This is a genomic window from Pseudomonas koreensis (assembly GCF_025447595.1).
Classification (GTDB): Bacteria; Pseudomonadota; Gammaproteobacteria; order Pseudomonadales; family Pseudomonadaceae; genus Aquipseudomonas; species Aquipseudomonas koreensis_H.
On record NZ_JAOEJU010000014.1, the window covers coordinates 112,873 to 163,134 of the forward strand.

At 60.2% G+C, this 50,262-nt stretch carries 46 protein-coding genes and 1 pseudogene (1 of these 47 only partly in view); 23 read left to right on the forward strand and 24 right to left on the reverse strand.

The features are described from left to right. The 6 genes from ruvC to N8H71_RS17860 form a co-directional block, all read right to left on the reverse strand. A protein-coding gene (gene ruvC / locus N8H71_RS17835) for a crossover junction endodeoxyribonuclease RuvC (protein WP_065258525.1) crosses the window boundary here: on the reverse strand, positions 1-444 show its 5' portion. It extends 81 nt beyond the left edge of the window; only the first 444 of its 525 coding nucleotides appear in the window; its start codon is at positions 442-444; its stop codon lies off the left edge, out of view. A 101-nt stretch (positions 445-545) separates the two neighbouring features. Next, positions 546-1,292, reverse strand: a complete 747-nt coding sequence (locus N8H71_RS17840; RefSeq protein ID WP_003227527.1) for a YebC/PmpR family DNA-binding transcriptional regulator — start codon at positions 1,290-1,292, stop codon at positions 546-548. Positions 1,293-1,416: 124 nt separating this feature from the next. Further along, positions 1,417-3,192 carry an aspartate--tRNA ligase gene (gene aspS / locus N8H71_RS17845; protein ID WP_007951209.1) on the reverse strand — a complete coding sequence of 592 codons (1,776 nt, stop codon included), beginning with the start codon at positions 3,190-3,192 and terminating at the stop codon, positions 1,417-1,419. 99 nt (positions 3,193-3,291) lie between these two features. Next, the gene (locus N8H71_RS17850) at positions 3,292-3,513 is read right to left on the reverse strand and encodes an FmdB family zinc ribbon protein (RefSeq protein WP_007951210.1); all 222 of its coding nucleotides are present in this window, start codon (positions 3,511-3,513) and stop codon (positions 3,292-3,294) included. Between the two features lie 112 nt (positions 3,514-3,625). Further along, entirely contained in the window at positions 3,626-3,973 is a 348-nt protein-coding gene (locus N8H71_RS17855; RefSeq protein ID WP_262194990.1) for a ribbon-helix-helix domain-containing protein, read from the reverse strand. Between the two features lie 238 nt (positions 3,974-4,211). Continuing rightward, on the reverse strand, positions 4,212-4,682 hold the full coding sequence (locus N8H71_RS17860; RefSeq protein WP_007951212.1) for a Dps family protein: 471 nt from the start codon (positions 4,680-4,682) through the stop codon (positions 4,212-4,214). A 308-nt stretch (positions 4,683-4,990) separates the two neighbouring features. Between N8H71_RS17860 and N8H71_RS28770 the strand changes: the two genes are divergently transcribed. Then, on the forward strand, positions 4,991-5,593 hold the full coding sequence (locus N8H71_RS28770) for a cold-shock protein (RefSeq protein ID WP_279309636.1): 603 nt from the start codon (positions 4,991-4,993) through the stop codon (positions 5,591-5,593). Positions 5,594-5,681: 88 nt separating this feature from the next. On the opposite strand, the gene N8H71_RS17870 is transcribed toward N8H71_RS28770, so the two are convergent. Together N8H71_RS17870 and N8H71_RS17875 are read right to left on the reverse strand one after the other, a co-directional pair. Beyond that, a complete protein-coding gene (locus tag N8H71_RS17870) occupies positions 5,682-5,888 on the reverse strand; it encodes a SlyX family protein (RefSeq protein WP_039766003.1) in 207 nt (68 codons plus the stop codon). A 3-nt stretch (positions 5,889-5,891) separates the two neighbouring features. After that, positions 5,892-6,317, reverse strand: a complete 426-nt coding sequence (locus tag N8H71_RS17875; RefSeq protein WP_262194991.1) for an HIT family protein — start codon at positions 6,315-6,317, stop codon at positions 5,892-5,894. 899 nt (positions 6,318-7,216) lie between these two features. On the opposite strand from N8H71_RS17875, the gene N8H71_RS17880 reads away from it, so the two are divergent. Then, positions 7,217-8,563, forward strand: a complete 1,347-nt coding sequence (locus N8H71_RS17880) for an OprD family porin (protein WP_262194992.1) — start codon at positions 7,217-7,219, stop codon at positions 8,561-8,563. Positions 8,564-8,686: 123 nt separating this feature from the next. Here N8H71_RS17880 and N8H71_RS17885 read toward each other — a convergent pair whose 3' ends face one another. Together N8H71_RS17885 and N8H71_RS17890 are read right to left on the reverse strand one after the other, a co-directional pair. Next, entirely contained in the window at positions 8,687-9,526 is an 840-nt protein-coding gene (locus N8H71_RS17885) for a mechanosensitive ion channel family protein (protein ID WP_007951217.1), read from the reverse strand. A gap of 138 nt (positions 9,527-9,664) precedes the next feature. Then, positions 9,665-10,150, reverse strand: a complete 486-nt coding sequence (locus N8H71_RS17890) for a YajQ family cyclic di-GMP-binding protein (protein WP_007951218.1) — start codon at positions 10,148-10,150, stop codon at positions 9,665-9,667. A 140-nt stretch (positions 10,151-10,290) separates the two neighbouring features. Between N8H71_RS17890 and N8H71_RS17895 the strand changes: the two genes are divergently transcribed. The 3 genes from N8H71_RS17895 to N8H71_RS17905 are packed head-to-tail and all read left to right on the forward strand — an operon-like array spanning position 10,291 to position 13,878. Continuing rightward, positions 10,291-11,208, forward strand: coding sequence for a putative 2-dehydropantoate 2-reductase (locus tag N8H71_RS17895; protein ID WP_262194993.1), 918 nt, complete (start codon positions 10,291-10,293; stop codon positions 11,206-11,208). A gap of 45 nt (positions 11,209-11,253) precedes the next feature. Further along, a complete protein-coding gene (locus tag N8H71_RS17900) occupies positions 11,254-13,290 on the forward strand; it encodes a sensor histidine kinase (protein WP_262194994.1) in 2,037 nt (678 codons plus the stop codon). 3 nt (positions 13,291-13,293) lie between these two features. After that, positions 13,294-13,878, forward strand: a complete 585-nt coding sequence (locus N8H71_RS17905) for a cob(I)yrinic acid a,c-diamide adenosyltransferase (protein WP_262194995.1) — start codon at positions 13,294-13,296, stop codon at positions 13,876-13,878. Positions 13,879-14,001: 123 nt separating this feature from the next. Here the strand turns inward: N8H71_RS17905 and N8H71_RS17910 are convergent, their stop codons facing one another. The 4 genes from N8H71_RS17910 to secA form a co-directional block, all read right to left on the reverse strand. Next, positions 14,002-14,946 carry a Nudix family hydrolase gene (locus N8H71_RS17910; protein WP_262194996.1) on the reverse strand — a complete coding sequence of 315 codons (945 nt, stop codon included), beginning with the start codon at positions 14,944-14,946 and terminating at the stop codon, positions 14,002-14,004. Continuing rightward, entirely contained in the window at positions 14,943-15,575 is a 633-nt protein-coding gene (locus tag N8H71_RS17915; protein WP_085689428.1) for a glutathione S-transferase family protein, read from the reverse strand. The genes N8H71_RS17910 and N8H71_RS17915 overlap by 4 nt, the downstream gene beginning before the upstream one ends. Positions 15,576-15,755: 180 nt before the next feature. Next, positions 15,756-16,973 carry a bifunctional glutamate N-acetyltransferase/amino-acid acetyltransferase ArgJ gene (gene argJ / locus N8H71_RS17920; protein ID WP_262194997.1) on the reverse strand — a complete coding sequence of 406 codons (1,218 nt, stop codon included), beginning with the start codon at positions 16,971-16,973 and terminating at the stop codon, positions 15,756-15,758. A gap of 122 nt (positions 16,974-17,095) precedes the next feature. Beyond that, positions 17,096-19,834 (reverse strand): preprotein translocase subunit SecA, encoded by a 2,739-nt coding sequence (gene secA, locus N8H71_RS17925; RefSeq protein WP_115078996.1) that lies wholly within the window; start codon positions 19,832-19,834, stop codon positions 17,096-17,098. Between the two features lie 307 nt (positions 19,835-20,141). Here secA and N8H71_RS17930 point away from each other — a divergent pair, with 307 nt between their 5' ends. Next, the gene (locus N8H71_RS17930; RefSeq protein WP_262194998.1) at positions 20,142-20,597 is read left to right on the forward strand and encodes a DUF721 domain-containing protein; all 456 of its coding nucleotides are present in this window, start codon (positions 20,142-20,144) and stop codon (positions 20,595-20,597) included. Between the two features lie 26 nt (positions 20,598-20,623). Here the strand turns inward: N8H71_RS17930 and N8H71_RS17935 are convergent, their stop codons facing one another. Further along, the gene (locus tag N8H71_RS17935; RefSeq protein ID WP_262194999.1) at positions 20,624-22,111 is read right to left on the reverse strand and encodes a DUF853 domain-containing protein; all 1,488 of its coding nucleotides are present in this window, start codon (positions 22,109-22,111) and stop codon (positions 20,624-20,626) included. 188 nt (positions 22,112-22,299) lie between these two features. On the opposite strand from N8H71_RS17935, the pseudogene N8H71_RS28915 reads away from it, so the two are divergent. The 3 genes and pseudogenes from N8H71_RS28915 to N8H71_RS17945 all read left to right on the forward strand — a co-directional run. Further along, positions 22,300-23,331: pseudogene (locus N8H71_RS28915) on the forward strand (HAMP domain-containing protein); the annotation flags it as partial. 93 nt (positions 23,332-23,424) lie between these two features. Further along, a complete protein-coding gene (locus N8H71_RS28920) occupies positions 23,425-24,189 on the forward strand; it encodes a methyl-accepting chemotaxis protein (RefSeq protein ID WP_371320922.1) in 765 nt (254 codons plus the stop codon). 198 nt (positions 24,190-24,387) lie between these two features. Beyond that, on the forward strand, positions 24,388-25,383 hold the full coding sequence (locus N8H71_RS17945; protein WP_262195001.1) for a lysylphosphatidylglycerol synthase transmembrane domain-containing protein: 996 nt from the start codon (positions 24,388-24,390) through the stop codon (positions 25,381-25,383). Here N8H71_RS17945 and N8H71_RS17950 read toward each other — a convergent pair. Beyond that, positions 25,352-25,546, reverse strand: coding sequence for a hypothetical protein (locus N8H71_RS17950; RefSeq protein WP_262195002.1), 195 nt, complete (start codon positions 25,544-25,546; stop codon positions 25,352-25,354). The two genes, N8H71_RS17945 and N8H71_RS17950, sit on opposite strands and share 32 nt — an antisense overlap. Before the next feature lie 93 nt (positions 25,547-25,639). Continuing rightward, on the reverse strand, positions 25,640-26,488 hold the full coding sequence (gene purU / locus N8H71_RS17955; protein WP_262195004.1) for a formyltetrahydrofolate deformylase: 849 nt from the start codon (positions 26,486-26,488) through the stop codon (positions 25,640-25,642). A 337-nt stretch (positions 26,489-26,825) separates the two neighbouring features. On the opposite strand from purU, the gene mvaT reads away from it, so the two are divergent. Beyond that, entirely contained in the window at positions 26,826-27,203 is a 378-nt protein-coding gene (gene mvaT, locus N8H71_RS17960; protein WP_007951234.1) for a histone-like nucleoid-structuring protein MvaT, read from the forward strand. A gap of 101 nt (positions 27,204-27,304) precedes the next feature. Here the strand turns inward: mvaT and sbcB are convergent, their stop codons facing one another. Then, on the reverse strand, positions 27,305-28,735 hold the full coding sequence (gene sbcB, locus N8H71_RS17965) for an exodeoxyribonuclease I (protein ID WP_262195005.1): 1,431 nt from the start codon (positions 28,733-28,735) through the stop codon (positions 27,305-27,307). A gap of 180 nt (positions 28,736-28,915) precedes the next feature. Between sbcB and N8H71_RS17970 the strand changes: the two genes are divergently transcribed. The 8 genes from N8H71_RS17970 to N8H71_RS18005 all read left to right on the forward strand — a co-directional run bounded on the left by N8H71_RS17970 (position 28,916) and on the right by N8H71_RS18005 (position 36,992). Beyond that, complete coding sequence (locus N8H71_RS17970) at positions 28,916-29,641, forward strand: RDD family protein (RefSeq protein WP_262195006.1); 726 nt, start codon at positions 28,916-28,918, stop codon at positions 29,639-29,641. Then, a complete protein-coding gene (locus N8H71_RS17975; RefSeq protein ID WP_262195007.1) occupies positions 29,638-30,615 on the forward strand; it encodes a stage II sporulation protein M in 978 nt (325 codons plus the stop codon). Before N8H71_RS17970 ends, N8H71_RS17975 begins: the two co-directional genes overlap by 4 nt. Further along, the gene (locus N8H71_RS17980) at positions 30,602-32,146 is read left to right on the forward strand and encodes a DUF4129 domain-containing protein (RefSeq protein ID WP_262195008.1); all 1,545 of its coding nucleotides are present in this window, start codon (positions 30,602-30,604) and stop codon (positions 32,144-32,146) included. The genes N8H71_RS17975 and N8H71_RS17980 overlap by 14 nt, the downstream gene beginning before the upstream one ends. Further along, entirely contained in the window at positions 32,143-33,306 is a 1,164-nt protein-coding gene (locus N8H71_RS17985; RefSeq protein ID WP_262195009.1) for a DUF4350 domain-containing protein, read from the forward strand. The genes N8H71_RS17980 and N8H71_RS17985 overlap by 4 nt, the downstream gene beginning before the upstream one ends. Next, entirely contained in the window at positions 33,303-34,304 is a 1,002-nt protein-coding gene (locus N8H71_RS17990) for an AAA family ATPase (protein WP_262195010.1), read from the forward strand. Before N8H71_RS17985 ends, N8H71_RS17990 begins: the two co-directional genes overlap by 4 nt. Beyond that, positions 34,301-35,635 carry a DUF58 domain-containing protein gene (locus N8H71_RS17995; RefSeq protein ID WP_262195011.1) on the forward strand — a complete coding sequence of 445 codons (1,335 nt, stop codon included), beginning with the start codon at positions 34,301-34,303 and terminating at the stop codon, positions 35,633-35,635. Before N8H71_RS17990 ends, N8H71_RS17995 begins: the two co-directional genes overlap by 4 nt. A 194-nt stretch (positions 35,636-35,829) precedes the next feature. Then, a complete protein-coding gene (locus N8H71_RS18000) occupies positions 35,830-36,045 on the forward strand; it encodes a hypothetical protein (RefSeq protein ID WP_262195012.1) in 216 nt (71 codons plus the stop codon). Between the two features lie 542 nt (positions 36,046-36,587). Then, the gene (locus N8H71_RS18005) at positions 36,588-36,992 is read left to right on the forward strand and encodes a DUF6124 family protein (RefSeq protein ID WP_262195014.1); all 405 of its coding nucleotides are present in this window, start codon (positions 36,588-36,590) and stop codon (positions 36,990-36,992) included. A 44-nt stretch (positions 36,993-37,036) separates the two neighbouring features. On the opposite strand, the gene N8H71_RS18010 is transcribed toward N8H71_RS18005, so the two are convergent. Together N8H71_RS18010 and N8H71_RS18015 are read right to left on the reverse strand one after the other, a co-directional pair. Continuing rightward, complete coding sequence (locus N8H71_RS18010; RefSeq protein WP_262195015.1) at positions 37,037-37,396, reverse strand: PilZ domain-containing protein; 360 nt, start codon at positions 37,394-37,396, stop codon at positions 37,037-37,039. A gap of 216 nt (positions 37,397-37,612) precedes the next feature. After that, positions 37,613-37,999, reverse strand: a complete 387-nt coding sequence (locus N8H71_RS18015) for a tetratricopeptide repeat protein (RefSeq protein WP_011335675.1) — start codon at positions 37,997-37,999, stop codon at positions 37,613-37,615. A 172-nt stretch (positions 38,000-38,171) separates the two neighbouring features. Here N8H71_RS18015 and pyk point away from each other — a divergent pair, with 172 nt between their 5' ends. Next, complete coding sequence (gene pyk / locus N8H71_RS18020) at positions 38,172-39,623, forward strand: pyruvate kinase (protein WP_262195016.1); 1,452 nt, start codon at positions 38,172-38,174, stop codon at positions 39,621-39,623. A gap of 182 nt (positions 39,624-39,805) precedes the next feature. Here the strand turns inward: pyk and N8H71_RS18025 are convergent, their stop codons facing one another. The 3 genes from N8H71_RS18025 to N8H71_RS18035 are packed head-to-tail and all read right to left on the reverse strand — an operon-like array spanning position 39,806 to position 42,619. After that, positions 39,806-40,555, reverse strand: a complete 750-nt coding sequence (locus tag N8H71_RS18025; RefSeq protein WP_262195017.1) for an enoyl-CoA hydratase-related protein — start codon at positions 40,553-40,555, stop codon at positions 39,806-39,808. A gap of 29 nt (positions 40,556-40,584) precedes the next feature. After that, a complete protein-coding gene (locus N8H71_RS18030) occupies positions 40,585-41,520 on the reverse strand; it encodes an iron-sulfur-binding ferredoxin reductase (protein ID WP_262195018.1) in 936 nt (311 codons plus the stop codon). Beyond that, positions 41,513-42,619 (reverse strand): GGDEF domain-containing protein, encoded by a 1,107-nt coding sequence (locus tag N8H71_RS18035; protein ID WP_262195019.1) that lies wholly within the window; start codon positions 42,617-42,619, stop codon positions 41,513-41,515. The genes N8H71_RS18030 and N8H71_RS18035 overlap by 8 nt, the downstream gene beginning before the upstream one ends. Before the next feature lie 311 nt (positions 42,620-42,930). Between N8H71_RS18035 and N8H71_RS18040 the strand changes: the two genes are divergently transcribed. The 4 genes from N8H71_RS18040 to N8H71_RS18055 all read left to right on the forward strand — a co-directional run bounded on the left by N8H71_RS18040 (position 42,931) and on the right by N8H71_RS18055 (position 49,433). Further along, positions 42,931-44,454, forward strand: coding sequence for a fumarate hydratase (locus N8H71_RS18040; protein WP_262195020.1), 1,524 nt, complete (start codon positions 42,931-42,933; stop codon positions 44,452-44,454). A gap of 246 nt (positions 44,455-44,700) precedes the next feature. Then, positions 44,701-46,461, forward strand: a complete 1,761-nt coding sequence (locus N8H71_RS18045; protein WP_262195021.1) for a sensor histidine kinase — start codon at positions 44,701-44,703, stop codon at positions 46,459-46,461. Then, positions 46,461-47,792: a sigma-54-dependent transcriptional regulator gene (locus N8H71_RS18050; RefSeq protein WP_262195022.1), complete on the forward strand. Its 1,332-nt coding sequence runs from the start codon at positions 46,461-46,463 to the stop codon at positions 47,790-47,792. The genes N8H71_RS18045 and N8H71_RS18050 overlap by 1 nt, the downstream gene beginning before the upstream one ends. 321 nt (positions 47,793-48,113) lie before the next feature. Beyond that, a complete protein-coding gene (locus N8H71_RS18055; RefSeq protein WP_262195023.1) occupies positions 48,114-49,433 on the forward strand; it encodes an MFS transporter in 1,320 nt (439 codons plus the stop codon). 129 nt (positions 49,434-49,562) lie between these two features. On the opposite strand, the gene N8H71_RS18060 is transcribed toward N8H71_RS18055, so the two are convergent. Continuing rightward, positions 49,563-50,262, reverse strand: a 700-nt coding sequence (locus N8H71_RS18060; RefSeq protein ID WP_262195024.1) for a COG4705 family protein, incomplete at its 5' end; no start/stop codon positions are given.

Sequence of the window (50,262 nt, forward strand, 5' to 3'; positions counted from 1 at the left end):
AATGGCAATCGCCAGGGCATCCGATGCGTCGATTTGCGGTTTGCTGGTCAGCTTGAGCATATGCATGACCATCATCTGCACCTGCTCCTTATTGGCCGCACCGGTTCCCACCACGGCCTGCTTGACCTGGGTGGCCGTGTACTCGGCAATCTCCAGGCTTTCTTCGGCGCCGGCAACGATAGCGGCCCCCCGGGCCTGCCCGAGCTTGAGCGCCGAATCGGCGTTTTTCGCCATGAACACCTTTTCGATGCCCATGGTGACCGGGCCGTAGGTCTGGATGATTTCCCGCACGCCGCGATAGACGATCTGCAACCGCTCATGCAGCTCGCCGGCACCGGTGCGGATGCAGCCCGAAGCCACGTAGACGCAGCCGCGCCCGGTATCGCGTACCACGCCGTAACCGGTAATGCGCGAACCGGGGTCGATACCAAGAATTAAAGTCATAAGCCTGCTGGTTCGAAAAAACACAAAAACAAATGTGGGAGATTCCGTGCTTGAGGGGAAGCCTCAAACACGGAATCTCCCACATTGAATCGTAGTCGCTCTTAACCGAGCTGAGCGGCCACGTCTTCCGGAATGTCAGCGTTGGAGTAGACGTTCTGCACATCGTCCAGGTCTTCCAGCATGTCGATCAGCTTGAGCACCTTCTCCGCACCCTCCAGATCCAGTTCGGCGCTGGTGGTCGGCTGCATGACGATTTCCGCGTCATCGCCCTTGAAACCAGCGGCCTCCAGGGCATTGCGTACCGCGTAGAAACTGGTGAACGAGGTGAACACGTCGATCGAGCCGTCTTCGTGACTGACCACGTCGTCGGCATCGGCTTCCAGCGCCGCTTCCGTCAGTGCGTCTTCATCGACGCCTGGCGCAAAGCTGATCTGTCCCTTGCGTTCGAACAGATAGGCTACCGAGCCGTCGGTACCGAGGTTGCCGCCACACTTGCTGAACGCGTGGCGCACGGCCGCTGCGGTACGGTTGCGGTTGTCGGTCATGCACTCGACCATCACCGCCACGCCGCCCGGGCCGTAACCTTCGTAGGTCAGTTCTTCAACGTTGTCGGCTTCAGTCGCACCGGCGCCACGAGCCACGGCACGGTCGATGATGTCCCGACTCATGTTGGCGCCCAGCGCCTTGTCCAGTGCCAGACGCAGACGCGGGTTGGAGCCCGGATCACCGCCGCCCTGACGGGCCGCCACGGTCAGTTCGCGGATCCACTTGGTGAAGATCTTGCCTCTCTTGGCATCCTGGCGTTCTTTGCGGTGCTTGATGTTCGCCCACTTGGAATGACCTGCCATAACTCGCTCCGAATTCTCTTGAACAATGCCCGCCATGCATTCGCATCGGCCAGCAAAAAAATCTTGTCTTCAATCACTGCAGAAAGAAAAAAGGCGCATCCGAAGATGCGCCTTCAGGCCCGTCTTACTCGGCCTTTGGCGTTTCGCGCAAACGAATGTGCAATTCGCGCAATGCCTTCGCATCCACCACACCCGGCGCCTGCGTCATCACGTCGGCAGCACTCTGGGTTTTCGGGAAGGCGATCACTTCACGGATCGACTGGGCACCGGTCATCAGCATCACCAGGCGGTCCAGACCGAAGGCCAGACCACCGTGCGGCGGCGCGCCGTATTTCAGGGCGTCGAGCAGGAAGCCGAACTTCTCTTCCTGTTCCGCTTCATTGATGCCCAGCAGACGGAACACCGCCTGTTGCATCTCTTTACGGTGGATACGGATCGAACCGCCACCCAGCTCGGTGCCGTTCAGCACCATGTCGTAGGCACGGGACAGAGCGCCGGCCGGGTTGGCCTCCAGCTCTTCCGGCGAGCACTTCGGTGCGGTGAACGGGTGGTGCAGAGCCGAGAAGCTGCCGTCGTCGTTCTCTTCGAACATCGGGAAGTCAACAACCCACATCGGAGCCCATTCGCAGGTCAGCAGCTTCAGGTCGTGACCGAGCTTGATACGCAGCGCGCCCAGGGCTTCGCTGACGATCTTGGCCTTGTCGGCGCCGAAGAACACGATGTCGCCGTCAACTGCACCAACGCGATCGAGGATCACGTTCAGGTTGGCTTCGGGAATGTTTTTCACGATCGGCGATTGCAGACCGTCAACACCGGCAGCGCGCTCGTTGACCTTGATGTACGCCAGGCCCTTGGCACCGTAGATGCCGACGAACTTGGTGTAGTCGTCGATCTGCTTGCGCGGCATGCTCGCCCCGCCTGGAACACGCAGCGCAGCGATACGGCATTTCGGATCGTTGGCAGGGCCGCTGAAGACCTTGAAATCAACTTCTTTCAGCTGATCGGCCACGTCGACCAGTTCCAGCGGGTTACGCAGGTCTGGTTTGTCGGAACCGTAACGGCGCATGGCTTCTTCGAAGGTCATGTGCGGGAACTCGCCGAATTCCAGATCCAGCACTTCCTTGAACAGGTTGCGGATCATGCCTTCGGTCAGGCCCATGATGTCTTTTTCGTCGAGGAAGCTGGTCTCGATGTCGATCTGAGTGAACTCAGGCTGACGGTCGGCACGCAGGTCTTCGTCGCGGAAGCACTTGGCGATCTGGTAGTAACGGTCGAAGCCGGCAACCATCAGCAGTTGCTTGAACAGCTGTGGCGATTGCGGCAGTGCGAAGAACGAACCGGCGTGGGTACGGCTCGGTACGAGGTAGTCGCGCGCGCCTTCCGGAGTGGCGCGGGTCAGGATCGGCGTTTCGACGTCGAGGAAGCCGTTCTCGTCGAGGTAGCGGCGGATGCTGGTGGTCATGCGCGAACGCAGACGCAGCTTCTCGGCCATTTCCGGACGACGCAGGTCCAGGAAGCGATAGCGCAGACGGGTTTCTTCGCCGACGTCGGAGAACTCGTTCAGCGGGAACGGCGGGGTTTCCGATTCGTTCAGCACTTCCAGTTCGTAGCCCAGCACTTCGATCATGCCCGACGCCATGTTGGCGTTGGTGGCACCGGCGGGACGCAGACGCACCTTGCCGGTGATCTTCACGACGTATTCGCTGCGTACACGGTCGGCGGCGGCGAAGCTCTCGGCGCGATCCGGATCGAACACTACCTGGGCCAGACCGTCACGATCACGGATATCGAGGAAAATCACCCCGCCGTGGTCGCGACGACGGTGAACCCATCCGCAAAGGGTAATTTCCTGGCCTTCCAGGCTTTCGTTCAGTTGGCCGCAATAATGGCTGCGCATCATGGTAGTGGTTCGCTTCTCGTAATTCGAAATTCGGTGGAGATCCCGTCGCCATCAAGCAACGCGGAATCTCACGCGTGTCGTTCGACCTGGGCCTGAACCCTAGTCAGATTTGTCGCCACCGGCCAGATTCTTCTTCGCGCCGGTCTTGAAATCGGTTTCGTACCAGCCGCTGCCGCTCAGGCGAAAGCCCGGCATGGACAGCTGCTTCTTGAGTTCCGGCGCCTGGCAGGCAGGGCAATCGACCAGTGGTGCGTCGCTGATCTTTTGAATGGCTTCCAACTGATGACCACAGGAAGCACATTGGTAATCGTACATCGGCATGGGGTTGTCTCGGCAATCAGATTGCCAGCACACGCAGGGCTGTGCGGCGAAAGAGCGGGATTATATCCATTAAATGCGGCCTGTGCAGCCGGAAGACTGCACAGACCGCCGGTCAGTGACACCCCCCGGCATTCATCGCAGAAGAATCCCGCAAACCGTGCACCACGCACACGACCCGAACCAGACCGCTGAAGTTTTTCACTCCGCCATGGCGCAGGTGTATCTCGCGATCAACACGGGACAGCAATGTGCCAACCGAACAACAATGATCCTCGGCCATCCGGCCAAGAATGTTCCAGTAAACCTGTTCCAGCCGCATACAGGTCGCGAATCCGTTCAGACGCACCGAACGGGACAATGGCCGGATCAACCCGATGTCGAACCCCTCGAGCAGCGTTCCAACGAACCTGTCTTGTTGCGAACCCACAGCGAAGTCACTTCGCCTGTCTACACCTTCCATATCGTTGACACTCCTTTGTCATTTCTGCGCCTGCTATCAAGGCAACGTCCTGTGACCTCATTAAAAGCGCAGGCGCAAAGGTATATCCAGATGACTTTTTGACCATCCTCGTAGGATAAGCCAACGCGTAAAGGAGGATTTCTGGAACGGCGGCTGCGCCCCTCGCTTACAGCAACCGCGAAAGGGCGTGCCAGAAAAAAGAGTGGCGCACGACCCAGGCGTCGTGCGGCTCCCGTTATCAGGCCTCCAGCAGCGCCCGCAACATCCACGCGGTTTTTTCATGTACCTGCATGCGCTGGGTCAACAGATCAGCCGTCGGCTCATCACTGACTTTATCCAGCAGAGGGAAAATACCCCGCGCTGTGCGGGTGACCGCCTCCTGGCCCTCGACCAGCTGTTTGATCATGTCCTCGGCACTTGGTACGCCCTCCTCTTCTTTAATGGAGGACAGCCGGGCGTAAGTCGCATACGCGCCTGGCGCCGGAAAACCCAGCGCCCGGATGCGCTCGGCGATCGAATCCACCGCCAGTGCGAGCTCGTTATATTGTTCCTCGAACATCAGATGCAGGGTCCGGAACATCGGACCGGTGACGTTCCAGTGAAAATTGTGGGTCTTCAGATACAGCACGTAGGTGTCCGACAGCAGACGTGACAGCCCTTCAACGATGGATTTGCGGTCTTCTTCACTGATACCGATATCGATAGCCATGCTTACCCCCTAACGGCGATTGAATTCATCCAGCAGGTGTCGTTCCACTGTAGCAAGGCCACCCCTGCCCCGCAGCCCCCGTATGAACCCGATAGACGCGACAAATCGTCCGGTGCCTGCCGCTGGCCGGCGTGATTTGAGTAGCCGCAGGCTTTGCTGTTAAATAGGCAGTGTGTCGCTACGCCCCGTTTTCCGGGCCTGCGCATAGGCTGATGCCGGGTACGTGTCCAACGCCTCTTTATTGTTTCGAAGCGAACCGTGCGCCTTCAGCTCTTCCTTGTGAGCCGTCATAACGTGAGTCAATAAAAATGTTGAAAATCGTCCACCTGCTAATGGGCGCAGCAGCTTTGCTGCTGTCCTTCATACCCAGCCTGAAGTCCGAAGCGGTACCTTACCTGCAACAACCCGATGCACTTTACCTGGCCTTTTTCGGCCTGCTGAACCTGATCCTTGCGCCAGTCATCCCCTACTGGAACAAAGGTCCGCGCCAGCATCTGCAAAATCTGGTGAGCGCCCTGCTGGTGCTGACCGTCGTCCTGCAAACCCTGACCCTGATCGCGCCGATGCCTGTCATCGCCGGCCAGCCAGCCGTGCTGTTCAGCCTGGTGATTGCACTGGTTGCCGTGGTTTTGCACCTGGCCGTCAGCTTCTATAAAGCTTCACCGGCTGCCGCCGCGCAAAACTATGACATGAGCAACCGCGATACCGGCACCGTCAAGTGGTTCAACACCTCCAAGGGCTTCGGCTTTATCTCCCGGGACTCCGGCGATGATATTTTCGTGCACTTTCGCGCCATCCGCGGCGAAGGCCACCGCGTTCTGGTCGAAGGCCAGCGCGTGGAGTTCTCGGTGATGAACCGTGACAAAGGCCTGCAGGCCGAAGACGTGATCGCCGCCCTGCCGCGTCGCTGATTCACGCCTCCCGCAATAAAAAAAACCGCGAACAGCCTGGCTGTTCGCGGTTTTTTAATGGGAGCACGGGAGCATGCCCACACACATTTCAGTAGTGTGGCGGTGGCGCATCTTCTTCAAAGGACCCGATCTGCCCCACCATCTCTTCCTGGCGCTTGAGTACGGCCGCCATCTGCAATTGCAGACGTTCGACCACTCGCTGCTGTTCCACCAGCACGTCATTCAATGCCTGAATGGTGTCGTCCTGAAACGCCAGGCGGCTTTCCAGCTCGGTAACACGTTGTTCGAGACTCATGACTCAGCCCTCCAGAAAGGTGAAGTCTTCGTCCAGCACCAGACGCAGGCGCTCGCGGATCGCGGCCACTTGTTCGGCACTGTAAGGCTTGGCGGGGTGCTTACCCCAGACCGGCGCCGGCCAGGCGGCATCGTCCCGCTTACGCACGATCACATGCATATGCATCTGACTGACCACGTTACCCAGGGTCGCCACATTCATCTTGTCGGCGTCGAACGAATCCTTGAGCACCTCGGCCAGGGCGGTGGTTTCCTGCCACAAGCGCTGCTGGTCGGCGACATCCAACTGAAACAACTCGCTGATATCGTCGCGGCGTGGCACCAGGATGAACCACGGGTAGTTGGCGTCGTTGGACAACAGAAGTCGGCAAAGCGGGAAATCGCCGATGGTCAGCGTGTCCTGTTGAAGTCGTGAATCTAAAGCAAACACTGCGCGCACTCCCGGCGAATGGACCTGTTTTCAGCTTAGCGCCCTGCTGTGAAAGCAGTGCGCCAAGCGACTGGACGGCAGCATACCTGTGATTGGAGTGACCTTCACGGCGAACAGCGTTGCCGCAAGAATTCCTCCACGCCCCGGAATGTGACATTCAGGACTCGCGCGCACCAGGACGGAACCGGGAATACGAATGAACCGAGCAAAATGACCCGCCCACACCTCAGTGTTTACGCTCATCCAGCGACCCAACTGTATGAATTCAGTACAGCCTTTGAATTTTTTTGCACCAAAACCGCACAGTGCGTCTACGCTCAGTGCGTCGGGCATCCGCCGAATACTCACCCAAGGGGTGAACCGGTAACGTTTTTGGTTGTCGCGCTGCGACTTTCAGGGAGCAACACCATGCGAAGGATGGCGTCAAGCCTGATTGAAAGGCCCTCGAACCCCCCGGTTTTATGAGGTTTTTACAGCATCAGACGAGCGCCCTTAAAAAAACCGGAATAATTCAGCGGTTTGTGCACGCTTGTTGCATTCATACCCATATGGACTATAAGCGCACCACAAGAAGTGGATGCCTTGAGCCCCATAAAAACAGTGGCAGGGTTGCCCGATGGAGATTCAAGCGTTTTGCCAAGGGACTCTTTTTTACCGATGCTCAAGCCCTGTAAAACAGTGCTGAAGTTGTCAGTCCCATTGCATTCGGACTGTAAATTTGCGACACCTAGCAAGCTGATTGCGACACGCTCGTAAAGAAGCCGAAAGGTTGTATACGCAAGTATCGCCAACATGGTCGGCGTGATATAAGTTTGCGCCGACACAAAAAGAAAGAGCCGCCCAGATAATAAAACAGGTGGGACGGCAGTACTCTTCTAAAACCAAAGGAGCAAATCACGATGCGCGTGATGAAGTGGAGCATGATCGCACTGGCAGTTGCAGCAGCCGCCAGTACTCAGATGGCTACGGCCGCACCGTTCGTAAGTGACCAGGCAGAAGCCAAAGGCTTCGTTGAAGACGCGAAAGCTGATTTGCTGATTCGCAACTATTACTTCAACCGTGACAACAAAGACGGCGCCCGTGACGTAAAAGACTGGACCCAGGGTATCTGGGGCAACTTCAGCTCCGGTTACACCCAAGGTACTGTTGGTGTCGGCGTTGATGCGTTCGGCTACCTGGCCATCAAACTGGACGGCGGTGCCGGCACCAGCGGCTCCGGCAACATGAGCCGCAGCAACGAGTTCAATGCAAACGGTTCCCGCGACCCTGACGACAGCCAAGGCAAAGCCGGCGCTGCCATCAAGTTCCGCGTATCGAAAACCGAGCTGAAAGTCGGTGACATGCAGCCTAGCACCGCTCCGGTGTTCGCTGTCGGCGGCTCCCGTATCCTTCCGCAAACTGCCAGCGGTTTCCAACTGCAGAGCAGCGAGATCAAAGACCTTGACCTCGAAGCCGGTCACTTCTACTCGGCAACCAGCCAGGACCGCAACGCCCGTGAAGGCGGCCTGTACGCGACCTACGCTGGCGTTGAAGCCAACACCATCGACTACTTCGGTGGCAAATACGGCATCACCGAAAACCTGAGCGCATCGCTCTACGGCGCCAAACTGGAAGACATCTGGAACCAGTACTACGCCAACGTGAACCTCACCACTCCATTTGGTGGTGACACTTCGCTGAACACCGACTTCAACATCTATCGCACCACCGACACCGGTAGCGCGAAAGCCGGTGACATCAGCAACACCGCGTTCTCCCTGGCCACCGCTCTCTCGTTCCTGAAAGCGCACACCATCACCCTGGCCTTCCAGAAGGTCAACGGTGACACTCCGTTCGACTACATCGGCGTGGGCAAGAACAACCGTGGCGGCGACTCGATCTTCCTCGCCAACTCCATCCAGTACTCTGACTTCAACGCCCCAGGCGAGAAGTCTGCCCAGATCCGTTACGACATCAAAATGGCCGAGTACGGCGTTCCAGGTCTGAGCTTCATGACCCGCTACGTTAAAGGCTGGGACATCGACGGCACCCACACTCCAGCAGGCAGCGCCTACGCTGGCCTGTATGGCGAAGATGGCAAACACAACGAAACCAACTTCGAAGCCAAATACGTAGTTCAGTCTGGCCCGGCCAAAGACCTGTCCTTCCGTATTCGTCAAGCCTGGCACTTTGCTAACGCCGACGAAGGTGAAGGCGATACCAAAGAGTTCCGTCTGATCGTCGACTACCCGCTGTCGCTTTTGTAATCGCACCGAGTTAGTTGCGGTAACAAAACAAAAAGGCCCATCTTCGGATGGGCCTTTTTTATTGCCTGTCACTTGTAATAAATGCCTGACCGATAAGTCAGGCAATTAATTAGCAACCTATCATTACACTGCCGATTCCTGAACCACACGAATCACTCGTTGCGGAAACGGGATATCAATGCCGGCTGTTTTTAAACGATCACGGGATTGTTCGTTAAACATGAACATCACATCCCAGTAATCCGCAGTTTTAACCCACACACGCAGGGAAACAGTGATCGAACTGTCGCCCAGTGTCGAAATGACAGCCTGTGGGGCCGGATCCTGCAACACACGATCATCCTTGGCCAGATCCAGCAGCACCTGACGGGCCTTTTGCAGATCGGCTTCGTAATCCACACCCACGTCGAACACAACCTTGCGGGTTGGCTGACGGTTGGTGTTGGTGATGATGCCGTTCGACAGGTTCCCGTTCGGCACGATGATGGTCTTGTTGTCGCCGGTGCGCAGCACGGTGTGGAAGATCTGGATGCTGTCGACGGTACCCGCCACACCCTGGGCTTCGATCCAGTCACCGATACGGAACGGACGGAACAGCAGAATCAGCACGCCGCCGGCGAAGTTCGCCAGGCTGCCCTGCAATGCCAGACCGATGGCCAGGCCGGCCGCACCGATCGCCGCGACGAACGAAGTGGTCTCGACGCCGATCATCGACGCCACGCTGACAATCAGCAGCACCTTGAGAATGATGTTGGCCAAGCTGCTGATGAAACCTTGCAGGGCCAGGTCGGCATTGCGCAGGGCCAGCAGGCCGCCGAGCTTTTGCGTGACCTTGTTGATCAGCCACCAGCCGATGGCCAGGGTGATCACCGCCAGTAGCACACGGCTGCCGTATTCCATGATCATCGGAATCCACGCCTGGGATGCCTTGACCAGGTTGTCTACCTCAGCATTCAAATCCATCTTTTATCTCCTGATTACCGGCTTCCCGGGCTGTAAAAAACCAGCGGCAGAAAGACCGGGCCGTAAAGGGCTCAATCGTTTCTGCCGTTGCTTGGGCCTCGGACGCTTTAAACGCCGAGAGGTTCCCGACCGGGAAGCTTAGTCGCGGAAGTTGTTGAACTGCAGTGGCATGCCGAATTCCTTGGCACGCAGGGCCGCGATGGCTTCCTGCAGGTCGTCACGCTTCTTGCCGGTCACACGCACCTGCTCGCCCTGAATGGCGGCCTGTACCTTGAGCTTGGCTTCCTTGATGTGGCCGACGATCTTCTTCGCCAGTTCCTTGTCGATGCCTTCCTTGAGGACGGCATCCTGCTTCATCAGCTTGCCCGAGGCGAAGGAGTCTTTGACTTCAAGGCACTGCACGTCGATCTTGCGCTTGACCAGGGCCAGCTTGAGAATCTCGATCATCGCTTCCAGCTGGAAATCGGCTTCAGCGGTCAGGTGGACGGTCAGGTCCTTTTCCTTGAATTCGAAGCTGCCCTTGCCTTTCAGGTCATAACGACGATCGAGTTCCTTCACGGCGTTCTCGACCGCGTTGGTGAGTTCGTGTTTGTCCAGTTCGGATACCACGTCGAACGACGGCATGTAATATCTCCAATAAAAAGGCGCGCTCGTACAGGACGCGGCGCGCTTGGCTTGCGGTTAAAATCGGGCTCATTATAACGGGTCTTTTCCCACCGACACGGCGAGCCTTGCATGCCTGTACCTTACCGAGTGAAAAACTGATGTCCACCCCCTGGCACGTTCTGGGAGCGGGCAGCCTTGGCACGCTCTGGGCCACGCGTCTGGCACGGGCGGGATTGCCGGTCCGGCTGATCCTGCGCGACATCGACCGCCTGCACGACTATGCAACGGCGGGCGGCCTGACTCTCGTCGAACAAGGCGTAGCCAGCCGTTACGCGATCCCCGGTGAAACGCCGGACAGTCCCGGCCCCATCCGTCGCCTGCTGGTGGCCTGCAAGGCCTACGACGCCGAAACGGCCGTGGCCGCACTTGCTCATCGTCTGGCACCGGACGCCGAACTGATTCTTTTGCAGAACGGTCTCGGCAGCCAGGAAGCGGTCGCCGCGCGGGTCCCGCAAGCCCGCTGCATCAGCGCCTCCAGCACCGAGGGCGCGTTTCGCGATGGCGACTGGCGCGTGGTGTTTGCCGGCCATGGTTACACCTGGCTGGGTGATGCCGGTCATCCGGTGGCACCGATCTGGCTGGACGATCTTGAGGCAGCAAAGATTCCCCATGAATGGAGCGCCGATATCCTCACCCGCCTGTGGCGCAAACTGGCGCTCAACTGTGCGATCAATCCACTGACGGTGCTGCACGCCTGCCGCAACGGTGGCCTCCAGCAACATCACTGCGAAGTCGCGACGCTGTGCGGCGAACTGACCGAACTGCTCGAACGCTGCGGGCAACCGGCAGCGGCGGACAACCTGCAACAGGAAGTCGAACGGGTGATCCAGGCCACGTCGGCAAACTTCTCGTCGATGTATCAGGATGTAGCCAATAAACGCCGCACCGAAATCAGCTATCTGCTCGGCCATGCCTGCAAGGTAGCCGAGCGTCATCAGTTGAGCCTGCCGCATCTGAAGCAATTGCAGCAGCGCCTGACCGCTCATCTGCACAGTCTCGGATTGCCCGTCGACTGAGCAGCGGCTACGCTGGCCACTTGTTCCTTTGCTGCGATAAACCTGATGCCATTGCGCCAGCGTCTTGAAAACCTGCCGGTCGGCCAGAAACTGCTGGCCGCCCTGCTGGTGCTGTTGACTACTGTGTTACTGGTCGCCAACCTGACCTTCATCAGCGCCGCCTACTACATTTCCCAGGAAAGCATGGCGCCCCAGGCGTTGCAGACCATCGGAAGACTGGTCTCGAACCCGAGCCTGGTGGCCGAAGCCCTGGAGTCGCCGCAAAGCGCCGAACGCTTGCTCAAGGAACTCAACAGCTATTCGCCACTGCGTGCCGCCGCGTTGTATGACGGCAAAGGCGAACGTCTGGCGCAGCTGCAACACGGCGACAAACTCAACTTGCCGGAACGCTATCGGCACATCGAAGCCTGGCAACTGACCGAATTTCGCAGCAACCAACTGATCACCCTGCCCCGCCCCGGCACTGCACCGGGCCACTTGCTTTTAGTGGCCAGCAGCGAGCTGCCAGTGGCCTTCTATACCGGCACACTCACAGCGAGTCTGGGGATCCTGATTTTCAGTGTGCTGCTCTGGCTGGTCATCGCCCGGCAGATCAAGCGCCTCATTACCCGGCCGATCCATCAACTCGAAGAACTGTCCCGCCAGGTGACCCGCGAAGAAAACTACGCCCTGCGTGCCTCCCGGGGCAATCATGACGAAATCGGTAGCCTCGCCGAAGCGTTCAACACCATGCTGTCGCGCATCGAGGCTCGGGAGCAGCAACTCAAACGCGCCCGTGACGATTCCCAGGCAGCCTACGATCAGGCGCAGGGTCTGGCGGAAGAAACCCGCCACACCAACCGCAAGCTGGAACTGGAAGTCCAGGTGCGCAGCAAGATCGAGAAGAAACTCACCGGCTTCCAGAACTACCTCAACAGCATCATCGACTCCATGCCCTCAGCGCTGATCGCCCTCGACGAACAGCTCTACGTCACGCAATGGAACCAGGAGGCCAGCGCGCTTTCCGGCACACGGCTGGACGAAGCGCTGAACCAGCCGATCTTCCTCGCGTTTGAACCGCTCAAGCCGTTTCTGCCCCAACTCAAGCAGACCGTTGAACAGCATACCGTGGCGAAAATCGAACGCGTGACCTGGTTCAAGGATGATGAGCCCAAGCATTACGCCCTGACGTTCTATCCGTTGATGGGCGGATCCGGGCGCGGCGTGGTCATCCGGATCGACGACATCACCCAGCGCCTGTCCCTGGAAGAAATGATGGTGCAGTCGGAAAAAATGCTCTCGGTCGGTGGCCTCGCCGCCGGCATGGCCCACGAGATCAACAACCCGCTCGGGGCGATCCTGCACAACGTGCAGAACATTCGTCGGCGGCTGTCGACGGATCTGCCAAAAAACCTGGAGCAGGCCGAGCAACTGGGCATCGAACTCGATACCGTGAACCGCTACCTGCAAGGGCGGGAAGTCCCGCAACTGCTCGACGGCATCCAGCAGGCCGGTGCCCGGGCGGCGAAAATCGTCACCCACATGCTCAGTTTCAGTCGACGCAGCAACCGCCAGATGGCGCCGTGCGACCTGCCGGCACTGATCGATCAAGCGGTGGAAATCGCCGGCAACGACTTCGACCTGGCCATCGGTTTCGATTTCAAGGGACAGGCTATTGTCCGTCAGTTTGACCCGGCGCTGGGCCCCGTGCCGGGCACCGCAAACGAGCTTGAGCAGGTATTGCTCAACCTGCTGAAAAACGCCGCGCAGGCCATTCATCAGCGTGAAGACGACAGTGAACCGGGACGGATCATCCTGCGCACCCGACTCAATCCGCCGTGGGCTGAAATCCAGGTCGAAGACAACGGCATCGGCATGAGCGAGAACGTGCGCAAGCGCACCTTCGAGCCGTTTTTCACCACCAAGGAAATCGGTCAGGGCACGGGGCTCGGGCTGTCGGTGTCGTACTTCATCATTACCAACAACCACAAAGGGCAGATGGAAGTGCAGTCGGCGCCGGGTCAAGGCACCTGCTTCACCCTGCGCCTGCCGCTGGCGCAACCCGCACCCATTTCACCAGAAACCCACCAGCTATCGAGGTAAACCATGGGCTTTCGCTTGTCGAAGATCTACACCCGCACCGGCGACAGGGGCGAAACCGGGCTGGGCGACGGCCGCCGGGTACCGAAGGACCATCCGCGCATTGAGGCTATCGGCGAAGTCGATACGCTGAACAGCCAGGTCGGCGTACTGCTGGCCGGACTGATTGCCGAACGCGAAACCTGCCCTGGGCTTGATGAATTGATCGACGTGTTGGCACCCTGCCAACACCGGCTGTTCGACCTTGGCGGTGAACTGGCGATGCCGGAATATCAGGCACTGAACACAGCGGAAATCGAACGGCTGGAAGCCGCCATCGATGTGTGGAACGAAGAATTGGGGCCGTTGGAGAACTTCATTCTGCCGGGCGGTTCGATGCTGATTGCCCAAGCGCATGTTTGCCGCAGCCTGGCGCGCAGTGCCGAACGTCGCTGTCAGCATTTGAATGCGATCGAACCATTGGCCGGGGTTGGCCTGGCTTACATCAATCGCTTGTCGGATCTGTTGTTTGTGGCGGCCAGACTGATCGCCCGGCGTCAGGGCATTGCCGAGATTCTGTGGCAACCGGCGGCGAAACCTTCAGATCACTAGCGACTGTCAGGACGCCTTCGCGAGCAGGCTCGCTCCCACAGGGAAATGTATTCCTATAGTTGGAATGCAATCAAATGTGGGAGCGAGCCTGCTCGCGAAGGGGCCAGATGCATCAATGCTAAATCAAGCTTCTGGCCAGAACGCCCGAATCCCCGCCACACCCTGAGCTCCGGCATCCCACGCTTTTTCGCGCTCCGCCGGGCCGACACCGCCCAACAGAAACACCGGTTTGCTGAAACCTTCGATCAGCGTCGAAGCCTGCTCCCAACCCAGCGGTTGCGCATCCGGATGAGTGAGGGTTGGCTGCACCGGCGACAGGGTGACGAAATCCACACCCATCTGCTCGGCCAGTGCCAGTTCTTCAGCGTTGTGGCAGGACGCCGCCAACCAGCGTTCCGCCGGTAGCGGACGACCCGCTGCCGCGTACTTGCGCAACTGCGCCGAGGTGATGTGCCAACCGGCGGACGGGAAATCGCCCAGCCACTCGAACGGCCCCTTGATCATCAGCTGCGCCTTGCCGGCGCACAGGCCGACCGCGTCCACCGCGAGGTCGCGGTATTTCGGATCGTAACCATTGGGCGCACGCAGCTGAATCAGCTTGATCCCACCGGCAATCGCCTTCTGGATGCCGCGCAGCAACGCCGGGGTTTCCAGGTCTTCAGGAGTGATCAGGTATTCAGCGGGCAGACGCGCCGCCGCCACGATCGGCTGGTTGGCTGCCGGGAATTCGTAATCCGTCAGTTCCTTGGCTGATACCCACGCCAAGGGCTGGCCTTCGGCGCCATGGGGTTCGCCGGTGAAACTCGAGACTTCCCAGACATCCAGCAACACCTGCTTGTCCGGATAATCATGACGTACCTTGATCAGCGGCCGGGCGGCGCCGACGACAATGCCCAACTCTTCGTGCAGCTCGCGGGCCAGCGCGGTTTGCACCGACTCGTCGGCTTCGACCTTGCCACCGGGAAATTCCCAGAGGCCGCCCTGATGCTGGGTATCGGCACGGCGGGCGATCAGAATCTTGCCGCTGCCGTCACGAATGACGGCGGCGGCGACGTGTACACGTTTCACGACTGCAATTCCTCCAGTCCAGCCTTTTGCCAGGCTTTGAAGGCCGGCCATTGGTAGACGGTTTCAACATAGGCTTCATCTTCGGCCGGCAGCTTCACCTGATAGGTGCGCAAGCGCACGGCAATCGGGGCGAAGAACGCATCGGCCAGCGACACCCGACCAAACAGGAACGGCCCTGACTCGGTGGCCACGGCACGGCATTCGGCCCACAGCGCGAGCATGCGCTCGACATCCACCTTCACTTCCGGCGGCACCGGGTTGAGCGGCGCGTCGTGGCTCAGGTTGAACGGCATGTGATTGCGCATCGCGAAGAAACCGCTGTGCATCTGCGCGCAGGCGGATCGAGCCTGAGCACGGGCCGCAATATCCGTCGGCCAGAGCTGCTCGGAAGGAAACTGTTCAGCCAGGTATTCGGCAATCGCCAGAGAATCGGCGATGGTGCCCCGGGCGGTTTTCAGCAGCGGCACCTTGGCGGTCGGCGAATGCGCCAGCAGCCGCTCGCGGGTGTCGGGCTTGCCGAGTTTGACCAGTTCTTCGGTGTAGGGCGCACCGGTCAATTCAAGCGCCAGCGCCGCGCGCAGGGACCAGGAGGAAAGCAGTTTGTCGCCGATGATCAGGTGAAGGCTCATGATTGAGGTGCCTTTTCGTCAGAGAATCAGTTTCAGACTCGTAGCGTCTGATCTACCGTCTTCGCGGGCAAGCCCGCTCCCACAGTGATTGTTGTCGGGCACAAAGCTTGTGTACACCGTCGAATCCTGTGGGAGCGGGCTTGCCCGCGAAGAGGCCAGTCGCCCACTCCCTGTTTCAGATCATGTGCGGTATTCGGCGTTGATCTTCACGTACTCGTGGGACAGGTCGGTGGTCCAGATGGTTTCGCTGCAATCGCCGCGACCCAGTTCGATACGGATGGTGATTTCTTCCTGCTGCATCACCGCCGAGCCCTGGGCTTCGGTGTAGGTAGCAGCACGGGCGCCACGGCTGGCAATGCACACTTCGCCGAGGAACACGTCGATCTTGCTTACGTCCAGATCCGGCACGCCGGCACGGCCGACAGCGGCGAGGATGCGGCCCCAGTTCGGGTCGGAGGCGAACAGTGCAGTCTTGATCAGCGGCGAGTGGGCCACGGTGTAGCCGACGTCCAGACATTCCTGGTGATTGCCGCCGCCGTTGACTTCAACGGTCACGAACTTGGTCGCGCCTTCGCCGTCACGCACGATGGCCTGGGCCACGTCCATGCACACCTCGAACACGGCCTGTTTCAGCTTGGCGAACAACTCGCCTTCTGCGCGGGTGATTTCCGGCAGTGCAGCCTTGCCGGTGGCAATCAGCATGCAGCAGTCGTTGGTCGACGTGTCGCCGTCGATGGTGATGCGGTTGAACGACTTGTTGGCGCCGTCCAGCATCAGGTTCTGCAGCACGTCGCGGGAGACCTTGGCGTCGGTGGCGATGTAACCGAGCATGGTCGCCATGTTCGGACGGATCATGCCCGCGCCTTTGCTGATGCCGGTGACGGTGATGGTCACGCCGTCATGCTGGAACTGGCGGCTCGCGCCTTTTGGCAGCGTGTCGGTGGTCATGATGCCGGTGGCGGCGGCTTCCCAGTTGTTTTCCGACAGGTCGTCCAGCGCGGCCTGCAAGGCACCTTCGATCTTCTCGACCGGCAGCGGCTCGCCGATCACGCCGGTGGAGTACGGCAGGATCTGGCTGGCATCGACGCCGGTCAACTCGGCCAGTTTTGCGGTGGTGCGCTCGGCGGCGGCCAGGCCCGGTTCGCCGGTACCGGCGTTGGCATTACCGGTGTTGGTCAGCAGGTAGCGCACCGGGTTCTGCACGCGCTTCTTGGCCAGGATCACCGGCGCTGCACAGAAAGCGTTCAACGTGAACACGCCCGCCACGGTAGAACCTTCGGCGCAACGCATCACGACGACATCCTTGCGCCCCGGGCGCTTGATGCCGGCCGAAGCGATACCGAGTTCAAAACCGGCAACCGGGTGCAACGTTGGCAAAGGACCAAGACCAACAGCCATGAATGCGCTCCTTACTCAATGATGTCAGCACCGCCAAGCGTAGTGACGGTGGTGTAAATGGCAAAACGCCGCGACGGCTGGTGCCGGTCGCGGCGCGGGTATTTCAGCGATTGAATCGGGGTTTACTGGATCTGCCCGTGGCAATGCTTGAATTTCTTGCCCGAACCGCAGTAGCACAGTTCGTTGCGGCCCAGCTTCTGCTCGTTGCGAACCGGGGCGGTGGCAAGGGCCACATCGACCTCTTCACCGACCAGTTCCGGTTGCGCTTCCAGGCCAGGAGCCTCGGCGTGTTCGAATTGCATGCGGGCGGCCAGCGCTTCGGCTTCCTGGCGCAGGCGTTGCTCTTCTTCGGCCGGATCTTCGCGGCGAACCTGAACGTGCGACAGCACACGGATCGAGTCGCGCTTGATCGAATCCAGCAGCTCGGAGAACAGCGTGAAGGACTCGCGCTTGTATTCCTGCTTCGGGTTCTTCTGCGCATAACCACGCAGGTGGATGCCGTGACGCAGGTGGTCCATGGTCGACAGGTGGTCTTTCCACAGGTCGTCCAGAACGCGCAGCACAATCTGCTTCTCGAACGAACGCAGAGCCTCGGCGCCAGCCTGGTCTTCTTTTTCGTTGTAGGCTGCGATCAGCTCGTTCATCAGCTTCTCGCGCAGGGTTTCTTCGTACAGGTGATCGTCTTCGTCGAGCCATTGCTGGATCGGCAGTTTCACGCCGAAGTCGCTGGCAATCGACGCTTCCAGACCGGCCACGTCCCACTGCTCTGGCAGCGATTGTGGCGGAATGTGTGCGCTGACGGTGGCGTTCAGTACGTCCTGACGGAAGTCGGCAATGGTCTCGCCGATGTTGTCCGCAGCCAGCAACGTGTTACGCATGTGATAGATCACTTTACGCTGTTCGTTGTTGACGTCGTCGAACTCGAGCAGTTGCTTGCGAATGTCGAAGTTGCGGCCTTCAACCTTGCGCTGTGCCTTTTCGATGGCGTTGGTCACCATGCGGTGCTCGATCGCTTCACCGGACTGCATGCCCAGGGCTTTCATGAAGTTCTTCACCCGGTCAGAGGCGAAGATGCGCATCAGGCTGTCTTCCAGCGACAGGTAGAAGCGGCTGGAACCGGCGTCGCCCTGACGGCCGGCACGGCCACGCAGCTGGTTGTCGATACGACGGGATTCGTGACGCTCGGAGGCGATCACCTGCAAACCGCCGGACTCCAGCACTTGCTGGTGACGCTTCTGCCAGTCGGCCTTGATCTGGGCAATCTGCTCGGGGGTCGGGTTTTCCAGCGACGCGACTTCAACTTCCCAGTTGCCGCCCAACAGGATGTCGGTACCACGACCGGCCATGTTGGTAGCGATGGTCAGTGCGCCCGGACGACCGGCCTGCGCAATGATTTCAGCTTCTTTTTCGTGGAACTTGGCGTTCAGAACCTTGTGTTCGATGCCTTCCTTCACGAGCAATGCGGACATGTGCTCGGAGGTTTCGATGGTCGCAGTACCCACCAGCACCGGACGGCCGGCAGCCATGCTTTCCTTGATGTCGTTGACGATCGCCGCGTATTTCTCTTCGGCGGTCAGGAACACCAGGTCGTTGTAGTCCTTACGGGCCAACGGCTTGTTGGTCGGAATCACGATGACCGGCAGGCCATAGATCTGATGGAATTCGAACGCTTCGGTGTCAGCCGTACCGGTCATGCCGGACAGTTTTTCGTACAGACGGAAGTAGTTCTGGAACGTGGTCGATGCCAGAGTCTGGCTCTCGGCCTGGATGTTCAGGTTTTCCTTGGCTTCGATGGCCTGGTGCAAGCCTTCGGACAGACGACGGCCGGGCATGGTACGACCGGTGTGTTCGTCGACCAGTACAACCTGACCGTCCTGCACGATGTATTCGACGTTTCGGTGGAACAGCTTGTGCGCACGCAGACCGGCGTAGACGTGAGTCAGCAGGCTCAGGTTGTGCGCCGAGTACAGGCTCTCGCCCTCGGCCAGCAGACCGATGCTGGTCAGCTGATCTTCGATGAACTGGTGACCGGATTCGTTGAGTTCGACCTGACGGGTCTTCTCGTCAACGGTGTAGTGGCCTTCCTGGGTGACTTCGCCTTCGACTTCTTCGACGTGCAGCTTGAGTTTCGGGATCAGCTTGTTGATCTCGATGTACAGCTTGGAGCTGTCCTCGGCCTGACCGGAAATGATCAGCGGAGTACGCGCTTCGTCGATGAGGATGGAGTCGACTTCGTCGATCACGGCAAAATTGAGTTCACGCTGGAATTTTTCTTCCATGCTGAACGCCATGTTGTCGCGCAGGTAGTCGAACCCGAATTCGTTGTTGGTGCCGTAAGTGATGTCGGCAGCGTAGGCGGCGCGTTTCTCTTCCGGTGGCTGGAACGGCGTCACGATGCCGACGGTCAGGCCGAGGAATTCATACAGCGGGCGCATCCAGTTGGCGTCACGGCGGGCCAGGTAGTCGTTCACCGTCACAACGTGCACGCCCTTGCCGGACAGTGCGTTGAGGTAAACACCCAGTGTACCCACCAGCGTCTTGCCTTCACCGGTACGCATTTCGGCGATCCGGCCTTCATGCAAGGTCATGCCGCCAATCAGCTGGACATCGAAGTGACGCATACCCATGACGCGCTTGCCGGCTTCGCGGGCAACCGCAAAAGCTTCCGGCAACAGTTTGTCGAGGGTTTCCCCTTTGGCGATGCGGTCCTTGAACTCTGCGGTCTTGGCGCGCAGTTGATCGTCCGAGAGGGCGACCATCTTCTCTTCGAAGGCATTGACGAGCTGCACCGTCTTGAGCATGCGTTTGACTTCACGCTCGTTCTTGCTTCCAAAAAGTTTCTTTAACAAAGGCGCAAACATATCGGCAGGATCTTCCACACTAAAGGGATGGAGGGCGGCCCCGTGAGTCGCCCGTGCAGCCCTCATGGCCGCATGCGAACGAGCATTCTACCCGGAAACGGTGGTGAGGAAAGTGGGGATATTCCACGATGCTGGCACTGCGCTTTGACGGGGCTCACTTAAAATAGGGGCGTTTTGCTCAACTTCAAGCCGTTCATGGCAAAAGTCAGTCGTTGATTTAATGGGCAAAACAGGGGCAAAAGCAATGGGCGAGTGAGTTGGACGCTTTCTGCTACCATGGCGACTCTGTTACTTCAGGTGTTCGATCATGGCATTTCGCCCTCTCACGGCCAGAGCACCCGCCGTTCTGCTTCGTGAAGCCAAGCCGCTCAAAGCCATCCTCGGCCACGCCCAACGACTGGGCCATCTGCAACGCCTGCTGGAAAGCCAGCTGCAACCCGCCGCCCGAGAACACTGTCATGTGGCCTCGTGGCGTGAAGGCAGTCTGTTGCTGATCGTCACCGACGGCCATTGGGCCACGCGTCTGCGCTACCAGCAGAAGCGCCTGCAACGGCAGTTGCAGATGTTTGACGAGTTCGCCAGCCTGACGCGGATTCTGTTCAAGGTGCAGCCACCGACGGTCCAGAGCGGTGCCGCCGGCCATACGATCGACCTGTCAGTGGATGCGGCGGCAACCATCCAGGCCACCGCCGACGGAATCAGCGATCCAAACCTGCGGGCAGCGCTGGAACGACTGGCGGCGCACGCAAAACCCAAATCCTGACAAAGCCCTGCTCGCCTCTACAGGTTTTATCGGCGTTTGCTGCCACCCAGCAATGAGCCCATCAGGCCGCGCACCAACTGTTTACCCAGTGAGTTCGCCGCCTGGCGCATGGCCGACTTGAGCGCCTGCCCCGCCGCCGTGCCGAGAAACTCCCCGGCCTTGTCCGCCAGACTCGGCTCTTCGGCCGCCGGTTTGCCCGGTGCCGCTTCAGCCTCCGGCGCCAGCCCCTTGCGCCCCATCAGGATTTCATAGGCCGATTCACGGTCGATCGGCCTGTCATAGCGCCCCTTGAACGGCGAACCGGCGATCAGCATCGTGCGCTCGGTCTCGGTCAATGGCCCGATCCGCGATTGCGGCGGCGCCACCAGCACCCGCTGGACCGTTTCCGGCGTGCCTTTCTCCGCAAGCGTACCCACCAGCGCCTCACCGATCCCGAGTTCGGTCAACACCGCTAACGTATCGAACGCCGGATTTGGCCGGAACCCATCTGCCACCGCTCGCAGGGATTTCTGCTCCTTGGCGGTAAACGCACGCAGGCCGTGCTGAATGCGCAGCCCCAGTTGCGCCAGCACATCGTCCGGCAGATCACTCGGCGACTGGGTGACGAAATACACACCGACACCTTTGGAGCGGATCAGCCGCACCACTTGTTCCAGTCGTTCCTGCAACGCCTTGGGCGTATCGCCGAACAACAAATGCGCCTCGTCAAAAAACAGCGCCAGCAGCGGTTTGTCGGCATCGCCACGCTCCGGCAACTGTTCGAACAGCTCGGCCAGCAACCACAGCAGGAAGGTGGCGTAGACCTTGGGCGCCTCATGCACCAGCCGGCTGGCATCGAGCAGATGAATGCGTCCGCGACCATCGGCAGCCGGTTGCAGAATGTCTTCCAGCTGCAGCGCCGGCTCGCCGAACAACGCTTCGGCGCCCTGCTGCTCCAGCGTCGCCAGACGCCGCAACAGCGCCTGACTGGAACCGGTGGTGAACAGCGCCGCGTCCTCGCCCAGCAACTGCGGATTGTCCTTGAGGTGATTGAGCAGCGCTTTCAGGTCTTTGAGATCAAGCAGCAACAGCCCTTCGCGATCAGCAACCTTGAACGCTGCGTACAGCGCCGATTGCTGGCTGTCGGTCAGTTCCAGCAAGGCGCCGATCAGCAGCGGACCCATTTCACTCAGTGTGGTGCGCAATGGATGACCGGACTGACCGTGAATGTCCCACAAGGTCACGGGATACGCCTGAGGCGTGTGGTTGAGCCATGGCATGCCGGCGATGCGCTCGGCAATCTTGCCCTGGGGATTGCCGGCAGCACCGAGACCGCACAGGTCGCCCTTGACGTCGGCAGCGAACACCGCGACTCCGGCGTCACTGAAGGCTTCTGCCAGGCGCTGCAAGGTGACGGTCTTGCCGGTGCCGGTGGCGCCGGCTACCAGTCCGTGCCGGTTGGCCAGGCGCATCGCCTGGGCGATCGGTTGCCCCGCGAGGTCGGCGCCGATTACGAGTTGCGAGGAGTCAGGCATTTGGTCACCCAATGGTTAATCTTTGTCGAGCATGGCCGATAGAAAAGAGTGAGAGACCCGATCACGAGTCCGGTCTGAGATTTCCCTAAGGAGAGACGGAAATATCAGTGTGCTTTCACCCCTGCCCATTTTGCGCGCCTTTATAAAAGCACGCCCTGGACATTAAGACCTTAGCGGAACCCCAAGCCATGAACAAAAATCTACGCTTCAGCCATAAAATTTTGCTTGCCGCCGCCCTCATCGTCATTGCCGCCTTCGCCTCGTTCACGCTTTACAACGACTGGTTGCAGCGCAATGCGATCCGCGAAGACCTGGACAATTACCTCAACGAGATGGGCGAAGTCACAGCCGACAACATCCGCACCTGGCTCAGCGGGCGCATCCTGCTGATCGAGAACGCAGCACAGAATATCGCCGTCAATCCCGAGCCCGCCGCAGTCGCCAGCCTGCTGGAACAGAAAGCGCTGACCTCGACATTCATGGCGTCCTACCTCGGCGATGCCACTGGTCATTTCACCATCCGTCCGGATGCGAAGATGCCGGACGGCTTCGATCCACGAGTTCGTCCCTGGTACAAAGGTGCCGAAAGCAGCAGCACCTCGACCCTGACCGAACCTTACATCGATGCGGCCACCGGCCAGACCATCATTTCCATCGCCACCGCCTCGAAAAAGGCCGGTCAGAGCGTGGGCGTGGTGGGCGGCGACCTGAGCCTGCAAACCCTGATCGACACCCTCAGCGCCCGGGACTTCTCCGGCATGGGCTACGCCTTCCTGGTCAGCGCCGACGGCAAGATTCTGGTGCATCCGGACAAGGCCTTGGTGATGAAATCGCTCAAGGAAGCCTATCCGCAGGACACCCCGCGCATCAGCAGCGATTTCAGTGAGGTCACTGTCGACGGCAAGACCCGCATCGTCACCTTCGCCCCGATCAAGGGCCTGCCATCGGTGAACTGGTACATCGGCCTGTCGGTAGACAAGGACAAGGCCTTTTCGATGCTCAGCGAGTTCCGCACCTCTGCCGTGGTGGCGACGGTCATTGCCGTGGCGATCATCATCGCCCTGCTCGGCATGCTGATCCGCCTCCTGATCCAGCCGCTGCACGTCATGACCCGCGCCATGGAAGACATCGCCGATGGCGAAGGCGATCTGACCAAGCGTCTGACCATCCAGAACCAGGACGAATTCGGCAAGCTCGGCACAGCGTTCAACCGCTTTGTAGAACGCATTCACGGTTCGATCCGCGAAGTGTCGTCGGCCACCGGGCAGGTCAACGAAGTCGCCCTGCGCGTGGTCGCGGCATCCAACTCGTCGATGTACAACTCCGACCAGCAAGCCTCGCGCACCAACAGCGTGGCCGCCGCGATCAACCAGCTCGGCGCCGCCGCCCAGGAAATCGCCCGCAACGCCGCACAAGCCTCGACCCAGGCCAGCGACGCACGTGGCCTGGCCGAAGACGGCCAGCAAGTGGTGGATCGCAGCATCAAGGCAATGAACCAGCTGTCGAGCATGCTCAGCGCATCAAGCAGCAACATCGAATCGCTGAACAGCAAAACCGTGAACATTGGCCAGATCCTGGAAGTGATCACCAGCATCTCCCAGCAGACCAACCTGCTGGCACTCAACGCGGCCATCGAAGCCGCGCGGGCTGGCGAGGCCGGTCGTGGTTTCGCTGTGGTGGCTGATGAAGTTCGCAACCTCGCCCACCGTACTCAGGAGTCGGCGCAACAAGTGCAGACCATGATCGAGGAGCTGCAAGTCGGTGCCCGTGAGTCCGTCAGCACTATGAGCGACAGCCAGCGCCACAGCCAGGACAGCGTGGAAATCGCCAACCTCGCCGGTGAACGCCTGAACAGCGTGACCCAGCGCATCGGCGAAATCGACGGGATGAACCAATCGGTCGCCACCGCGACCGAGGAACAGACCGCCGTGGTCGAGTCGATCAACGTCGACATCACCGAGATCAATACGCTGAACCAGGAAGGCGTGGAAAACCTGCAAGCCACCTTGCGCGCGTGCTCTGACCTTGAACAACAGGCTTCACGCCTGAAGCAACTGGTCGGCAGCTTCCGTATTTAAACCGCTCTACCGGATGTCTTCGCGGATCAGTGCGCGAAGACATCTTTCCCTCTCGGCACGACCTCCCCGTCCGCCCCCCCGCGAAAGTGCGACCGAACATCTACGCTGATGAAAGGTCAACACGGGACATCAACCAGCGGAGAGGTTCACTGTGCATATTGCTGAAATCACGCGACTGCGCCGAGACGGACACAGCGCATGAGTCGCGGCATTCTGTTGCTGATGGGGCTGCTGGCCGCCGTTCTGATTCCGGCAGTACTCGGCGGCGGTGACACCTGGACCCGACTGCAAGCGTTTCCCCTGCACTGGCTATCGATCCTGTTCGGCATGATTCTGCTGTGCTGGGGCATCAATACCTTGCGCCTGCGCCTGTTGCTCGGCGATCAACGCGAAAAGGTCACACCGCTGAAAAGCCTCGGCGTGGTCATGGCTGCCGAATTCGCCTGGTGCGCCACACCCGGTGGCACCGGCGGCCCGCTGACGATCATGGCGTTACTGGCCCGCAGCGGCGTGCGCCCCGCCCGAGGCAGCGCGGTGTTTGCGATGGATCAGTTGAGCGACTTGCTGTTCTTTCTCTGCGCCCTGAGCGGGATTCTGATTTACGCGCTGTTTCAGCACCTGAGTGACCGGATGGAGTGGCTGCTGACCGTCAGCGCCGTATCGCTGTCAGGCGGTCTGTTCAGTTGTGGGCTGGTGGCGCGATATCACCGAACGCTGATTCGCCTGAGTGGCCGGCTGCTGGTGCGCATGAACGTGCAACCCGCTACGAGACTGCGCTGGGCGCGCAAGCTGCTGCACTTTCTCGCAGCATTCACTGACGCACTGAAATTGCCGTGGCAAACGCTGATTACTGTGTTTGCTCTGACCTGCGTGCATTGGTCGTTGCGTTACAGCGTGCTGTATCTGGCGTTGCGCGGGCTGGAGGCGGACGTGCAGTGGGCCTGGACGTTTCTGATTCAGATGCTTTCGCTGGGGGCGGGACAATTCAGCCTGTTGCCGGGTGGGGCCGGGGCGGCGGAACTCACGTCGGCGGCGCTGCTGGCCCCCATGGTTGGAGCATCGACCGCTGCGGCGGCGATCCTGATCTGGCGGGCAATGACCTTTTACTTCTATTTGCTGGTAGGCGGACCGATCTTTCTGCTGATGCTCGGACGTCCGCTGCTCAGGAAGCTGATGAAGGTGCGGCAGGCTTAGGGTCAGCCGGTTTGTCTTCGTTGAGTTGCTCCCACAATGCGGCGGCGTCGGGGAAGTCCGTACCATCCTCCGGGCTCAGGTCATCCGGGTCATAGCGACTCAGACAGCCTTCGCCTAACGTGGCGGGCGCTTTGGAAGTGGCTTTGTCCAGTGGATCGCTCATGGGCATGTCCTCAAGTACTGAAACAAGGCGAAAAAAAGGGCCTGAGGCGATTGAACGCCCAGGCCCTTCTTTTTTCAACCGCCAAAGCTTCGATCAGAACACGACGGTCTTGTTGCCGTGCACCAGCACGCGGTCTTCCAGGTGATAACGCAGGCCACGGGCCAGCACCATCTTCTCGACGTCACGGCCGAAACGCACCATGTCTTCGATGCTGTCGCTGTGGCTGACGCGAACCACGTCCTGCTCGATGATCGGGCCGGCATCCAGCTCTTCGGTCACGTAGTGGCAGGTCGCGCCGATCAGCTTCACGCCGCGCATCGAAGCTTGGTGATACGGCTTGGCGCCAACAAACGATGGCAAAAAGCTGTGGTGAATGTTGATGACCTTGTGCGCGTATTCGCGGCACATGTCCGGCGGCAGGATCTGCATGTAGCGCGCCAGCACCACCACTTCGGCATCGTGCTGTTTGACCAGACGCGATACTTCGTCAAAGGCCGGCTGCTTGTCCTGCGGATTCACCGGGACGTGGTAATAAGGAATACCGTGCCATTCGACCATGCTGCGCAGGTCGTCATGGTTGGAAATCACGCAGGAAATCTCGCAATCGAGCTCGTCGCTGTGCCAGCGGTGCAGCAGGTCCGCCAGGCAGTGGGATTCGCGACTGGCCATCAGCACCACGCGCTTTTTCTGCTCGGTGTCGGTGATGCGCCAGTCCATCGAGAACTCTTCGGCGATCGGTGCAAACTTCTCGCGCAGCACCTCGATACCGAAAGGCAGGGAATCGGCACGGATTTCGTGACGCATGAAGAACCAGCCGATCTGGTTATCCGAATGGTGGCTCGCTTCGGTGATCCAGCCGTTATGGGACGCCAGAAAGTTACTGACTTTGGCAACGATGCCAACCCGGTCCGGACAAGAAATCACCAACCGAAAAGTGCGCATGGGGGGGAAACTCCAGAACTTCGCAAAGGCTGCCATTCTAGCGACTGCGAGAAAAAACTGCAGTACTGGTGACCGCAGAGCCACGTCCCGACTGGTCGAAGGATTTTTGACACAGGGAAAACGCCAGAAGGGTGACGCAACAACAGCCGTGTACCAACAGGTCACTGTGAATATCCGTGAAGACTGCATCACATTATTTAACTGAATATTCAATTCAGCGCTTTTCAACGTAACTTATTCAAATAAAACCCGGGTTAAATGTTTACTTGATGAAACAGCCTGACTATTATTGCGACACTGTCCCCTGCCATCGCGCACTCCCAATAAGGTAGTAATCATGTCCTTGATCAACGAATATCGTGCCACCGAAGAAGCTATCAAAGAGCTGCAAGCCCGTTTGAAGAACCTGTCGCAAGACGACAAACTGCAAGCCGAGCTGGAGTTCGAAGGCAAACTGCGCACACTGATGGGCGAATACTCCAAATCCCTGCGCGACATCATCGCGCTGCTGGATCCAGAGTCCAAAACCAAAGCACCACGTGGCGGCGCAGCCAAAACTACCGGCACCAAACGTGCTCGCAAAGTTAAACAATACAAAAACCCGCACAACGGCGAAGTCATCGAAACCAAAGGTGGCAACCACAAAACTCTGAAAGAGTGGAAAGCCAAGTGGGGCGGTGACGTGGTTGAAGGCTGGGCTACCCTGCTGGGCTAAGCCGCAACCCTTGTCACAGAGCGCTTCTGTGACACAAAAAACGCCAGCGAAAGCTGGCGTTTTTTTATGCCCGGCATTCAAGATACCGGACATGTTCGATTTCAAAGATTCAAACGTTTGCGCAATGCCTGGACATAGTTCTGCCATTCAACCAGCACCTCGGCCTGCATCGGCGTAGCACTAAGCAGCCATTGCTCCATGGCCTCGGCAAAAGATTGCAAGGTATTAGGCGCCCCCCACTCCGGCTCGGACAAGCGTTGCCGGCAAAAGATTTTCCAGCGTTCTTGCTCTTCGAAATTCAACGTATCGGGAAAGTTACGTGCTCGATATCGAAACAACAATTCAGGCAAACGTTCGTCATCGAACGGCCATTGCTCTCGCGCCAATTGTGCAGGATCGGTCGTCCTCACTTGCTCACATAAACGACGATCACGGTCACCGATAAATCCGTCGTACAACTGTTGTTCGGGATCTTCACTCGAGGTGAAATCTTCGTTGGCATAAATCGCCGAGACTTTATCTTTCCAAACTTGTTGTGCGTCACTTAGTCGCAACGCACGCGCCTGATACAACGCCATGTCCAGACCCAGACGCTGCTGATCTTCAGCACGCAACACCGACAAGGGCGCCACCACCGGGCACTTGTTGATATGAACAAGCTTGAGCGGCACCGGCAACTCGCCTTCGGCCAACTCGTCACGACGGGTATACAGGCGCTGACGCAACGTCCCGGCATCCAGATCGAGCAGTCCCTGCGGGTCCAGGTGCAGATCGCAGACGATCAACGCGTTCTTGTTGCGCGGATGCCAGGCCAGCGGCAGCACCACACCGACATAGCTGCGTGCCGCCGAGAAGCGTCCGGAAATGTGGACCATCGGCTGCAAAAGCCGAATCTGGTCCATGACTTTCTGCTTGCTGCGCAGCTGGAACAGCCAGTCATACAGTTTCGGCTGTTTTTCGCGGATCAAACGGGCCAGGGCGATGGTGGCGCGCACGTCCGACAAGGCTTCGTGGGCATTACCGTGATCGATGCCATTGGCGGCGGTCAGGCGTTCGAGCTTGAGGGTCACCTTGCCCTCATCATCGGTCGGCCAGACCAGGCCATCGGGGCGCAATGCGTAGGCGGCGCGCACCACATCGATCAGGTCCCAGCGACTGTTGCCGCCCTGCCATTCACGGGCATAGGGATCGAAAAAGTTGCGGTACAGGCTGTAGCGGGTCATTTCGTCGTCGAAGCGCAAGGTGTTGTAACCCGCGCCGCAGGTGCCGGGAGCCGCGAGCTGGGCGTGAACCCGGGTCATGAAGTCGGCTTCGCTCAAGCCCTGTTCGGCGAGTCGGCTCGGAGTAATGCCGGTGATCGCACAGGCCGCCGGGTGCGGCAGGATGTCTTCGCTGGGCTGGCAGTAGAGATTGACCGGCGCGTCGATTTCGTTGAGTTCGTGGTCGGTGCGAATCCCGGCCACCTGCAACGGGCGGTCGCAGCGGGGATTGATCCCGGTGGTTTCGTAGTCGTACCAGAAGATGGAAGTCACGGGCGGTTCCTGAACTGAAGATCGGCAAAGTCTAGGCGCTCGACTGCCTTCGCGGCCAGCGCGGCATCATTCAGGCACATTTGGTTGAACCTTGTGTATGACATAGTTATGTCGTTTTCCCCCGAGAGACTGCTAGCATCGGATTCACTCGCATCCCGAACCGGCAACATCAGGTAGCCCATGCTCGAGACCACAGCACCGCCAAGGAAAGCAACGCTGGCCCCGCCACTGGACACGCGGCACCAGGTCGAAACGCCGGAGGGCATCGACCTGCCGTTGCGTCCCGCCGGCCTGATGGTTCGTGCCGTGGCGTTCACCATTGATCTGTGTTTGCGCGGGCTGATCATGGGGCTGCTGTTCATGCTGCTGGCGCTGCTCGGCAAGCTCGGCATCGGTCTGGGCTCGCTGCTGCTGTTCGCCGTGAGCTGGTGGTACATGGTGTTGTTCGAAGTGCTGCGTCAGGGCCGCTCGCCGGGCAAGCAATGGATGGGCCTGCGGGTGGTGCACGACGATGGCACGCCGGTCGGCTGGTCGGCCTCCCTGCTGCGCAACCTGCTGCGTTTTGTCGACCTGATGCCGTTCGGCTATTTCCTCGGGGCGATCAGTTGCCTGCAACACCCGACATTCAAACGCCTCGGCGACATCGCTGCCGGCACGCTGGTGATCTACAGCGAACGCCCGCTCAAGCGCCCGCAATTGCCCGATGCCGAACCCCGCCGCTCGCCAATCCCGCTGACACTGACTGAACAACGCGCCCTGCTCGCCTTCGCCGAACGCCAGGGTGAACTGTCGGCGGCGCGGGTCAATGAACTCGCGGCGCTGCTCGCTCAGCCACTGCACATCAGCGCACCCAAAGCCGTCGGTGAACTCAACGGCATCGCCCGCGGCCTGTTGGGTCCGACATGAAGCAAAGCCTTTTCGAAATCCGCCACAAGGCCGAATGGGAGCGTTTCACGCTCGCCCTCGAACGTCTGGAACGCGGCAAGGACACTTCGCAGGTGTCCGAATTTCCCAAGGCCTATCGCCGACTCTGCCAGCATCTGGCGCTGGCGCAGGAACGTGGCTACAGCAGTTTTCTCGTTGATTCGTTGCAACAGCTGGTGCTGCGCGGCCATCAACAGCTTTACCGTCATCGCAGCCAGCTTGGCGCCAACCTGCTGGGTTTCGTCATCGCCGGTTTCCCCCGGCTGGTGCGAACCGAATGGCGTTTCGTGCTCGCCGCCGCACTGCTGTTTTTCGGCAGCCTGACGGGTTTCGGCTTGCTGGTCTATCTGTTCCCGGATCTCATCTACAACCTGATCCCTGCCGATCAGGTCCGCGAGATGCAAGGCATGTACGACCCGGTTGCCGGCCATCTCGGGCGTTCGGCCGAACGCGCCGCCAGCGAAGACTGGGTAATGTTCGGTTACTACATCATGCACAACATCGGCATCGCCTTTCAGACCTTCGCCAGCGGTTTGCTGTTGGGGGTGGGCAGTGCGTTTTTCCTGCTCTACAACGGATTGATCATCGGCACGGTGGCCGGGCACCTGAGCGAAATCGGCTTCGGCCAGACCTTCTGGTCCTTCGTGATCGGGCACGGTGCGTTCGAACTCACGGCCATCGCCCTGGCCGGCGCGGCGGGGCTGAAACTGGGTTGGGCATTGATCGCGCCGGGACGCCTGACACGCGGTGAGGCCTTGAGACACGCCGCACGCCAGAGCATCCTGCTGGTCTGCGGCGTGATGCTGTTCCTGTTTATCGCCGCGTTTATCGAAGCCTATTGGTCGTCGCGCACCGGGGTCACGCCGCAGACCAAATACCTGGTCGGCGCCGGGCTCTGGCTCTGCGTGACGATGTATCTGCTGTTTGCCGGAAGGACCCGCCATGCGCCTGAGTGACGCGACCGTGGTGATTCGCCCTCGCAGCACCTGGGAAGCCATGGACCTGGGCGTGCGCATGAGCCAGCAGCACCGGCGTCTGTTGATGACCAGTTGGGCCATCGTCACCCTGCCGCTATTCGCGGTCCTCAGCCTGTTGTTGTGGGATTCGCCGTCGCTCGCGGTGTTCATCTTCTGGTGGCTGAAACCGGCGTACGAACGCTTGCCGCTGTACATCCTGTCCAAAGCGCTGTTCGGCGAAACACCCACGCTGAAACAGGCATTGCGCCAATGGCCGCGCCTGCTCAAGCCACAACTCATCGCCAGTCTGACCTGGCGCCGCTTCAGCTTGAGTCGCAGCTTCCTGCTGCCAGTGCTGCAACTCGAAGGTCTCGACGGCGCGGCCCGCCAGCAGCGTTTGCAGGTGTTGTTGCAACGCAATGCCGGCGCCGCGCAGTGGCTGACGATCATCGGCGTGCATCTGGAAACGGCGCTGTGGATCGGCCTGATGGTGCTGTTCTATTTACTCCTGCCGCAACAGATTGAAACCGACTGGGACTGGCAAAGCCTGATCTTCGCGGCCGACTACGAATGGCGCTGGCTGGAGCATCTGACCAATGCGTTCTATGCGCTGATTCTGGTGATCTGGGAACCGGTGTATGTCGCCTGTGGATTCAGCCTGTATCTGAATCGTCGCACCGTCCTCGAAGCCTGGGACATCGAACTGGTGTTCCGCCGCTTGCGTCAGCGTTTGAACAGCAGCGCGCTCGGTTTGCTGCTGGTGGTCTTCCTGCTGCTGCCGGGAGTCCCCTCGGCCTGGGCTGCCGACCCCGCAACTGCTCCGGATGCGCCCCGACTTATGAATCAGCCACTGACCAGTCAGGCATCACACGACAGCATCAAGGCCTTGCTCGAACAGCCGCCGTTCAAGAACAAGGAAACCGTCACCCGTTATCGCTTCGGCGAAGATCCCGCAGCTGCCGAAAAATCCAGGGAAGGCGAAGCCCCCCAATGGTTGAAAACCCTGCTCGAATGGCTGGACGGTCGGCATTTCGACGGCCTGGCCAAGGCGATCGAAATCGTACTGTGGAGCGCGGTGATTGCCGGGCTAGGCTGGCTGTTCTGGCGCTATCGGGATTTTCTGCAAGCGTTCGTCGGCCGCCGTCCGCGCTTGCCTGAACGGATCAAAAGGCCCTTGCCGCAGCAGGCTTTCGGTCTGGACCTGCAAAAGGAAAGCCTGCCCGATGACATCGCCAGCCATGCAGAACAACTCTGGCACACCGAGCCGCGCGCGGCATTGGGCCTGCTTTACCGGGCGCTGCTCAGTCATCTGCTGCACGACTTCAATCTGACGCTGAAACCCGCCGACACCGAAAACGAAGTGCTGGCCCGGATCGAACAGTTGCAGCGTCCGGATCTGCTCACTTATAGCCGTCATCTCACCAGCCACTGGCAGAACATGGCCTATGGGCACCGCGTACCGGCGGCGCGTCTGCAACAGGAATTGTGTGATGGCTGGCGGTCCCTGTTCGGCCATGGAGCCGCCCGTTGAACCGGCGCGCGCTGTGGCTGGCTGGCGCGTTGATCGTCGCCCTGCTCGGTGCGCTGGGCACTTATCTGTATCTCAAGGCCACGCCTTACCAGACCGAGGTCGATCACGGCCCTTCCCCCGCCGCGCAAGCCAATCCTTATCTGGCGGCGGAGATGTTTCTACGGGGTCGCGGGATAGACGTCAGTCATGCCGAGAGTCTCGCCGTGCTGCCCGAGATCGACCCCCGCCGACACACGCTGCTGCTGTTCAACGACCGCTCGAAAATGACCCCGCGTCAGGTCGATCAGGTGTTGAACTGGGCCCGGGCCGGCGGACGGCTGGTGTTCGTCGCCGAATCGATCTGGGATGAAAAGACCGGCCAGAGCAACGACCTGCTGCTCGACCGCGTGCAACTGCATCAATCCTTCACCAAGGATCTAAAGGGAACGCCACCGGATGCCGCCGAAGATCCATACCCCAATCTGACCAAGCTCTATCTGGAAGACGAAGACGCCCCCGCCTACGCCGGGTTCGACACCGCGTTCCACCTCGACGACCCGAAAAACCTCGCCCAGGCCTGGGCCAACAGCGCGAAAGCCACGCACATGATGCAACTGGCTTTCGGCCTCGGCACGATCACCGTGGTCACCGATGCCGATCTGTGGAAAACCCCGGCCATTGCGCAACACGACAACGCGTGGCTGCTCTGGTACCTCAGCGCTGACACCGCCGTGACGCTGCTGTACAACACTGAACACGACGGTCTGCTGACCTTGCTCTGGCGCTACTTCCCGCAGGCCATCGTCGCCCTGCTGGCGTTGATCGGCCTGTGGTTGTGGCATGTCGGCGTGCGTCACGGCCCGGTGCAGGCACCTGCCCCAAGCGGTCGTCGACAGTTGATGGAACACCTGCGCGCCAGCGCCGATTTCATCCTGCGTCACAACGGTCAACAGACCTTGCTGCAAGCCTTGCAGCAGGACGTCCTGCGCCGCGCCCGCCATCGTCACCCCGGTTTCGACCAGTTGAACGTCGCCGAACAATGGTTGGCCCTGTCACGCCTGACCCGCCAGCCGACCCGTGCCATCAGCCAGGCCCTGAGCCCGGCACCGAAGCGGCGCATGTCCAGCGCCGAATTCTGCCGTCAGGTCGCCCACCTGCAAGCCTTGAGGAACTCGCTATGACCGAACACACCGAACCCGGCTCGCCCAGCCACGCGGCCCAGCAACGTCACCGAGCCAGTCAGTTGGCCCAAGCGGTACGCGGTGAATTGCAGAAGGCGTTGATCGGCCAGAACCCGGTGATCGACGACGTACTGACCGCGCTGATCGCCGGCGGCCATGTGCTGCTCGAAGGTGTTCCCGGCCTCGGCAAAACCTTGTTGGTGCGCGCCCTGGCGAAGTGCTTCGGCGGCGAGTTCGCGCGCATCCAGTTCACCCCGGACCTGATGCCCAGCGACGTCACCGGCCACGCGGTGTACGACCTGCAAACCGAGCAATTCAAACTGCGCAAAGGCCCGTTGTTCACCAATCTGCTGCTGGCCGACGAGATCAACCGCGCCCCGGCCAAGACTCAAGCCGCCCTGCTCGAAGCGATGCAGGAACGTCAGGTCACCCTCGAAGGCCGGGCCTTACCGATTGCCCAGCCGTTCATGGTGCTCGCCACGCAAAACCCAATCGAACAGGAAGGCACTTACCCGCTGCCCGAAGCCGAGCTCGACCGCTTCATGCTCAAGGTGCGCATGGATTACCCCGACGCCGAGCAGGAGCTGGACATGGTGCGTCAGGTCAGCCGCTCGACCCGCGCCGACATGCTCGACGTGCAGCCACTGCGCACCGTGTTGCAGGCCAAGGACGTGCAAGCCCTGCAACGCATCGCCAGTGATCTGCCGCTGGACGATCAAGTCCTCGATTACGCCGTGCGTCTGGCCCGCAGCACCCGCACATGGCCGGGGCTGACACTCGGCGCCGGGCCACGTGCCTCCATTGCACTGGTGCGTTGCGCCCGCGCCCGGGCCCTGTTGCGCGGCGGCGAATTCGTGATTCCCGACGACATAAAGGGCTGCGCACTGGCGGTGTTGCGCCATCGCGTACGCCTTGCGCCGGAGCTGGACATCGAAGGGCTGCAAGTCGATCAAGTCCTTCAGCAACTGCTCGACCAAGTACCGGCGCCGCGCCTGTGAAACCCTCGCGCCTGCTGTTGATCTGGCTGGCGATCCTGCTGGCCATCGGCATTATGCTGGGCGCGTTGCAGGCGCTGGACGTCGAAGTGCCGTCGAGCCTGTTGTCGATAAACTGGGGATTGTTGCTGGCGTTGTTTGCACTGAGCCTGCTGGACGCGCTGCGCCTCAAGCGCCTGCCCTCGCCCCGCGTACGTCGGCAAATGCCCGGCAGCCTGGCCCTCGGTCGCTGGGGTGAAGTCCGGCTGGAAGTCGAACACGATTTCGAGCAGCCACTGACCATTCAACTCTTCGACCACGTACCCGATGGCCTGAGCTTCGAAAACCTGCCGCTCGACACCGAACTACAACCCGGCCAGCGCAGCCTGATCGGCTATCGCCTGCGTCCGCTCAAACGCGGCCACTTTATCTTCGAGCGCTGCGAGATAAACCTGCCCAGCCCCTTAGGCCTGTGGTCAGACAAACGCCTGCTGAACATCACCGACCACACCCGCGTCTACCCCGACTTCGCCCGCCTCTACGGCGGCCAGTTACTGGCGGTCGACAACTGGCTCAGCCAGCTCGGCGTACGCCAGCGCCAACGCCGTGGGCAGGGGATGGAATTCCATCAACTGCGGGAATTTCGCGAAGGCGACAGCCTGCGCCAGATCGACTGGAAAGCCACCGCCCGGCACCGCACACCGATTGCCAAGGAGTACGAAGACGAGCGCGACGAGCAGATCATTTTCATGCTCGATTGCGGGCGGCAGATGCGCAGTCAGGATGGAGAGCTGTCGCATTTCGATCATGCGTTGAATGCGTGTCTGCTGTTGAGTTATGTGGCGCTGCGCCAAGGGGATGCGGTGGGTTTGTCCACCTTCACCAGCGATCAGCCGAGGTTTATTGCACCGGTCAAAGGTGCGGGGCAACTCAAGGTGTTGCTCAACGGTGTTTATGATCTGGAAAGCACGATGCGTTCGGCGGATTATCCGGCGGCGGTGAATCAGTTACTGGCCAGACAGAAGCGTCGGGCGCTGGTGGTGCTGGTGACGAATGTGCGGGATAAGGATGATGAGGAATTGCTGCACGCCGTCAGACAACTAAGCCAACAGCATCGAGTACTCGTGGCCAGCCTGCGTGAAAGCACGCTTGAAGATAGACGGCATTCGCAGGTGCAAACGATTGAGCAAGCGCTTGAATACTGCGCAACAGTGGATTACCTGAACGCCCGATCGGTGCTCCATGAAAAATTGAATGCCCAAGGAGTGCAAGTGATAGATGTCCCCCCAAGCGAATTGAGTACAGACGTAATTTCGCGATATCTGAGCTGGAAAAAATCTGGAGCACTCTGCTAACACATTGTGAAATTCACATGGGAGGGCCAGATTAAAACTACGAAAATCAAAAGCTCTAAACAATAAGCTGGCTCAGTTCACACTAGGAGCATCACAAGCTGATGCATCTCACCAGTTGAGTAGAAATCGCTAGCCAACTAACACTCGCAGATGCCACTGCTATGCTTGTTTTTTTTGCAAAAAGGAGCCTAAGAATGGCCGTTCAATACTCTCTATCAGACGTGTTGGAAAGGATGTATCAGAATCAACTCGGCTTGGAAGCCGCTCTGATGGAATTAGTACTCCAGGTCGAAGCACAGGGAATGGTGGATACCGGAAACAACGCCCGAGAAGCACTTTCTACAATTGGAGAAAACGCTGGCTTCATCAATCAAGGTTTGGCCAAGCTGAAAGGAAAACGTCCCAGCTAAAGCTTTCGGACCTTCACCTATGTCTCCAAGATCTTTCGATTTATTTCTTCTACGGTTCGTGTCCTCTAAAAACAATAATTAACTGGGGGTTTCCTTACAGCTCGGTTCTCAAGAAAACTCCCTTTGCCTACGACTACACTAGCTCTGCCCCACGTGTAAAAACCTTCAAAAGAGATGCAAAACTGTTGCTCTCTCACTTTTTGTGGACAACAAAAAAACGGTGGAATTGAGGCTACAACACGTGACGCTTTTGCCTACATGTAAGCGCGAATCCGCTGGCTTGTGCACCTTGGCGTTGCCCCGTAACTTGATCCCCGTCGCTGCCAATCAGCGGCCGGGTTTAGTCGCCCGAGGTAAGATAGGTTTGCAAACGCATCGTCCAGTCGGGTATTCCCTATCCCTGCACTCGATGGTGGCTGTGAGCAGGGTGCCCCCGGGCACGCCGGAAAAGCCTACTTCCCCGGTCGACTAACCTGCTTACAGCTGCCACCCCCTCGTTTAGTCGCGAAGCGGTAACAGCCCAGCTTATTAGGAAGTTAGGTATGTTCAAAGCTACACCAAATCCGCCTTCGGATATTGATCCAACTGACAAGACTGATCAAACCGATCCTGTCTCCCCCTACACCTCCGTCGATTCAAAAAAGCTCCACGACGCGGCCCATCGGGCCCTCGACTTCTACCTCAACCCCAAAGCTGAAAAATCACGCAACTCCGTGGATCGTGGCATGCAGATGTTTAAGGTCGATCCTGAGATCAACCCCGAAGCGATCGCCATCCAGACCTACGAGACCTTTTCCTCGGTCAGCATTCTGTTGCTGGATCTGGCCGACAGCCTGGACGACAAGCCGCGGCATCTGGCGATGGCGATCTATCAGTTGAGTGAATTGGGATTGTTGCTGGTGGAGAAGACACTGGATAACGAACGGGCGATTGCGATAAACGAGTAAGAAAAAGGGCCACAACCTTCGGCAGGTTGTGGCTCTTTTGGTTTTCAGGCCGAGGCCGGCAACGGCTGAAAGCTGAAGTACTGCTTCAGCGCCTCAACCAGTTGCCCATACTCGGGCGGCGTCCGGTACAAGCTGAAGCCGGCGTCGTAGTGTCGGGGGGTCGCGTCTTCGTGGCACCACAGGCAGCACGCGGTGAGGTCGATCACTTGCTGACAGCCATCGCCCACCGGAATCTTCAGACGCAATTTGAACTCGGCACCGATCATCATCGGCAACTGGCTGATAAGCATCAGCCCGTCTTCGGAAACGTTGCCCAGAAAGCCGATGGGTTTATCGGTGACGCTGTTGAACACACGCAGAAAATACGGCAGCTGATGCCGTTCGATTCGACGGTCGGTAAACATGAGCGTATCGCCATGCAAGGCCCGGTGTTCGGGCCGCACTGTGCTTCGGAACGAACCTGTCCGTCAGGCCCGCTCTCCCCGCTTCCGGTGTGGCGCTCGCCACGTACTGCTCATGCCAGTCGCAGGTGTTGCGCCGCTGCAAGGGTTATCTACAGCGGTGTCATTGGACTATAGCCCACGTTATACAGCCAGCCAGCTTTTGTATGACAACTGCCATCAGAAGCGGGTTGGTCGTACCACGGCCGCTGCACTGCGGGTCGGATAGTGGCCCAGGCTCTGCAGGGTCTCCAGACGCGCGCGGGCGCGGTAGGCGTATTCGCTGTTGGGGTACGAGGCGATGATGAACTGATAGGTCTGCGCCGCATCGACGAACATTTTCTGCCGCTCGAGGCACTGGCCGCGCATCATCGACACTTCCGGCCACACGTAAGGGCGGGCACGGCTGGCGCGTTCGACCTTGGACAGTTCGAGCATCACTTGCTCGCAATTGCCCCGGTCATAGGCGCTGTAGGCGTTGTTCAGATGATGGTTCATCGACCAACGGGTGCAGCCCGAAGCAGCGAGGACGCTGAGGGCAAGGGCGGCAATGGGCACGAATCGCATGGGGTATTCTCCTGTCTTGTGATCATTATCGACCTCTGGCGAGAAATCTTCAGAGCCCTTTGCTCCGATTGTCGCGTTCAATAAAGAAAACAATAAGTAGTGCAAACGAACAATGACTACACCCAAAGAGCGTAGTAGCCTCTGCGAGCGCTTGAACCTGAGGAGTCTTTGCATGTCCGTCCGTCGTACCAAAATCGTCGCTACCCTTGGCCCGGCCAGTAACTCGCCGGAAGTTCTCGAACAGCTGATTCTGGCTGGCCTGGACGTCGCCCGTCTGAACTTCTCCCATGGCACCCCCGACGAGCACAAGGCTCGCGCGAAGCTGGTGCGTGACCTCGCTGCCAAGCACGGCCGCTTCGTCGCCCTGCTGGGCGACCTGCAAGGCCCGAAAATCCGTATCGCCAAATTCGCCAACAAGCGCATCGAGCTGAAGATCGGTGACAAGTTCACCTTCTCCACCAGCCATCCGCTGACCGAAGGCAACCAGCAAGTGGTCGGCATCGACTACCCGGACCTGGTCAAGGACTGCGGCGTGGGCGACGAGCTGCTGCTCGACGACGGCCGCGTGGTGATGCGCGTTGAAACCGCCACCGCCACCGAACTGAACTGCGTGGTGACCATCGGCGGCCCGCTGTCCGACCACAAAGGCATCAACCGTCGCGGTGGCGGCCTGACCGCACCGGCCCTGACCGATAAAGACAAGGCCGACATTAAGCTCGCCGCTGAAATGGAAGTCGACTACCTCGCCGTGTCCTTCCCGCGTGACGCCGCCGACATGAACTACGCCCGTCAACTGCGCGACGAAGCTGGCGGCACCGCCTGGCTGGTAGCGAAGATCGAACGCGCCGAAGCCGTGGCCGACGACGAAACCCTCGACGGTCTGATCCAGGCGTCCGACGCCGTGATGGTTGCCCGTGGTGACCTGGGCGTGGAAATCGGCGACGCCGAGCTTGTGGGCATCCAGAAGAAAATCATTCTGCACGCACGCCGCCACAACAAGGCGGTGATCGTGGCGACCCAGATGATGGAGTCGATGATCCAGAACCCGATGCCGACCCGCGCCGAAGTGTCCGACGTGGCCAACGCCGTGCTCGACTACACCGACGCCGTGATGTTGTCCGCCGAATCCGCTGCCGGCCAGTACCCGCTGGAAGCCGTGCAGGCGATGGCGCGCATCTGCGTCGGTGCCGAGAAGCACCCGACCGGCAAGACCTCCAGCCACCGCATCGGCAAGGAATTCAGCCGCTGCGACGAGAGCATTGCGCTGGCGACCATGTACACCGCCAACCACTTCCCGGGCGTGAAAGCGATCATCGCGCTGACCGAGAGCGGTTACACCCCGCTGATCATGTCGCGTATCCGTTCGTCGGTGCCGATCTATGCGTTCACCCCGCACCGCGAAGCCCAGGCCCGCGCGGCAATGTTCCGTGGCGTGTACACCGTACCGTTCGACCCGGCTTCGCTGGCCCCGAACGAAGTCAGCCAGAAAGCCATCGACGAGCTGGTCAAGCGCGGCGTGGTCGAGAAAGGCGACTGGGTCATCCTGACCAAGGGCGACAGCTACCACACCACCGGCGGCACCAACGGCATGAAGATCCTGCACGTGGGCGACCCGCAGGTCTGAGTGACCGGTTGCTGAAAACGAAAAGCCCCGCCATGTGAATGGCGGGGCTTTTTGCTTTTTGATCCAGAAGAAGTGTTGTCTGAGCCAACCCTATCGCCAGCAGGCTGACTCCCACAGGAGTGCGCAATCCCAACGTGGGAGCCAGCCTGCTGGCGATGGCGCCGCGTCAGGCAATGAACATCTCAATGGCGTTTGATGAACCCGGTCAACGCCGCCAAAGCCTCGGGCGAGCGCAGCCGCTGAGTAAACAGCGCGCCCTCCTCTTCGATCACCTTGCGAATCAACTCGCGATCCGGCGCCCGCATCAACTGTTTGCTGATGCGCACCGCCTCGGCCGGCAGTTCATCAAACCTCAGCGCCATCTCCCGCGCCTTGGCCAACGCGGCTTCGCCACTGCTTAAGGACTCGGTCGCGATGCCCCATTGCGCCGCCTGCTCACCGGTAAAACCTTCACCGAGCAACAACAGTTCCGACGCTTTGGCCTGCCCGAGCAAACGCGGCAGGATCAGGCTGGAACCGAACTCCGGACACAAACCAAGATTGACGAAAGGCATGCGCAATCGCGCATCCCGCGCCACATAAACCAGATCGCAATGCAGCAACAGCGTCGTGCCGATCCCCACCGCCGCCCCGGCCACGGCGGCGATCACCGGTTTGCGGCATTCGAGCAGCTCGAGCATGAAGTGAAACACCGGGCTGTCGAGGTCGCTCGGTGGTTGCTGGATGAAGTCGGCGATGTCGTTGCCGGCGGTAAAGCACTCGGCGCTGCCGGTGATCAGCACGGCGTTGATTTCGGGGTCGCTGTCGGCCTGTTTCAGCGCGTCGGCCAACTGGCTGTACATGGCGCGGGTCAGGGCGTTTTTCTTGTCCGGGCGGTTGAGGCGCAGGGTCAGCAAACCGCGTTCGCGGTGCAGCAGGATGGCTTCGGGCATGGCAGGTCTCGCGTCTGAGAATTCAGCGCTCAACCACGGCTCAGGAAGACATCGGCCAGCAGTTGATTGCGCGGCAGTCCGGCCAGGAACAGACGCTTGGCAAACGCGTCGACGCTGGCACTCGAGCCGCAGACTAAGGCCAGGGTTTGTCGGGAAACAAGCCGCAGTTGCGCCAAAGCGCCCGGCAACTCGGCCGCCGTCCACCGCTCGACGCTGAGGTTCTCCCGCTGTGCGGCCAGTGCTTCAAGGGGTTTGGCCAGGTAATGCCCGTCGGCTGCATGGGCGAGGTGAATGACGCGGATGGCGCCCCGATGATCGTGACGCAAGGCCTCACGCAATACGCCGAACAACGGGCCGAGCCCGGTGCCGGCAGCGAGCAGCCACAACGGCCGGTCGTGCCAGTCCGGGTCGTAATGCAACGCACCGCCGCGCAGTTCGCCGAGGCGGATCGGGTCGCCGATCTGCAAGCGGCGCGCGGCATCGCTGAATTCGCCGGGCTGGCGACAATCAAGGTGGAATTCAAGAAAGCGGTCTTCTTCCGGCAGGCTCGCCAGCGAATACGGACGCGCAATGTGGCCTGCCCACAGCACCAGATGCTGGCCGGCGCTGTAGCGCAACGGCCGCTGGGGTGTCAGACGCAAGCGCAAGACATCGGCACCGAGCCAGTCCAGCGCCTCGACCACCGCCGGACGACCGTCGGTGACGGGGTCGAAGGTGTGCACCTGCAAGTCTTCGATCACCTGACACTGGCACGCCAGTCGCCAGCCCTGCTCACGCTGTTCGGCGCTCAAGGCGTCAGGACGACTGTCAGCAGGCAAGCCTTGCACGCACTGCACCAGACACGCGTGGCAACTGCCGGCACGACAGCTGTAAGGCACCGCCACACCGTTCTGATTGAGGGCATCGAGCAGGTTGCTGCCCGCCGCCACCGACCACTGTCGTTCACCGACCCGCAGTTCAGGCATCGACGTTCTCCCACGCAGCCGCGCAACGATTACGTCCGTCGCGCTTGGCCCGGTACAGCGCCTGATCGGCGCGCTGCAAGGCGTCGTCCAGATCATCGCCCAGTTCCAGCAGGGTCATGCCCGCTGACAGGCTCAGGTTTTTCACGTTCAGGCCCACCAGTTCGACGTCGGTAAAGGCGATGCGCAGCCGCTCGCAACAGGCGGTCAGACGCTCGGCGTTGCAATCGGGCAGCAGCACCACGAATTCTTCACCACCATAACGCGCCAGCACGTCGCCGTCGCGCAGACAGGCTCCGGCAACACCGGCGAAGGCTTGCAGCACCTGATCGCCAGCAGCGTGGCCATGCAGATCATTGATACGTTTGAAATGGTCGAGGTCGATCAGCGCCAGACCGTGCACCACGTCGGCCTCCATCGCATTCAGCTCGCGGGTGGCCAGGCGCAGGAAATGCCGGCGGTTGAACAGCCCGGTCAGCTCATCGGTGGCCACCAGGTCTTCGAGCTGGCGCATCATCCCGCGCAGGGTGTCCTGATGCGCCTGCAAGGCGAACCGGCGCTGGCGCATGCGTTGCCGCGAGGTCTGGACAAACCGTGCATAGATCACCAGCCACACCAGCACGATCAGCAGGATGCACACCTGCAGCGCGGCCAGCGCCGGGTCAGGTAGCTGGAAATGGTAGCCATCCCACAGCGTGATGGCGCAGAAACTGAAGAACACCAGCATCGCGCAGCGCACAAACGCCCGGCGCGACAAATGGAACAGACCGAACAGCAGGATCAGCACGTAAAAGACCAGGAACTCGCCCCGCGCCTCATCCAGATGCGCGATCAGCCACGTCTGCCAGCCAAGACCGAGCAATACCTGGGCCTCGGTCAGGCTCGGATCGGCGAAACGCAGGTTCAGGCCGGAAAAAAACAGGGCGAACAAAGCTGCCTGGCTGATCACCACCAGCGCGCTGCCGACGGCGACGCCGGTCAGCGAATCGTCGTAGTGACCGGTGAAATACGCCAGCCACAGCAGCAGCAAAGCCAATCCATAGGTGGCTGCAGCGAGGGCAAAGCGTTTGAGCAAAAGACGTTGAATGGCGTTATGGGTCAATCGTTGACTCACCGTGCGATAAGAGGCTGACCGAGTGTCCTACTCTACAGACCGGCTGCCACTTTAGTGGCCCGGTCGATAAATGACCATTGATTTTCGGGCCGGGTATTTGGCGTCAAAAACCTGCAACCATGCGACCAACGAATGACTCCCGGCAGATGTGCCCGCCACCGAGGCGCGGTATACTGCCGCGCCTTTTTAGCGTCGCGCCAGCAGCCCCGGCGTGCCTTGAAAGGTGTCTGCGACCGACCGATGCACCCAAGCCGCAGGCACCTTATTGAATGTTCCCGTCTTTTAGAGGAGCGCGACTCATGACCGTGATCAAGCAAGACGACCTGATTCAGAGCGTTGCCGACGCCCTGCAGTTCATTTCCTATTACCACCCCGTGGACTTCATCCAGGCGATGCACGAAGCCTACCTGCGCGAAGAATCGCCAGCGGCCCGTGACTCGATGGCGCAGATCCTGATCAACTCGCGCATGTGCGCCACCGGCCACCGGCCGATCTGCCAGGACACCGGCATCGTGACCGTGTTCGTGCGTGTGGGCATGGACGTGCGTTGGGACGGCGCGACCATGAGCCTGGACGACATGATCAACGAAGGCGTACGCCGCGCCTACAACCTGCCGGAAAACGTCCTGCGTGCTTCGATCCTGGCCGACCCGGCCGGTGCGCGTAAAAACACCAAGGACAACACCCCGGCGGTCATCCACTACTCCATCGTTCCGGGTAACACCGTGGAAGTGGACGTGGCGGCCAAGGGCGGCGGTTCCGAGAACAAGTCGAAAATGGCCATGCTCAACCCGTCCGACTCGATCGTTGACTGGGTACTGAAGACCGTTCCGACCATGGGCGCCGGCTGGTGCCCACCGGGCATGCTGGGCATCGGCATCGGCGGCACCGCCGAGAAAGCCGCTGTGATGGCCAAGGAAGTGTTGATGGAATTCATCGACATTCACGAGCTCAAGGCTCGTGGCCCACAGAACCGCATCGAAGAAATGCGTCTGGAGCTGTTCGAGAAGGTCAACCAGCTGGGCATCGGCGCCCAGGGCCTCGGTGGCCTGACCACCGTGCTCGACGTGAAGATCATGGATTACCCGACTCACGCCGCCTCGCTGCCGGTGTGCATGATCCCGAACTGCGCCGCTACCCGCCACGCGCACTTCGTGCTCGACGGTTCCGGCCCCGCCTCGCTGGAAGCACCACCGCTGGACGCCTACCCGGAAATCGTCTGGGAAGCCGGCCCGTCGGCCCGTCGCGTCAACCTCGACACCCTGACCCCGGAAGACGTGCAGAGCTGGAAGCCGGGCGAAACCGTCCTGCTCAATGGCAAGATGCTCACCGGTCGCGACGCCGCACACAAGCGCATGGTCGAGATGCTGAACAAGGGCGAAACCCTGCCGGTAGACCTGAAAGGTCGCTTCATCTACTACGTCGGCCCGGTTGATCCGGTCGGTGACGAAGTGGTTGGCCCGGCGGGCCCGACCACCGCCACGCGGATGGACAAGTTCACCCGTCAGATCCTCGAACAGACCGGCCTTTTGGGCATGATCGGCAAGTCCGAGCGCGGCCCTACCGCCATCGACGCGATCAAGGACAACAAGGCTGTGTATCTGATGGCCGTCGGCGGTGCCGCTTACCTGGTGGCGCAAGCGATCAAGAAATCCAAGGTCCTGGCGTTTGCCGAGCTGGGCATGGAAGCGATCTACGAGTTCGAGGTCAAGGACATGCCGGTCACCGTAGCGGTGGACAGCAAAGGTGAATCGGTTCACATCACCGGTCCTGCGATCTGGCAACAGAAGATCAGCGAAAGCCTGGCGGTGGAAGTACAGTAAGCTATTTGCCATATAAAACGGCCGGCTCATCCAAATGGAGAGCCGGCCGTTTTTTTTTGAGTGTATAAAATCCGTACAACCAAACATCTATATGCAGAGCGGTTTTTTTCGTGCGCAATTGTCGATGCCTCCAGTGATCGGTATCGGCAAAAAGTACCGCATTCTCATAGCGCCTATGAACGGGAGCCCCGCCTACACATCTGCATGGTATCGTGCCCGCCCGTCCTGCCATCCGTTTGCCACAGCATGCTGCCGACTTCCCGTACCCTGCGTCTGTCGTTGTACACCCTGCTGATCATCGCCGGTGCCGCCCTTGCTGCAACGCTTGCGATCCGTCACGCCGAACGACAGGCGCTGGTGGAAGACGCCGCCCGGGCCAACCAGCAACTGGCGCTCTACGCCAATTCGCTGCATACCTTGATCGATCGCTACCGCGCACTGCCCGCCGTACTCGCGCTGGACCCGCAATTGCGTGCCGCGCTGGCAGGTCCCGTGGATGCCGAACAGCAGGCTGCGCTGAATCTGAAGCTGGAAAAGATCAACGGCGCCGCACAATCCTCGACCCTTGAACTGCTCGACCACACCGGCCTTGCGGTGGCGGCCAGCAACTGGCGTCTGCCCAGCAGTTACGTCGGCCACAACTATGGCTTTCGCCCGTACTTCAGCCAGACCCGCACCCAGGGCACCGGGCGTTTCTACGCAGTCGGTGTGACCAGCGGGATTCCCGGTTACTTCCTGTCCAGCGCGGTGCTCGGCGACAACGGTGAGTTCCTGGGGGCGATGGTGGTCAAGCTCGAATTCCCGGAACTCGAACGCGAATGGAGCCAGGGCAATGACACCCTGCTGGTCAGCGATGCACGCGGGATCATCTTCATCGCCAACCAGCCCGGCTGGCGCTATCGCCTGCTGCACCCGCTGAGCCCGGCCGATTACCGCGAGATCAAGGCCACCCGCCAATACGACAAACAATCGCTGGTGCCGCTGACGCATCTGGCGCTGCGCAGTTTCGACGACAACAGTGATCTGCGCCGCGTCGAAGGCCCGCAAGGCACGGGTGATTACTTATGGGAATCGCTGCCGTTGACCGCCGAAGGCTGGACGCTGCATCTGCTGCGGCGCCCGCAAGTGTCCTTCGAAGACCAGCGCAATGCCGGCCTCGCTGCTGCCGGGGTGTGGCTGGCGCTGGTGTTCCTGTTGCTGTTCCTCAACCAGCGCTGGCGTCTGGCGAAGATGCGCCAGCGCAGCCGCGAGGAGCTTGAGCAACTGGTCGAAGAACGTACCCGCGACTTGCGCACTGCTCAGGACGGTCTGGTGCAGTCGGCAAAACTGGCGGCACTGGGACAGATGTCCGCCGCGCTGGCCCACGAAATCAATCAGCCGCTGACCGCCCAGCGCATGCAGCTTGCAACTCTGAGGCTGCTGCTCGATCACGGCCGGGTCGATGACGCCTACAAGGCGCTCAAACCGGTGGATGACATGCTCACGCGCATGGCCGCCCTCACCGGCCACCTGAAAACCTTCGCCCGCAAGAGCCCCAGCGGCTTGCGCGAACGGCTGGATCTGGCGACGGTGGTCGATCAGGCCCTGCAATTGCTCGATGCGCGTCTGCGCGATGAACAGGTCAGTCTGGTGCTGCACCTGACCCGTCCGGCGTGGGTGCGCGGCGATGCGATCCGCCTGGAGCAGGTGTTGATCAACCTGCTGCGCAATGCCCTCGATGCGATGCAGGGCAGGCCATGCAAGCGTCTGGAAATCCGACTGGAAGTCGACGAGCAACTGTGGCGCCTGAGCGTCATCGACAACGGCGGCGGCATCGCCGAAGAACATCTGGGTCAGGTGTTCGATCCGTTCTTCACCACCAAACCGGTGGGTGACGGGCTGGGCCTGGGGCTGGCGGTTTCGTTCGCCATCATTCATGAATCCGGAGGACGCCTGTGCGCCGAGAATGGTGACAACGGCGCGGTGTTCAGCCTGACCTTGCCGATCGATCTGGAGGCACATATCTGATGCTCAACTCGGTGATGGTGGTCGATGACGAAAGCAGTATTCGCAGTGCCGTCGAGCAATGGTTGAGCCTGTCCGGGTTCGAAGTGCAGTTGTTCAGCCGCGCCGAAGAATGCCTGGCGGCGCTACCGAAGCATTTTGCCGGGGTGATTCTCAGCGACGTGCGCATGCCCGGGCTCAGTGGTCTTGAACTGCTGGCCGAAGTGCAGCGCCGGGATGCCGACCTGCCGGTGATTCTGCTCACCGGCCACGGCGATGTGCCGATGGCGGTCGAAGCGATGCGCGACGGTGCCTACGACTTTCTGGAAAAACCCTTCAGCCCCGAGACCCTGCTCGGCAGCCTGCGCCGGGCGCTGGACAAGCGTCGGCTGGTGCTGGAAAACCGCGCCCTGCACGAACAGGCCGACAACCGCGCCAGACTGGATGCGACGCTGCTCGGTGTGTCCCGTGGCTTGCAGACTTTGCGCCGGCAGGTGCTGGATCTGGCGACGCTGCCGGTCAACGTGCTGATCCGTGGCGAGACCGGCAGCGGCAAGGAACTGGTCGCCCGCTGCCTGCACGACTTCGGCCCGCGCGCCGACAAGCCGTTCGTGGCGCTGAACTGCGCGGCGATCCCTGAGCAATTGTTCGAAGCCGAGTTGTTCGGGCATGAGAGCGGTGCGTTCACCGGGGCCTCCGGCAAGCGCATCGGCAAGCTGGAATACGCCGATGGCGGCACGCTGTTTCTCGATGAGATCGAAAGCATGCCGCTGGCCCAGCAGGTGAAACTGCTGCGCGTGTTGCAGGAGCAGAAGCTGGAACGGCTGGGGTCGAACCAGAGCATTCGGGTGGACTTGCGGATTGTCGCGGCGACCAAACCCGACTTGCTGGATGAAGCGCGGGCCGGGCGTTTTCGCGAGGACCTGGCGTATCGCCTGAACGTCGCGGAACTTCGATTGCCACCGCTGCGTGAGCGTCGGGAAGACATTCCGTTGTTGTTCGAATCCTTCGCCCAGAGCGCCGCCCAGCGCTTGGGCCGCACGTTCCCGCCGCTCAGTGGCGCGCAGTTGAGCCACCTGCTGAGTCATGACTGGCCGGGTAATGTGCGGGAGCTGGCGAACGTCGCCGAGCGGCAGGTGCTGGGGCTGGATGAACCGGTGCAGGGGATTGATCCGGGGCAGTCGCTGGCGGCGCAGCAGGAAGCGTTTGAGGCGCAGTGTTTGCGTGCGGCGTTGACCCGGCACAAGGGGGATGTGAAAGCCGTACTTGAGGAACTGCAACTGCCGAGGCGCACGTTTAATGAAAAGATGCAGCGGCATGGTTTGACTCGCGAGATGTTTGTGCAGGGCAGTTGATTTTTGCAGTGCCTGATCGGGCCTCTTCGCGGGCAAGCCCGCTCCCACAGTGGTCGGTAGTGTTCACATATTCTGTGTTCACAAAAAAACCTGTGGGAGCGGGCTTGCCCGCGAAGAGGCCGGCACAGACGACAATGATCTATCCGTCGGGGGTGAGCAATTTTCCGCTCAATACAACCCATACATGAGCGGATTTCCGCTCAATAAACTTCCCCACCCCCTCTAAACCGGCCCTCCCCCCGTTGGCACAGCTCCTGCTATAGCCCCCGCAGGCTGCGTTTCGACGCGCTCCACAAAAACAATTAAACGAAGGATCCTTCAATGGATAACTCCAACGCCCTGCCTCTTGGGTCGGCTGCCGTGCCGGCCAAAGAACGAACCACCGCCAGTCGCATCAAGTCGATCTTCAGCGGTTCCGTCGGCAACATGGTCGAGTGGTACGACTGGTACGTCTACGCCGCCTTCTCGCTGTACTTTGCCAAGACCTTCTTCCCCGCCGGCTCCACCACCGCCCAGTTGATGAACACCGCCGCGATCTTCGCCGTGGGCTTTCTGATGCGTCCGATCGGTGGCTGGCTGATGGGCCTGTACGCCGACAAGGTCGGACGTAAAAAGGCACTGATGGCTTCGGTGTACCTGATGTGCTTTGGCTCCCTGCTGATCGCCCTCAGCCCGAACTACGAAACCATCGGCATCGGCGCGCCGATCCTGCTGGTCTTCGCCCGTCTGCTGCAAGGCCTGTCGGTCGGCGGCGAATACGGCACCTCCGCCACTTACCTGTCGGAGATGGCGACCAAGGAACGTCGTGGCTTCTTCTCCAGCTTCCAGTACGTGACCCTGATTTCCGGCCAGCTCATCGCGCTGGGCGTATTGATCGTGCTGCAACAGATGCTCACCACCGAGCAACTGTACGCCTGGGGCTGGCGCATTCCGTTCGCGATCGGCGCGCTGTGTGCAGTGGTTGCGCTGTACCTGCGTCGCGGCATGGAGGAAACCGAATCCTTCGTGAAGAAAGAAAAGTCCAAGGAAAGCGCCATGCGCACCTTGATGCGCCATCCGAAGGAATTGTTGACCGTGGTCGGCCTGACCATGGGCGGCACCCTGGCGTTCTACACCTACACCACCTACATGCAGAAATACCTGGTGAACACCGTCGGCATGAGCATTTCCGACTCCACCACCATTTCGGCAGCGACGCTGTTCCTGTTCATGTGTCTGCAACCGATCATCGGTGGCCTGTCCGATAAAATCGGTCGTCGTCCGATCCTGATCGCCTTCGGCGTGCTCGGGACGATCTTCACCGTGCCGATCCTGATGACCCTGCACACCATCCAGACCTGGTGGGGCGCGTTCTTCCTGATCATGGCAGCACTGATCATCGTCAGCGGCTACACCTCGATCAACGCGGTGGTGAAGGCCGAGCTGTTCCCGACCGAAATTCGCGCCCTGGGCGTCGGCCTGCCGTACGCACTGACCGTGTCGATCTTCGGCGGCACCGCCGAATACATCGCGCTGTGGTTCAAGAGCATCGGCATGGAAACCGGTTACTACTGGTACGTGACCGCGTGCATCGCGGTGTCCCTGCTGGTGTACATCACCATGAAAGACACCCAGAAACATTCGCGGATCGTCACTGACTGACCGGGTTTATTCAGCCACTGCAATGGTGGCTGTGATGGCCCCGTCGCGAGCAGGCTCGCTCCCACAGGATCAGATTTACGCCGATCCAATGTGGGAGCGAGCCTGCTCGCGATTGGGGTCACCTCGGTCTCATGCCGACTCGGCAACCTGCGGCTTGCCATAACGCTTCTGCGCATAAGACGCGCCCACGATCATCACCAGCAGAATCCCCGCCAGGACCGCCGACGAGCCGATGGTGCCGAAGTCCAGACCGCCCTTCTCATGGGACTTGGTCATCAAGTCGCCCAACGTCGCGCCAAACGGCCGGGTCAGCACGAACGCCACCCAGAACAGCGCCACCGACGAAATCTTCGTGAAGTACTTGAGCAGCACGACCACGCCAATCGCCGAGCCGATCAACAGTGCGCCACCGGCAAAGCCCAGGCCCGAGTCGTCCGCCAGGTAATCGCCGAGTGCGGTGCCCAGGGTGTTGGAGAACAGGATCGCCATCCAGTAGAACATCTCGCCGCGAAAGCTCTGCACCTTGGTGACGTTGAGCGAGTCGCCGCTCAGGCGCCATGCCGCGAAAATCGCCAGCAGGATCGCGATCAGGATCATGGAACCGGTGGCGTAACCCAGTTCCAGCGTGCGGTCCATGAAGTCGGACATGGTGGTGCCGGCGGTGCTGGTCGACAGGATCACGATCCAGTACAGCAGCGGCTTGTAGGTCTTGGCCATCAACTGCGTGATCAGCGTCAGGACAAACACGCTGATCAGGATCAGCGAACTGATGGCGTAGCCGACGTTAAGGGTCATCGACAGCAAATCCCCCGCGGTTTCCCCCAGGGTC

What these genes read in the sequence shown, in the direction of transcription:
- N8H71_RS17980 (WP_262195008.1), top strand. Translation starts at nt 30,602, where the DNA reads ATGCGCCTGAGTGACGCGACCGTGGTGATTCGCCCTCGCAGCACCTGG.
- pyk (WP_262195016.1), top strand. Translation starts at nt 38,172, where the DNA reads ATGTCCGTCCGTCGTACCAAAATCGTCGCTACCCTTGGCCCGGCCAGT.
- N8H71_RS17945 (WP_262195001.1), top strand. Translation starts at nt 24,388, where the DNA reads ATGAGTCGCGGCATTCTGTTGCTGATGGGGCTGCTGGCCGCCGTTCTG.
- N8H71_RS17930 (WP_262194998.1), top strand. Translation starts at nt 20,142, where the DNA reads ATGGCATTTCGCCCTCTCACGGCCAGAGCACCCGCCGTTCTGCTTCGT.
- N8H71_RS17990 (WP_262195010.1), top strand. Translation starts at nt 33,303, where the DNA reads ATGACCGAACACACCGAACCCGGCTCGCCCAGCCACGCGGCCCAGCAA.
- argJ (WP_262194997.1), bottom strand. Translation starts at nt 16,973, where the DNA reads ATGGCTGTTGGTCTTGGTCCTTTGCCAACGTTGCACCCGGTTGCCGGT.
- N8H71_RS17905 (WP_262194995.1), top strand. Translation starts at nt 13,294, where the DNA reads ATGGGCTTTCGCTTGTCGAAGATCTACACCCGCACCGGCGACAGGGGC.
- N8H71_RS18005 (WP_262195014.1), top strand. Translation starts at nt 36,588, where the DNA reads ATGTTCAAAGCTACACCAAATCCGCCTTCGGATATTGATCCAACTGAC.
- N8H71_RS18055 (WP_262195023.1), top strand. Translation starts at nt 48,114, where the DNA reads ATGGATAACTCCAACGCCCTGCCTCTTGGGTCGGCTGCCGTGCCGGCC.
- N8H71_RS17950 (WP_262195002.1), bottom strand. Translation starts at nt 25,546, where the DNA reads ATGAGCGATCCACTGGACAAAGCCACTTCCAAAGCGCCCGCCACGTTA.
- N8H71_RS28920 (WP_371320922.1), top strand. Translation starts at nt 23,425, where the DNA reads ATGTACAACTCCGACCAGCAAGCCTCGCGCACCAACAGCGTGGCCGCC.
- N8H71_RS18010 (WP_262195015.1), bottom strand. Translation starts at nt 37,396, where the DNA reads ATGTTTACCGACCGTCGAATCGAACGGCATCAGCTGCCGTATTTTCTG.
- N8H71_RS18015 (WP_011335675.1), bottom strand. Translation starts at nt 37,999, where the DNA reads ATGCGATTCGTGCCCATTGCCGCCCTTGCCCTCAGCGTCCTCGCTGCT.
- N8H71_RS17840 (WP_003227527.1), bottom strand. Translation starts at nt 1,292, where the DNA reads ATGGCAGGTCATTCCAAGTGGGCGAACATCAAGCACCGCAAAGAACGC.
- N8H71_RS17855 (WP_262194990.1), bottom strand. Translation starts at nt 3,973, where the DNA reads ATGGAAGGTGTAGACAGGCGAAGTGACTTCGCTGTGGGTTCGCAACAA.
- N8H71_RS17975 (WP_262195007.1), top strand. Translation starts at nt 29,638, where the DNA reads ATGAAGCAAAGCCTTTTCGAAATCCGCCACAAGGCCGAATGGGAGCGT.
- N8H71_RS17880 (WP_262194992.1), top strand. Translation starts at nt 7,217, where the DNA reads ATGCGCGTGATGAAGTGGAGCATGATCGCACTGGCAGTTGCAGCAGCC.
- N8H71_RS17870 (WP_039766003.1), bottom strand. Translation starts at nt 5,888, where the DNA reads ATGAGTCTCGAACAACGTGTTACCGAGCTGGAAAGCCGCCTGGCGTTT.
- purU (WP_262195004.1), bottom strand. Translation starts at nt 26,488, where the DNA reads ATGCGCACTTTTCGGTTGGTGATTTCTTGTCCGGACCGGGTTGGCATC.
- N8H71_RS18025 (WP_262195017.1), bottom strand. Translation starts at nt 40,555, where the DNA reads ATGCCCGAAGCCATCCTGCTGCACCGCGAACGCGGTTTGCTGACCCTG.
- N8H71_RS18030 (WP_262195018.1), bottom strand. Translation starts at nt 41,520, where the DNA reads ATGCCTGAACTGCGGGTCGGTGAACGACAGTGGTCGGTGGCGGCGGGC.
- N8H71_RS17885 (WP_007951217.1), bottom strand. Translation starts at nt 9,526, where the DNA reads ATGGATTTGAATGCTGAGGTAGACAACCTGGTCAAGGCATCCCAGGCG.
- secA (WP_115078996.1), bottom strand. Translation starts at nt 19,834, where the DNA reads ATGTTTGCGCCTTTGTTAAAGAAACTTTTTGGAAGCAAGAACGAGCGT.
- N8H71_RS18050 (WP_262195022.1), top strand. Translation starts at nt 46,461, where the DNA reads ATGCTCAACTCGGTGATGGTGGTCGATGACGAAAGCAGTATTCGCAGT.
- mvaT (WP_007951234.1), top strand. Translation starts at nt 26,826, where the DNA reads ATGTCCTTGATCAACGAATATCGTGCCACCGAAGAAGCTATCAAAGAG.
- aspS (WP_007951209.1), bottom strand. Translation starts at nt 3,192, where the DNA reads ATGATGCGCAGCCATTATTGCGGCCAACTGAACGAAAGCCTGGAAGGC.
- N8H71_RS18045 (WP_262195021.1), top strand. Translation starts at nt 44,701, where the DNA reads ATGCTGCCGACTTCCCGTACCCTGCGTCTGTCGTTGTACACCCTGCTG.
- N8H71_RS18040 (WP_262195020.1), top strand. Translation starts at nt 42,931, where the DNA reads ATGACCGTGATCAAGCAAGACGACCTGATTCAGAGCGTTGCCGACGCC.
- N8H71_RS17900 (WP_262194994.1), top strand. Translation starts at nt 11,254, where the DNA reads ATGCCATTGCGCCAGCGTCTTGAAAACCTGCCGGTCGGCCAGAAACTG.
- N8H71_RS17860 (WP_007951212.1), bottom strand. Translation starts at nt 4,682, where the DNA reads ATGGCTATCGATATCGGTATCAGTGAAGAAGACCGCAAATCCATCGTT.
- N8H71_RS17890 (WP_007951218.1), bottom strand. Translation starts at nt 10,150, where the DNA reads ATGCCGTCGTTCGACGTGGTATCCGAACTGGACAAACACGAACTCACC.
- N8H71_RS28770 (WP_279309636.1), top strand. Translation starts at nt 4,991, where the DNA reads ATGTTGAAAATCGTCCACCTGCTAATGGGCGCAGCAGCTTTGCTGCTG.
- N8H71_RS17850 (WP_007951210.1), bottom strand. Translation starts at nt 3,513, where the DNA reads ATGCCGATGTACGATTACCAATGTGCTTCCTGTGGTCATCAGTTGGAA.
- N8H71_RS17895 (WP_262194993.1), top strand. Translation starts at nt 10,291, where the DNA reads ATGTCCACCCCCTGGCACGTTCTGGGAGCGGGCAGCCTTGGCACGCTC.
- N8H71_RS17935 (WP_262194999.1), bottom strand. Translation starts at nt 22,111, where the DNA reads ATGCCTGACTCCTCGCAACTCGTAATCGGCGCCGACCTCGCGGGGCAA.
- N8H71_RS17970 (WP_262195006.1), top strand. Translation starts at nt 28,916, where the DNA reads ATGCTCGAGACCACAGCACCGCCAAGGAAAGCAACGCTGGCCCCGCCA.
- N8H71_RS18000 (WP_262195012.1), top strand. Translation starts at nt 35,830, where the DNA reads ATGGCCGTTCAATACTCTCTATCAGACGTGTTGGAAAGGATGTATCAG.
- N8H71_RS17915 (WP_085689428.1), bottom strand. Translation starts at nt 15,575, where the DNA reads ATGAGCCTTCACCTGATCATCGGCGACAAACTGCTTTCCTCCTGGTCC.